Here is a 57,671-nt window from a genome sequence, read left to right on the forward strand (position 1 = left end):
CGTAAGGCTCTTTGTAAATATAATCGGTGGAAGGAAAATTAAGAAGTGACGGGAAAATACGTTTTGGTTTTGCCCACTTCTGAATATTCTTGATGGTGTCTTTCAATTCAGAAATGACATAATTAGTTTCGGTTAAAACAGCTTCAAATTCAGGTTTTTTAAAATCATCGTATAAAGCTTTTACAATCAGGTCCTCGCTTTTCTGAATGTTATACAATAACTTTTTAAGCGTTTCTTTTCTGTATCCGATGTCGTTTTTGTAGTCCATTTTACGTTTAACTTGATTTTTTGACTTTGCAAGTTAATTTATAAAATTTAAAAAAATAACAATTTCATCATAAAATCACAGGGCATTCCAGATCGTTTCATTCGGTACAGGCGCAATAATTGTAATATCTTCTTTGGAAACAGGATGGATAAAAACTAATTTTCTGGCATGCAGATGAATGCCGCCATCGGGATTACTGCGGTCGGAACCATATTTTAGATCTCCTTTTATCGGAGAGCCGATTGCCGCTAATTGCGCACGAATCTGATGATGGCGACCTGTATGAAGATTAATCTCCAACGCCACATAATTCTGAAGTTCTTTAAAAACGGTATAATCCAGACTTGCAACTTTACTGTCCGGGACTTCTTTTAAATGGGCTTTTGACGTATTATTTTTTTCGTTTCTTTTTAAAAAGTGAACCAATTTGGCAGTTTTTTCAACGGGTTTGTTTTTAACAACTGCCCAATAGGTTTTTTGCGTTTCGCGGTTGCTGAACATTTCGTTCATTCGCGTTAAAGCTTTGCTGGTTCTGGCAAAAACAACGATTCCTGTGGTAGGCCTGTCCAAACGGTGGATTACCCCAAGAAATACATCACCCGGTTTATTATACTTGTCTTTAATGTATTCCTTTACAACATCCGATAATGGTTTGTCACCCGTTTTATCGCCCTGTACAATATCGCCTACGCGCTTATTGACTACAATAATATGGTTGTCTTCGTGCAGGATTTGCAGGTTGTTTTTATTAGAAAGTACTTTCAAAATCGATTTTTAGATTATAGGATTTTTAGATTGTTCGAATGAACTTTATACCAAAGTAGATTTAAATTTTGATGTCATTTTTACGATTCTTTCGAGATTAATACATAATTCATCTAGTTTAATTTGAGTTATATAACCTAAATCGAAAGAAATTAACAATTGAGTTTCAATTTCAAAAATAGAACCAATTGCAATTTCGAGAAACCTTGAAAAATCTTTGTTACTGCTTCGGGAACATCCTTCAGCAATATTAGAAGGTACAGATACAGAAGCACGACGCAATTGATTCGATAAACCGAATTTTTCTGACTCAGGGAAATTTGATGTAACATTATAAATTTCAGAACAGAATTTTCTGCTTGATTTCCAAATTTCCAAATCCTTAAATCTGTGCATTATAATTTTATTTTACCTTAATTAAATTCGTTTTCCAACAATCAAAAAATCGAAAAAGCCAACAATCTAACCTAATATTGTTCGGAAGAATTCGGAAAATCACTCGACTTTACATCGGCAGCATACTGGCCAATGGCTTTGGTCATTTCTTCGTATAAATTTAAATAGCGGCGCAAGAAACGCGGACTGAATTCATTGTTCATTCCTAACATATCGTGAATAACCAGAACCTGTCCGTCAACACCGCCACCGGCACCAATACCAATCACCGGAATTGAAATGCTTTCTGCTACTTTTTTAGCTAAATCGGCTGGTATTTTTTCTAAAACGATACCAAAACAACCAATTTTTTCCAGAAGTTTTGCATCTTCAATTAGTTTTTCTGCTTCCTGATCTTCTTTTGCGCGAACACTGTAAGTTCCGAATTTATAGATAGATTGTGGTGTTAAACCCAAATGTCCCATAACCGGGATTCCTGCGTTTAATATCTTTTTGATCGATTCTTTAATTTCTTTTCCTCCTTCAAGTTTCACAGCATGGCCGCCGCTTTCTTTCATGATTCTGATGGCAGAACGCAAAGCTTCTTTCGGATCGGACTGGTAACTTCCAAAAGGTAAATCAACGACTACCAATGCTCGTTCTACAGCGCGAACGACAGACGAAGCGTGATAGATCATCTGATCCAGGGTAATTGGCAATGTCGTTTCGTGACCCGCCATAACGTTTGATGCTGAATCACCCACTAAAATTACATCGACTCCTGCGGTGTCTACAATTTTAGCCATTGTAAAATCGTAAGCGGTAAGCATAGAGATTTTTTCTCCGTTGCTTTTCATTTCGATTAATGATTTTGTTGTGATTCTTTTATAATCTTTTTTTGCTACTGACATTTTATTTTTTTTTGAAGATGTAAAAGTATTGAATAATTATAGATTGAAATCAGCAATAGAAGAATATTTCGATGTTAAATAACTTTCCATCCCTGAATTCTATTTTAAATTCGCTGTCCTCCAATTGTATGGAGTAAAGATGTGGTGCTTTTATTGAGGCGCCAATATAGGAACCGTATTTTTCGATAAATACTTTTTCAGATATCGAATGATCTAAGGCTGCATTGGCATTAAAAACAAGTTTGTTGTTTTCGTTACTAAAAACTTTGGTTATTTCTGCCTGATTTTGCTTTTCATCTACAGAAGCTTCCAAATCCGGATAGTAATAAAAAAGGTTACTTATATAAAGGCCGCATTCATCACTTATGGTTGCTTTTTTTACCGGTTTTCCGAATATTTTTACTAAATCTTTCTGCGTCAGAAACAACGATTTGGTTTTTACGCCTTTCAGGACAAACTCTGATTTTTTAACGAATGCCAGGATTTGCTCCGGGGTCTTATGTTTGGCTAATCCTTTGGCTATGATCATATTCAGCTCAGTGTCAGCCAGAAGTTTTGGATCGTTTATTTGTCTGACAACCTCATAATATCTCTGATAAGCCGGACTTAAGGTTGCGTTATCACTATTCCAGGCCAGTTCTACCAGTCGTTCTCCAACCGTTTTACGTTCTGCAATATTAGCAGGGTCCAGTTTGTCAAAGTCTTTAAGTAAGGCGTTGAAATCAGGTCTTTTGCCAACAAATTTTCGTAAAGTAAACCGGGCATATTCATCATTAAAATTTCCTCCAATATTCACCCATTCTTCCGGGTTTTTAGGAAGGTAATTAATAGGTACAGGATCGCCGGTGTATAAAATTTCTTTAATTTTCGAATTTTTATCAGGTTGTGCTCTTGCCTTTAAACCCGCGACTGTTACAAAAAGATGACTGCTGCCGTAATAATTATCGTTGCCTTCGATGAGAGGGTTTTCATTGTCCCTGACTTTCACATCGGCCGAATTTAATCGTGTGGCAACGAATTTCTCCGGAACAAAACCCTCAGAGAAATTATCGGCTTTTACTTTGTACCAGCCATTTTTGCTTTCGGATAGTAACTGAACTTCGGCTCCATATTTAAAATATCCGAGAAACTCAGCGGAAGTGCTCGGGGAAGTATACAAACGTGTATCTGAATTCAGGAAATAGCGTTCCTGAGCATGCAATAGTATAGAGCAAAATAAGGCAGCAAAAAAGTAGTATTTTTTCATGAAGTATATTTTGGAAGCGTTTTTGCCACGAATTTCACGAATTTTCACAAATTTTTTAATGTGCAAAGCAGCTAAAATTTCATTCGTGCAAATTCGTGCAATTCGCGGCAACTTTTTAAGACTTAACAATCGGCCATATTTACGGCAATTGCCAAACCGCCTTCAGAAGTTTCTTTGTATTTAGAATTCATGTCTTTTGCGGTCTGCCACATGGTATCGATTACCTTGTCTAAGGGTACCTTTGCATTTTTGGAATCGGTTTCCAGTGCCAGTTCGGCGGCATTTATGGCCTTTATAGCGCCCATGGTATTTCTTTCGATACATGGAATCTGAACCAGGCCGCCAATAGGATCACAGGTCAAACCTAAATGATGTTCCATAGCGATTTCGGCAGCCATTAGCACCTGGGCAGGAGATCCGCCCATTAATTCGCAAAGCGCCGCTGCAGCCATAGCAGACGATACGCCAATTTCTGCCTGGCAACCGCCCATTGCAGCCGAAATGGTAGAACCTTTTTTGAAGATACTTCCAATTTCTCCGGCAACCATCAGGAATTGTTTGATTTCTTTTTCTCCGGCGTTATGGTTTTCGATCACTAAGTAATACATTAATACAGCAGGGATGACACCGGCACTTCCGTTCGTTGGTGCTGTTACAACACGGCCCAGGGAGGCATTTACTTCATTCACGGCAAGTGCAAAACAACTTACCCATTTTAGGATCTGACGAAATTTTACTTCGGTTTTTCGAATCTCTTCCAGCCAGGTTTGCGGAGAGCTATAATTTGAAAGTCCAATTAAATTCTGGTGCATGTCAAAAGCTCTTCTTCGAACGTGTAAGCCGCCCGGAAGAATTCCGCCGGTATGGCAGCCGATGTACATACATTCCAGCATCGTGTTCCAGATGCGCATTAATTCGGAATGGATTTCCGCTTCCGGACGCATTGATTTTTCGTTTTCGTAAACAATTTCAGAAATCAGTTTATCTTCAGAAACGGTGTAGTTCAGAAGCTCCACCGCATTTTGAATCGGGAAGGGGAAGGCACATTTTATGACTTCTTTGATTTTTGCATTTTCTCGTTCTTCTTTCACGACAAAACCTCCTCCAATAGAATAAAAAGTAGATTCGTATTCAGAGTCATCGGCTTTGTAAGCGGTAAATTTTAATCCGTTGGCATGGAAAGGAAGGAATTCTTTATTGAAAACAATGTCCTGAAGAAAATAAAATGGAATTTTATATTCATTCCCCAGAATAATTTCGTTTGTATCTTCGATTGTTTTAATGATTCCGGCAATATTATCAACCGGAATATATTCGGGATCCTGTCCACTGAGGCCTAACATAACCGCCAAATCGGTAGCATGACCTTTACCGGTTAAAGAAAGGGACCCGTATAAATCGACTTTTACCCGTTTAATCTGATCTAAAATTGATTCGTTTTTTAACTCTTCTAAAAAACGTTCGGCTGCACGCCAGGGGCCAAGTGTGTGCGAGCTGGAAGGCCCGACACCAATTTTAAGCATATCAAAAACAGAGATACATTCTTCCATTGTTCAATTTTTAGTAAGACAAAGATAATTGAATAATGCAAAGAAGTTTAATTATCATTTGTTAATCTTGCGGTTTTGTTAAAAAAGATATTAAATTTTAATAATTTGGCAACGAAATAATTTTAAATGCTTAATATAGAACTTTCGTAAAAAGTTCGTGGTTTTTTTAGGTATTTTTGTAATGAAGCAAATACTAAAGAATTTGATTTTTTTATCTATTAAAAAAATCAGTAAACTAAACTTCAGTGGTTATATTTTAATCGATGCGTCTTTTGCGAAAATTAAAATAACACAAGAAGATAAAATTACACTATGATAGAATTTTTCAAGCATTTTTTACAAGAATTCGAATTACCATTAAGCAACCCAGTATTGATTTTCTCGTTGATACTTTTCATTATTTTGTTATCCCCGATTTTATTAAAGAAAATAAATATTCCCGGTATTATTGGTCTTATTATTTCCGGAGTCATTATAGGGCCTCACGGGCTTAATATCCTGGCAAAAAACTCGGCTGTAGATTTATTTTCGACTATAGGGCTTTTGTATATTATGTTTATTGCCGGTCTGGAACTCGATATGAACGAATTTAAAGCCAACAGAAATAAGAGTTTATTGTTTGGTTTTTTCACCTTTATTTTTCCATTAACAATTGGATTTCCGGTTTGTTTTTATTTACTGAATTATGATTTTAATGCCAGTTTTTTAACGGCGAGTATGTTTGCTACACATACGCTGGTTGCTTACCCGATTGTGAGTAAGCTGGGAATTGCCAAAAATCAGGCTGTTGCCATTACTGTTGGAGGAACGATTCTTACGGATACAGCGGTTTTAATTATTCTGGCCGTTATTATGGGAAGCAGTCAGGGAAATCTGAACCAGGCTTTCTGGATCAAGTTAGGCGTTTCACTGGCTATTTTCTCGGCCATTATGTTTCTGGTCATTCCAAGAATTGCCAAATGGTTCTTCAAAAAACTGGAAAGCGAAAAACACGCCCATTATATCTTTGTACTTTCTGTCGTTTTCTTCGCCGCATTTTTGGCCGAAGTAGCAGGAGTGGAGCCAATTATTGGTGCTTTCGTGGCTGGTCTGGCTTTGAATCCCCTAATTCCGCATTCGTCTGCTTTAATGAATAGGATTGAGTTTATCGGAAATTCATTGTTTATTCCGTTCTTCCTGATTTCTGTTGGAATGCTGGTGGATATCAGCGTGATTTTAAGTGGCCCGACGGCTTTGATCGTAGCCGGGACACTAAGTGTGGTCGCAATTTTCGGAAAGTGGATTGCCGCCTTTTTCACACAAGTCGTTTTTAAATATACGAAAACGGAGAGACAGCTTATTTTCGGACTGAGCAGCGCCCACGCCGCAGCAACCCTGGCGGTTATTCTGGTTGGGTTTAAAGCTAAAATTCTCGACGAAAATATCTTAAACGGAACCATTATACTAATTTTAATAACCTGTATCGTGGCTTCTTTTGCTACTGAAAAAGCAGCTAAGAAAATTGCCATCTGCGAGGAAGAAGTTTCTCCCGAAGATGCTAATAAAGATCAGATCTTAGAAGAGCATATTCTGATTCCGCTGGCTAAAACTTCGGCAACGGCGAGTCTGTTGGATTTTGCACTTTTAATAAAAGATAAAAAATCAGCCAATCCTGTGACCTTGTTAACTATTGTACCGAATAATGATCAGGCCGAAATTAATATCCTGAAATATAAAAAGGCAGTGGACAAATTCGTCATTCAGGGTTCAGCCTCAGAAGTAAAAATCAATACCATTGCCCGAATTGATCATAATCCGGCAAGTGGAATTGCACGTACCTCAAAAGAAATTATGGCCGATATTGTTATTGTAGGCTGGCCAAGAAAAACGGGTTTCCTGGATAAAATTTTTGGAGAAAACGTAGATTCAATCATTAACAACGTTGATAAAAGTTTGTTTATCTGCAGGTTTCAGAAAACATTTATAGAAGAAAAGAGACTGGTTTTTATTTGTCCGCCTTTTTCTGAAAGGGGAATTGGATTTCATCTTTTGCTTCAGAAAATTAGTCGTTTGTCTCAGGAATTAAGTATTCCAATTGTGATTTATGCCGAATATAAAACGCATCAGGCGATTTCGCAGATTGCCGCTAATCTGAGACTGAATGCAAAATTAGGTTTTAAAAGTATTCTGGACTGGGAAGATTTTGAAGCGATTTCAGATGAAATCACACCAACGGATTTAATTGTTTTTAATTTATCCCGCAAAGGCTCTGTTTCGTATCAGTCGATCTTTGACAAACTGCCTCAGAAATTCGAAAAATCATTTGATGATAATAACCTGATTTTGGTTTATCCGCAGGATGACAGAAAAGAAAGTGCCATGGATGCGTACGAGGATTTTACGGCGACACCGCTTACAAAAGGTATTGAAGCGATTGAACAGATTGGTAGAGGTTTGGGAAGTATTTTGAAGAAGGGTTAACATAAAAAATATTTTAATATTAGTAGTCAAATTAAAATTATGAGAATTAAAATTTCGATACTCATTTTATCCTTTTTCTTTTTTATTAGTTGTAAGAATAGAATCAATCAGAATCCTGATGAGAATTACGATAAAATCTTAACTGAAAAGGAGAAAAGTGCTTCTGAAAATCCAAAAAAAGTATCAGGAACAAAAATTGATGAAATTTCTTTTGAGGTTAAAGCTAATACTAAAGATTTTGCTGATGGGATTCAACCTTGGGCAAGTATAGAAAAACCTGAAGTAGATTTGCCTAATTTAATAAATAAAGAGAAAATTGTAATTTCTGAAAAGAAAGTTACTGTAATAATTGATTATCCTTTAACGAATGAATATCAATTTGACTTAAGTTCAGATAAAGGATTTACTAGAGAGATGCTCCTTACAGAAATTAGTAAACATTATTATAAACTGTATGAAGAAGAAGAAAATTCCGCAACCGTAAAAACGGTACCAATGCATAAAAGAACAATGTACAACAGAAATCAGACCAATGGGAAATACGGTATCTGGGGACATGATATTGCTGATCTGGTTCTTTCATATATTGAAGTCTACAAGAATGCTAAGGAGGAAATCATATTAGTTTTAGGTGTTGATTCATGAAGAAGTTTTAACGTAATTTGGGTATTGAAATCATTGAACAAATCGGCAGGAAATTGGGAAGTATTTTAAAAAAGGGCTAGAATAATTGATATGGCAAGGAATTTTTTTATCATAATAGCGATGTCTGTAACTCTGATGGCATCAGGACAAAATAAAATGAAACAGGCTGACGAACTTATAAATAAAACGGATCCGGGATGGACGGTTGTAGAAGGCTGGATTAAAAATGCAAAAAATAAAGTAGAGGTTCTGCCGACAGAGCCATCGAAAGCGAAAGAAGCTTTGTATCATACTCAGGTTACCACCCAGTCTGCCATGGGAGCAATTGTCTTTATGACGGGCGGACTTTTGATTGATGATGGATGGATAAGAATTTTAGGTTCCGGAAATGCAAAATTCAACAGAACACTGCCGGACTGGAACAAAGGAAAATCCTTTAAGGAATTTGGTGAAACTCCTGCATTCTTATTAATTGCAGATGATGCCATTGGAGGTTTCTATCTTATGAACGGCGGTGCGTTGGGTACTGATGTAGGGATGATTTATTATTTTTCACCGGACAGTCTGGAATTTGAACCGCTTGAGATCAATTATTCACAATTCCTGCAGTTTTGCTTTAATAACGATTTGGAGAAGTTTTATGAAGGAAGCAGATGGAAAGGATGGAGAGCCGAAGTTTCGAAATTAAAAGGTGATGAAGTTTTTAATTTTTATCCCTTTCTATGGAGTAAGGAAGGAAGTGATATCGATAAAAATGCAAGAAAAATTATTCCCATTGCCGAGCAGTATAGTCTGAACCTGGATTTAAGAAAACAAATGGGGTTTGATAAATAAAACCTGAGTTGAATCGTAATTTCAAACACATAAAAATGGAACATAAAATCAAATCAATCCGGCCTTTTATTGGTGCTAAAGATTTCGAAGTATCAAGACGTTTTTACCGTGATCTTGGATTTGAAGAAACGGTTTTAGAAGCTAATTTTTCAGTTTTCAAAAGTGATGATATTGCCTTTTACCTTCAGGATTATTACGCAAAAGAATGGATAGACAATACCATGGTTTTTCTAGAAGTCGATGATGTAGATCGTTATTACCAGGAATTGCTGGCGCTTAACATAACAGAAAAATATGGTGTAAAATTAACTCCAATACGCCATTTGGATTGGGGAAGCGAATGTTTTTTGCACGATCCGTCCGGTGTTTTATGGCACTTTGGGAAGTTTAAGAAATAGTTTTTTGCCACGAATTGCACAAATTTTTACTAATTGAAATATGCTTAATTTTAATAAAAATTCATGCTAATCCGTGCAATTACTTCGCTTGTTCGCTATCGCATTCTATGATAAAATGCAGGCAAATCAGATCCTAAAATCTGCCAGATAAATGGTGTTGCTTTCTCTCTGATACCAGTCGTTATAGACTAATTCCAGATTTTCAGCCTTAAATTCGCCAAAATCAAAATCACGGAATTTATCGACAACCTGTATGAATTGTTCCGGATGCTGCAGTTCTTCCTGAAAGCGCATTATGGTAGCATGTGCAGTCGAAATGGTGTAACGGCTGTCAATAGTTTGTTGCAGGCCCGAATTTTTAAAATGATCACGCAGTTTGTCACGCAGGTTATTGAGCGATTCATCCGTTGGGAAACCCTGAATCATCAAGGCAGAAGGCGAAGCTGTAACACCTTTGAATTTAATTGTAATATTGTCTAAATCCACCAGGCTTTTACAAATAGTTTCGATGTAATCGTTAGGCGAGATCTGATCTAAACGAAATTCCTCCGAACACGAAATAATTGACATGACCGTGATATGAATATCGGAATCGGGATAATAATATTGTGCGGGTTCCACTTCTTTTAAAGCTTCTAAAAACAACTGAATATTTGCTTTTACAATTTCGTCTGGACGAATGAGTACTGTTATTCCAAAACGGGAATCCTTTTCATTATTGATCTGTGGATCTAAAATGTAATTTCCGGACTGTATAGCTTCGGAAGATTTTTTATAGAGCTGATTATAATGTTCGGTCAGATTCATTCGGTTATTTTTTTTTTGCTTTTTCTAAATTTTCCTTTACCCTGAATTTTACAATTTTGGTAATTAAGGCAAATGGCATTGGCTGGTTTAGAGGAAATTGTACAGAACCTTTACCTGATTTATATTTTGAAAGTTCCTCTTTAAAAGTTTCGTGGCCGCTCGGTAAAGCATACAGGCCAATGTGATTTTTGAAGGCAGCGAAATAAACTACAATTCCGTTTTGTTCAAAAGCCGGCATAGAGTAGCTGATTTTTTCTTTGGCATCCGGAGCCGCTTTCTGAATTGTCAGTCGAATTTTTTCCATAATTTCCTGTACTTCAGCTGGAAAACCTCCGATGTATTCGTCTATATTTTCGGGTTTTTTGGTATCCATTTTTTATTTGTTTCAAGTTTCAGGTTTGAAGTTTGAGGTTTCAGGTTGCTTGCAAAACCTGAGACTGAGACTGAAATCTGAGAATAAAGACTCCTCTATGCCAGCCCTTTCGGAAATCTGTCCAGTATCAAATTAAGCTGAATACGATGTTCCAAAAACGCTTTCGCTCCGGCTAAAACCAATGTAAAACCTTCGGTTGAATTTCGTACCTGATCGATTATGGTGTCAGGATCTCCTTTTAAACCTGAATTGGTAATACTCACAAAAGTTTCATTTTCGTTTAAGGGCGTAAAAATCCATTCGACTAAAGTGATTTCATCCGGATTTCCCCATTCGATCACAATTTTCTGGTTTTCTTTTATGACTTTCGTTAGGACCGTCAGCGAAAAACCATACATTTCCCAAGTCCATTCGGTTGACTGGTCCTCTTCTAATTTTCCGGAACCTTTGCTGAACCAAAATTTGCTCGTGATTTCGGGATTTATAAAAGCCTCAAAAACTTCTGAAACAGGTTTTCTGATCAGCATTTCGGCTTTTGCGAATTTGTTGTTCTCTGTTTTCATAATTTTTAAAATGTAAAATGTTCGTTGTAAAAAGTAAAAAGTAAAAGCCAACTCTGAGACCTGGGACTGAGACTGAGACTGAGACCTGAGACTTTTTACCAAACCTCTAATTTACTAAAAAGGATTTATACTTTCTCTTTATCAATCCATTTTCCGGTTGTTGGGGCGACGTAATGCTTCATTTTATGCAATAAATCATCAATATTGTCGCTTACCAGAAGCATTTCTTTATTGGCACTTTTCAGGAAACCTTTATCCACCATAGTTTGGGTCAGTTCTATCAGGGAATCGTAAAAACCATTGGTATTTAAAATTGCAATCGGTTTTTTATGCAATCCCAATTGTGCCCAGGTCAGCATTTCAAATAGCTCTTCAAGAGTTCCAAAACCTCCAGGAAGTGCCATCACGCCATCGCATAGCTCATTCATTTTGGTTTTTCTTTCGTGCATGCTTTCAACTAAAATTAATTCAGTCAGGCCCTGATGTGCAATTTCTTTGGAACGCAGAAAATTGGGTAAAACACCAATTACTTTTCCGCCTTCATTTAGGGTTCCGTCTGCAACAGCACCCATTAGTCCCACATTTGCACCACCATACACTAATTCTATCTGGTTTTTGGCCAGTGTTTTCCCCAACAATGTGGCTTGCGCTGTGTATATTTCTTCCGTTCCAAAACTGGAACCACAGAAAACAGTGATTCTTTTCATGCTTTTTTATTTTTAATCTTATTTTTTTATTTCGTACACAAAATTATGACGGGAGGGTTCGTTGTAATAAGCGACCTCTATTTCTTCTGTTTTTACGGCACCCAGTTTTTCTATCGCTTTTTGCGAACGGTAATTTTCGGCCCCAATATGAAACTGAACTTTATCAACCGCTTCAAAAGCATAATCGAGCATCATTTTCTTCACCTGATTATTAAATCCGGTGCCCCAAAACTTTCTTCCGTAAAAAGTATAGCCAATAAAAACACTTTTATTTTCCGGTTCATAGTCATAAAATCGGGTACTTCCGGCTATTTCACCGGTGCTTTTATCCATAATAAGAAAAGCACCTTTGCTTTTCATGGCACCTTCAAAGAAATTTTGGAAAACGTCTCTTTCATAGCGGTTTTTATTCGGATGCTGCTCCCAAATTAAAGGATCTGAAGCAACTTTATAAAGTTCTTCAAAATGATTTTCCTGTAAAGGAATTAATTTTACCAGATCATCTTCTAAAATTTCAGGCTGCAGGTTTAAAAGGGATGTACTCATTTTGAGCTGTTTTTAAAGTTATATTTTTTTGATCTGAACACAGGAAACATTTTCCAGCTTTACTTCTTTTCCTGTTTTTTTAAGAAATCCCGTTTTTGCATTTCGTTTGAAAACAATCACATTTCCGGTAATGACATTGGTTGCGATCAGGAATTTTCCTGTTTCATCAATTGCAAAAATCCGGGGGTGTTTTCCTAAAGTCGATTGATAGCCAATGTTGGTTAAAAGTCCTTTTTCATCAATAGAAAAAATGGCAATATTGTTTTCTTTTCCCCTGTTGGCAGCATATAAAAATTTTCCGTCAGGCGAAATATGAATATCGGAACTTTCAAAACCTTCGGTAATGGAATCCGGATGTGTACTGATGTGCTGGATTTTGTTTAAACTTCCGTTTACATATTCGTAAGCACTTATGGATCCTGACATTTCCTCGATACAATACCCGAATTTCTGATTCGGATGAAAAGCGAAATGCCGCGGCCCGCTTTCCGGATCTGTTTTGGTAAAAGGAACGGTGGCTTCAATTAAAGGCTGCTTGAGAGTTGCATCAAATTGATAGCAGCGTATTTTATCAGCGCCTAAATCAGGCAGGAAAAGATAATCATATTGTGGTGAAAATACGGTGGAATGCACGTGCGAACGGGTTTGCCTTTCTTTGTGGACGCTTCCGTCCGTGTATTGAAAATTTTGCGCCATCGAATCTATTTTACCATTTTCCAGCAAAGGATGTACCGAAACACTTCCTTCGGTATAATTACCGTTTACCAGCCACTTACCACTTTTATGAACGGAAACATACACCGGATTTTCACCGCCGCTGGACTGTTTGTTTAAAAAAGTAAGCGTTTTATTTTCGGCACTGAACTCAAAACTGCTGACGCTTCCGGCATTTGGAGTTTTACTGTCTGTGCAGGCATACACGTATTTTCCGTTTGGGGATACCGTCAAAAACGATGGATTAATGAGGTCTTTTGCCGAAGTTATTTTGGTTAGTTTTCCGTTTAAGGTATCCAGTTGATATACGACAATAGATGCTGCGGCTTTGTCCCTGTTGTATGAACCTAAAAAAACATACGTATTTTGGGAGAAGGCAGTAAATGTTGCCAGAAACGCAATTACTAACAGATTGGTTTTTAGTTTCAAGTTTTTGGTTGTTTTAATCATTTAGTTCAATCCTTTCCACCATTGCTGAAATTCTTGTTTCTCATTTTTTAGTTCCACTAATTCGCCAATCCTTGGTGTGACTAACGGAACTGGATTTTCTGATAAAGCATTTAATTCCGTCACTTTTTTTAATGGCTCATCCCAGGGATGCAGGGCCAATGCGAATTTTGAGGAATGCACCGGAAAAACCCTTTTTGCTTTGAGGTCTTTGATGGCTTTGATGACATCTTCCGGTAAATTATGGATGTACTTCCACGCAGGATTATACTGGCCGTTATCGATTAATGCCAGATCGAAAGGGCCAAATTTAGCACCAATGTCTGCGAAGTGCGTATCGTAACCGCTGTCGCCGCCAAGATACATTCTAAAGCCTTTGGTTTCTAACACAAAGGAAGTCCAGAGTGTATTGCAGCGTTTAATTCCCCTGCCCGAAAAATGTCGTGACGGAGTGGTGTAAAGTGTCAGATTGGAATCAAGTTCTATTTTTTCATGCCAGTCTTTTTCGATAATGGCATTGTTTGGAAATCCCCAAAATTCAAAGTGTGAACCTACACCGAGCGCACAGATTACTTTTTTGATTTTTGGCTTTAGCTGCAAAATTGTTGCATAATCGAGATGATCATAATGATCGTGTGTGATGAGCAAATAATCGATGGAAGGAAAATCATCAGCCGTGTAAATATCAGTTCCTTTAAATGCTTTTGTAGTTCCGTAAACAGGAGAGGCGTTGCCGCTAAAAACAGGATCTATTAAAAATCGTTTTCCTTCCAGCTGAATGAAATAAGAAGAATGTCCAAACCAGACTAAAAAATCCTGATCTATAGAAAGCTCCAGTAAATTGGTTTTAATGGAAGGAATTAAATCGGTCGGAATTTTTCGGTCTGTTTTTTTAAATAAGAAATCAGAAATTACATCAAAATAGCCATAGCCTTCTGCAAGTTCGGGCGTGAAATTTTCGTTTTCGAATCTGCCGTTTTTAAATTGTGGCGATTTTTGCATCAGGACTAGTCTTTCGCCAGCTGGCTTTTTACCATAGCGCGGATGTTTGAAAACGTAAATAAGAACAAGTATTAAAAGAATAAGTAGTATAAAAGTAATGGTCATAGTTTATTGGGGAGGATATAATTTATTTAAGTTTTCAACGGAAAGAGCAATCATTTTTTTGAGGACTTCCACATCAATATCTGCTATTTTTTGAATGTAAATACAGCCTTTTCCGGATTTGTGTTTTCCAAATTTAGAAAGTAATGCTTCTCGGTGTTCAGGTGCAAGGTAAGAATAAAGTGAGATGGCCGCTTTTCTTGGTGAAAAGGCCACAAGCGGGGCATCACCTTCATGACCGCTGGCATATTTGTAATGATAACTCCCGAAACCTATAATACTGGTTCCCCACATTTTCGGTTCAAAGCCGGTTTGCTGCTGCATCAGTTCAACCAGTTCAAATGAGTCGTTTCTTTTTGTCGAATCTTCGACAGCATTGATGAAATCAACAACGCTGCTTTGGGTTTCTGTAGTTTTATTCTTTGCCATTGTGGTTTGTTTTTTAATTCAGTGCATCACTTTTCAAAAGTATGTTTTTGATTTTTATCTCAGCATTATATAACAAATCCGAATTTTTGTTGATCTGATTTTCCAAAATAATCAAACTGACATCACTTTCAGGAAAATACAAATTTACAGAAGAAAAACCATCTCCTAAACCGGTATGACCTATATATTTTGGAGTTTCTTGGTCTACAATTCGTAGTCCGTAGCCGTAACCTTGTTTTTCTTTTCCAAAAACATTGTGCTGTGCTCTTATATTGTAATGAATCATGAGTTGGTACGATTCAGGTTTCAGTATTTTTCCTTTATGAAGATTTTTGTTCCAGATGGCCAAATCATTTACAGTAGAAATAATTCCATAAGAGGCAATACTTTCCGGCGTTATTATAGATTCTTCGACCTTCTTAAAAGTATTGTTCGTATTGAGGTAACCTGAGACTAAATTTTTATTTTGGTTTTTCGAATAACAAAAAGTATTTTTCATTCGCAACTTTTTAAAAAGTGCATTGGCTGCTTCCGAATAACTTTTTTTAGTGGTAAAAGCAATAATCTGACCTAATAAACCATAACTTAAATTACCGTATTTAAAATCTGTTCCGGACTTGAAAAGTAATGGTTTTTGCAAATCTGTGATTCCATGCGAATGATTTAATAGTTGATGAACTGTTACAGAATCTGCCCAGGGCTGGGTTAGATAAGGCAGGTACTTTTTTATGGGGAATTTCAGGTCAATTCTGCCTTCCTCCATTTCTTTTAAAATCAAAACTGCCGTAATTTGTCTGGTGTTTGACATGATTTCAAATTCACTGTCGATTGTCAAAGGTGTCTTTTTATCAAAATCGGCAAAACCCTGTACTTTATTGTAAATAGTTTTTCCTTTTTTGGAAATAAGGACAACACCATTAAATCTAGGTTCCGTAACTTTAATCAAACTGTCTGTTGAGAGGCTTAATCTGTCTTTTTTTTGCGAAAATGAAGGGTTACTTAAAAGTAAGAAAAGAAAAGAGAATAAAAAGGGAGCTCGTAGCATTAGGGTCATGTTTTGGTTTAGTTGTTTTATAGTTTTCAGTCGCAGTCGCAGTCTCAGTTTTCAGTCTCAGTAGCAAACTGCGACTGCGACTGAAAACTGCAACTAAATTAGAACATCCCGTTTTCATTCACCATCTTGGCAGGAACGGCTTGTCCTAAATCCCAAAGTTCTACTATTTTATCAGATTCAAACCTGAAAATATGAACTACGGCAATACCGTGGTCGCTGCTGTTTTGTTTTACATGCGAATGTACGGCAACCATTTCTTTATCTCCAATCGTGCGATGAATTTCAAAAATTTTATTTGGATTTTGCCTTGACGATTCCTCCATGGCCAGCATCAAAGTATTGGCATCTCCTTTAAAATAAACATTGTGATGCTTAAAATTGGTACCCACGTAAAGCCGGAAAGCCTCATGTGAATGCCCTTTTGCTGCCAGTTTCAAAAAGTCTTTTGCAATATATTTCTTAGTCATGATTCCCAAAATTTAAAAGCTAACTAAGTTAAGAAATAACGGCTTAAGAATTTAAAAAAATATTGCTTTATTAGCTTTTCCCACGGAGGAAGTAACGAATTTATAAAAATCAGGAATGGTTTTCGGAATAAGAAGATTTCTGTGGTTAATTAAAAGACTGCCTGAATTCTAAAGGGGAGACGGTGGTTTTGGTTTTGAATAATTTACTGAAAGACTGCTGATGCTCAAAACCAAGTTCATAAGCAATTTCGCTGATCGACAAATTGGTTGTGGAAAGTTTTTCTTTCGCTTTTTCAATCAGTTTATCATGAATGTGCTGCTGTGTGCTCTGACCTGTAAGTGTTTTTAGCAATACACTTAAATAATTGGGAGTGACATTCAAGGTTTCTGCAATATAGTGAACGCTAGGTAAACCGTTTTTAGCCAAAGTATTGGTACTGAAGTACTCCTCCAGCAAATTTTCCAGACGGGCCAGAATCTGATGATTGCTTATTTTACGTGTAATGAACTGACGGTTGTAAAATCGTTCGGCATAAGTAAGCAGCAATTCAATCTGAGCGATAATAACCTCCTGGCTGAATTTATCAATATTCGACTGATATTCCTGCTGGATGTTTTGGATGATATTGATAATCATCTTCTCTTCTTTGTCCGAAAGGTGCAGGGCTTCATGAACCGAGTAGCCAAAATACTCGTATTGTTTTATCTTTTTAGCAAGCGGTGTATTCCATAAAAAATCAGGATGGATCAATAAAGACCATCCTGTGTGTTGTAACTCTGCATTGCCTTCTATAGAAAAAACCTGCCCCGGTGAGATAAATAACAAAACCCCTTCCTTAAAATCGTACTCTTGCTGCCCGTATTTCATTTTAGCATTTGCACCTCGTTTTAAGGCAATCGAATAAAAATCAAGCATAAGGCTTCTTGGTTCGTTTTCGTTGAGATATTTTAAATCTTCGAAATTATAAACGCTCACTAAAGGGTGTTCGGGTTTAGGCAAATTACGAAACTCATGAAATTCGCTGATACTTTTTATTCGGAGTGGTTGTTGATTTGCCATAGTCTAAGGTACTTATTTCTGATTATAAACGGAAGCGAATTCTTTGGCATAATCAGCCAGTTTTGTTTTTCCCATTACTGCGGGCCTGTTTTCGTAATAATCTTCTCCCAGTAAACCGCTGTAAAGTCCGGCGTACATCTCAATCAGACCTGCTGCAATTTTGGGCTGCATGCCCACATTTACTAAACCGTTTAGGGCTTCTTCATCACTGATCAGAACCCATTTTAAATCCGGTTTTCCGATTGCGGCACCTAAAATACGAGCTGTTTCATTTCCTGTAAGTTCCTCACTAGCTACATAACGTACTTTTTTGCCATTAAGCGGAGTCGTAATTTCTTCTGCAATCGCTGCTGCGATGTCCAGGGGAGAAACCCAGGGTATCATTTTATCAGCACCGTAATTCGTAGCAATAACGCCCTGAAATTTAATCTGCGGAATATAAGCCTCCAAATTATAAAAGAATGAAGTCGGACGCATAAAGGTAATGGAGACATCCAGTTTTTTCAAAACGCTTTCGATCTCATTATAACGCTGAATAATTCCGGAATTTTGTTCTAAATGTGCGCCAATACTACTTAAAAAAACGACGCGTTTTACACCTGATTTTTCAATAGCTTCAGCGTAATTATCTCCGATTTTACGGGTAAAAGCATCAAGATCAAGCGCCGGATCGAAATAATTAGCACGCGGAATCATGCAATAAACGGCATCTGTTCCTGTAAAAGTTTTGGTTAAAAATGCTACATCTTCGACAGAACCAATAGCTGCTGAAGCGCCTAAATCTTCAATTTCTGCCTGTTTTTCAGTACTGCTGCTAATTACCGTAACCTTATGTCCTTTTTGTACTAACTCCTGAGCCAGTGGCTTGCTGATGTTCCCAAGGGAACCTGTAATAATAATTTTCATTTGTATGTTATTTTATAGTACAAAGTTGCGCAAGATTCAAAGAACAGATTTAGCCAAAACTACTATTGTCGTAGCCAGAAAGTGGGTTTTTTAGATTATTAGATTATTAGATTATTAGATTGTTAGATTGTTAGATTTTTAGATTGTTGGATTGTTGGATTGTTGTACTGAAGATTTGGAATTTGGAATTTTAGATTATTGGAATTTAGAATTTAAACTTTGAATTTTGTCGTTTTAACGGCTAATATTCCTTCACATCATCAATTAAAAATGATTTCCCGGATTCGATCACTTTGATGTCTCTTTTGTTGGTGGCTTTATATTGGGTATCTTTTATGATGACCTGAAAGATATATACATTTCCTTTAGCACTTATTAAGTCACATTTAGAAACCACAATTTTCCCCCAGTCATGGCCAGAGATTAGAAAACCATCATATCCGACCTGTTTTACATCATATTTCTTTTTCCATTTTTTATTGAACTGTTCTAACGTCAGGCTTTCTTCGCCCATATCGATATTCATCGCGTCGGATTTGTATTCGTTATAACTTTTTGTCGTTATGGAACTCATATCGGCAGATTCCTGTTTGAAGAAATTTTCAATAGCTTTTACGAGCCATTTTTTGGCCAGTTCACTTTTGTCGAAAGTCATTTCTTTAGGGCTGTCAATTACGGGCTGATGTACTTTTGGGCTTGCGTACGAGCAAAAGAAAATCAGCTGAAGTGCCAGTACAATTTTTATTTTATTCATTTTAAGGATTGATTATCGTTTTTATTTTATTCGAACGTATTCCGATTGATAGCAATCATTACATTCATCATTTAAATATAATTTGTTGTCTTTTACTTCAAAAGACTGACTTGGCCTGTCTTCTATGACAATCATTTTTTTGTTATCTCCGTAAATCGAATTCTGGGTTTTTATTTCAAAAGTATTTTCAGACAGCAATTTTCCATTTTCATATCTTTTGATAGTGGAGTTTGAAATTTCAATAGTCATTGTCTTTTTCTCAGATGCTGGTGTAAGCGTTGAACCTATAAAACCTCCTGTCGAACTGACCCAGCTCCACTTTCCGTTTAAGGAGTTTTCACTGGAAGCACCTATTTTACTGTTGCTGCTGCAGGAAAGTAATTGAAAGAATACCAATAGGAAAGCAATTTTTTTTATCATTTTTGTTCTGGATTAGGGTGTAAGAGGGCTCTGTTTATTATTTTCTCGTAAGATCGGTAATTAATAAAGGATTGTTTTCTTTTAATTCGTTTACTACTTCTTCAACCGTTCTGCGGCCTTCTTTTATTGCGTCGAATTCCGCGGTAGTAATTCCGACAATTTGGAGAAAAGTAACTTCACCATGCGGCGTTTCTATTTTTTCGATTTCGGGATCGGTTACAAATAGCAATCCGGTGATTTCAGTTTCGGTATCGAGTCGAATAGGTCCGTTTGCAGGCATATAATGAAACTCTTCAAACCAGTTTCCACTACTAAACACGTATTTGGCGATGTTTTGCAGCAACGCCACTGCCCAGCCCGGGTTTTCAGTGTCACCGGCAAAGGGTTTTAATCTGAAAGTAAGTTCAAATCCCCATTTACTGTATTCACTGTCCAATTTTTCTTCATTATAATACAATTCCGAAAAGCCATAGGTTACAAAATGAAAATGATCCGTTTGCTTTTTGCTTTCGTAAATACTTACACCGTCAAGCGGATGTTCTCCTCCGAGCATATACGAGATCGCCGGAGCAAAATGTTTGGGTTCCTGATTTGGGTAAAGGCGGTCGAATTGTTTATCGATTTCTAACCAGCCAACGGCATCGTCTTCTGTAAATTCTTTTTTGTATTCTTCTAATGTCATGTTTGCGAAAATTTAAATCGTCCGGTTTTTTAAAACACCTTTCCTGAACTAATTTAAAATAAAATTTTAGATATCCTGATCTTCAGGTGAAGGATTTATGGTGTTGTTTTTTTTGAATGTAGTCGTGAAGTTTTGTACAAAATCTTTGGTGTACTGACCGGTTTTGTCGAGATCAGGGTCTAAAATGGTGATTTCGAGTCCGGTTAGCTGATCACTTTGAAACAAATAGGCCGTAAGCTCATTAAATTCCTCATAAGTAAGACCATCAGGAGTGCGGCTGTCTACACAGGGCATTATGGAATCGTTTAAAACGTCTGCATCGATATGGAGCCAGAATCCGTCGAGGTTTTTATTTTTAACTTCAGAAAGAAAAGACTGAATACAGTTTGAAATACCTTGTTCTCTTAATTTCTCAAGACTTATGTAAGTCGCGGAAGAATTGCGAATTTCATTTTCATAGGCGTCATCGTATTCGCGGTTGCCCACGCACCAAAGGTTTTCTTCTTTTATATAAGGTTTTAAATCGAGTATATTGGTTAGTTTTTCAGGTCCGTTACCGCTGACTATCGATGCTGTCATTCCGCCCACACCTCCGGTTTCGGATAAGGAAACATCCATAAAATCGGTATGTCCGTCCAGATAAAATAAGCCGTAATTTCCTTTTTGTTTTAAGGCAATAGCAACTCCGAGGAGAATACTGCAATCTCCTCCCAGTACGAACGGAAATTTATTCTGGGAAAGTAAGTTGTTGATTGAGTAAGCCTGTTCTCTGGCGTAATCGGCTAATGAATTGGCATTGAGAATTTGCGTTTCGGTGTCTCTTTTATTGGAATACTTTGGCGCATCAAGTCTTACAGTATTATTGGGCTGAATGATTTTGTGTAAATTATGTTTCCAGAACCAATCGGGCAGGTTTTTTACGCCGGGTTCTTTTCCGGGTTGCGGTTCTTTTAATCCTAAATTGGATGGAAATTCAACAATATAAATCTCTTTCATAACCTTATTATTTAGTGATAAAGTTATTAAATATCGCTGTTTTTTTGGTTGAAAGAAAAATGATTATTTCTATTTTTTTTCAATCGTAATGGTGAGCTTATTTTTTTGTTGTTTTATGTGTACCATTTGACCTTCAATGAATCCAAGTTCTTTAAGCCATTTGCCAGCAAGTCTTATTACAGGAGTTGTTGTGATTTTGCGATTTCTTGATTTGTATATCGCGTGAATTTTTAGTTTTCTTGAATGTATCATTGTCGTATAATTATATGACAAATGTAAGATAAATAATCGACATGTCGTATTTTAATATGACAAATTTGTCAGCAAATTGCATGACATTTGATTTATGACACGAGATAAGTTAAAAGAAAAAATAGGTCAACGAATTATTGAACTCCGGGATAAAAAAGGTTGGAGCCAGTCTGACTTGGCGAGAGCCTGCCATAAAGACCGTCAGTCTATTGAAAAAATTGAAAATGGAAAAGTGAATCCTACACTTTATACTCTGTTTGAAATTGCAATTGCTTTAGAAATTTCACTATCTAAATTAGTTGATTTCAAATAGTGACTGACTTAAAATTATGTAATGAAAAAAAATCCGACCTGTTTTCACAAATCGGATTTAGTATTAAAAATTGAAATAAATTATTTTTTAGGATTCTTTACGTTTTTGTCGGTGTCCATCATTTCCATGAGTTTCAAACCTAATAAACCGCTGATCGAACCATCAGAACCACCGTTTCCGGTAATCAATACATCCGGAATTACTTTGATGTTTCCTTTACCAATTTCCTCGGTAACTTTGTATTTGGTGAAATTATCACCACCCATCGCCGTAACCTGTAACTGATACGATTCGGCTGTAGATTTACCAATGGCCATGATTTTTTCCGCTTCGGCTAAACCTGTTTTGGAAATTCTTTCGGCTTCTGCACTTGCGTTAAGTTTGGTCGCTTCGGCTTGTGCACCTGCTCTGGCTTTTGTAGCTTCTGCTTCAGCATTGGCGCGCATTTTTGTGGCTTCTGCTTCGGCGTTTACATTTAGTTTTAAACTCGTGGCATCACCTTCTGCTTTCTTAACGGTGGCATCGGCGGTACGTTGTGCAATTTCAACACTTTGTGAAGCACGAACGATTTCTTTCTGCATGTCGGCAATTGCCGTTTCTTTTTCCATTCCCTGACGTTGTTCCTGCGCCATTCTTTGGGTTTGATAAGTTTTTTGCTCTTCTTCGGCCAGTTTTCTGTCGGTTAGCGTTTTCATTAAGGAATCCGGCGGAACGATATCACCAATTAAGGTATCAACGGCATTTACATTGTATTCGTCTAGCACCAGTTTGATATGGTTTTTGGCAGATTCCTGACGTTCTTTTCTAGTCGACAAAAACGAAATCACATCGCTGTCCTGAGCCGAGTTTCTGAAATAGTTACCAATCGTAGGCTCTAAAACCTGAGAAACAAGGTTGTTCATGCTTCCGAAACGGGCAATCACTTTTGGTGCTTCGGCAGCGGGAACGTGAATAATCTGTGCCACATCCAGATTAAACGGGAAACCATCTTTGGAACGAACGGTAATGGTAGACAGGTTTTTATCTAAATCATGAGACTCGCTTCGTGCATTGGCCCAGTTTAAAACCAGGTTGGTGGTCGGAACGGCTTCGAGTTTCGTGGTGTATTTGTTTAAGGCATATTTTCCGGGACCCAGTGGTTCCATCCAGACGCCACGCTGTCCTTTTGAAACAATATTTCCGTGTTTGAAAGTATCACCGGTAACATCCTGTCCGTCTTCACCAATATAAGAGATGACAACCCCAACATAACCAATCGGCACATCGGTCATTGGATTTTGTTCAATCAGAATTCCCCAGGTATTGATGTAATAGGAACCGGCCAACATGACCTGAGGCTGTAGACCACGGTTTCCGCCTTTGTCCAGAAACTGATCGAAATCCTGGAAGTTGTTGTGTCCTTCTACAAATTTTCCGGCGATTTGTCCTTGCGGAATTGGTTCACCATCCAGAGCCGTAACAATTCCGATCATGTTTTCGTAAATCTTGATCTGATCTGCGATTACAATTTCAAACAGAAAGGTATTAATACGATACGAACCTGTGGTAATAAAAGCCGTCTGGCGTCCTTTCTGACCTCCATTGTTTAAGAAAGCGGTCGCATCCTGAAAGTTATCACTGTCTACTTTTCGGGCCAGGATACGTCCGGTTGGGATTTCCTTCCCGTCTTTACTTAAAACAAGCCCGATTTTGCCTTCGGGAATAATGGTAAATCCGGTCATGTCTACGGTGTATTGCCAGATCCACATTCCCCAGTACAATCCGGGAGCTAAAGTTTGTGCCTGATAACCTGCTTCTCCTTTTGTAGCAATGATTCTGCCATCAGGAAGGGATTTGTCGGCACCAAACAAAACGAACTTTTTGGTCACAAGACCAATTTTGTCTTCGGGAACGATTACCATTCCAAAAAATACACGAAGTACAAATTTGTAAAATAAAATGGAGAATACCAGTAATAGTACCCACCAATAAGAAGTAATTTCAGTCATAGTTATTTGAGTTTATGGTACAAACGTAAGGGAAATATTTCCTATTAAAATAAAATATTTTTAAAATTAACATTTGGCTTTTTTTAGACAGAAATGTTAAAATTAACTCAATTTTATATCGTTGGAATTGTCAATTTGTGACACGATTTTTTACTCTGTCAACTATGATTGGTATTTTGGGTTTTAACAATTTAAAAGGGTAATTGTTTTGTTTTGGGGATGTAATAGGAGGGAAAGGGTTTTGAGGATTTTTAAAAACCAAATGGAGACAAAAAAAATCCGGCTTGCTTTCGCGAACCGGATTTAAATTTAAATTTAACTCTTTGGGTGTAATTCAAAACTATGGTCAGGCTGAGCGGAGTCGAAGCCCCCTTTCATGTAAAAAAGCCTTCGACTCCGCTCAGGATGCCCTTCGACTTCGCTTAGGATGACAATGATTTCTAAAAGAATAAAGATATTTTATTCAAATTATACCTTTTGTCTATTTGTTTTTAGATCAAATCAGAGTTTCTTCTATTCCAGTTTTTTTATAATTCGGTCTGTACCTTCTTGTAAACCTTTGTAGTAATCTCCTTTTTTTAGTTCGGGAATTACAAAAGTAGATACGATGCTTTCTACTTCTTTGTCGCTAAGTTTGTTACGTAATTTGTCAAGTCCGCGAATTTGTATCTGCCTTAATTGTTTGCTTATCACCAGTATAATAGAAGCATCAATTTTCAGGCTGCCATTGAGATATTTATCAAGATCTAAAGAGTAATCGCTAAGATCTGTGTAGGGACTTATGGAGGAGGTAGTCACGATAATAATTTTGTGTCCGGTTTTTGTTTCACAGGATTTTAAAGTTGCACTTAATGTCTGTACCTCTTTCGGAGTCAGAATTTTTTCGAAGTCATTGACGTAATCGTACTTTTTTTCGAAGATGTTTTGTGTTCCGGTTTTTGTTTGGGCAAAAAAGCTATTCGAAAAAATAACAGAAAGCGCAATAATGAAAAATATTTTTTTCATGGTAGATTTGTTTTTTGGGGAGCCGCAAAATTACCACTTTATTGTTAGAATTCGTCTTGTAATTTGATACTAAAAGGTTACTATTTTTATTTATGGGATTTTGAGGTACTTTGATGTATAAGACTTGCTTCTGCAAACCTTATTTTTTCTAATAAATCTCACGCAAAGACGCAAAGTCGCAAAGTTTTTTTTCTATGCTTTAAGAATTGGTGATTTAGTAAAAAAAAGCTTTAAATAAAACGGTCCTGTTTTAAGCAAGGGGATTTAAAACTTTGCGACTTTGCGACTTTGCGTGAAAATAATAAAAAACTATTCTCAAAATCATACACAAAACTTTACATCAAAATCATCTTAAAAAAAAATCCGATTTGCCTGAGCAAACCGGATTTTTAAATTGAAAATTATATGTAACCGTAAAACGGCTTTGTATTACAAGTGAATTACTTCGCCGTAAGCATCTGCCACAGCTTCCATAACGGCCTCGCTCATTGTTGGGTGAGGGTGGATGGATTTTAGAATTTCATGACCTGTAGTTTCCAGTTTACGCGCTACAACTGCCTCAGCAATCATATCTGTAACTCCGGCACCAATCATGTGGCATCCTAACCATTCTCCGTATTTAGCATCGAAGATAACTTTTACGAATCCATCTGAGTTACCTGCTGCTTTTGCTTTTCCTGAAGCAGAGAAGGGGAATTTACCAATTTTTAAATCGTATCCTTTTTCTCTGGCTTGTTTTTCAGTCAGACCAACAGAAGCAATTTCAGGAGTTGCGTAAGTACAACCAGGAACATTTCCGTAATCGATTGGGTCTACGTGTAATCCTTTGATTTTTTCAACACAGTTGATTCCTTCAGCAGAAGCTACGTGAGCTAAAGCCTGCCCCGGAGTAACATCTCCAATGGCGTAATAACCCGGAATATTGGTTTGGTTGTAAGCGTTTACCAAGATTTTATCTCTGTCAACAGCAATTTCAACTTCTTCTAAACCTATGTTTTCAATGTTTGTTTTGATTCCAACTGCAGAAAGTACGATGTCAGCTTCAAGAATTTCTTCTCCTTTGGCTGTTTTTACCGTTGCTTTTACGCCCGCTCCTGAAGTATCCAATGATTCTACAGAAGAACTGGTCATTACTTTAATACCTGCTTTTTTCAAAGATTTTTCAAATTGTTTTGAGATATCTTCGTCTTCTACCGGTACCACGTTTGGCATAAACTCTACAATAGTAACATCTGTTCCCATTGAGTTGTAGAAATGTGCAAACTCTACTCCAATTGCTCCTGAACCTACGATAATCATAGATTTTGGTTGTGTTGGTAATGTCATTGCCTGACGGTATCCGATTACTTTTACACCATCCTGAGGTAAGTTTGGTAACTCACGGGAGCGTGCTCCGGTTGCAATGATAATATGATCTGCACTATATTCGGTAACTTTATTGTCTTTGTCTGTAACGTCCAGTTTTTTTCCCGGTTTTAGTTTTCCAAAACCTTCTATGACGTCAATTTTGTTTTTTTTCATCAGGAACTGAACTCCTTTGCTCATTCCTTCTGCCACATTACGGCTGCGTTGTACCACAGCAGGGAAATCTTTATCAAATTCAGAAACTTTTAATCCGTAGTCAGAAGCGTGTTTCAGATAATCAAAAACCTGAGCTGATTTTAGCAATGCTTTTGTCGGGATACATCCCCAGTTCAAACATACACCACCAAGGCTTTCTTTTTCAACTACAGCTACTTTAAAACCTAATTGAGAAGCTCTGATCGCTGTAACATATCCGCCGGGACCACTTCCTAAAACAATAACGTCGTATTTCATTTTTTTTGCTTTTAGTATTTACTACCGAAAATGAAGTTTATGAATCCGAAACTCATTTTCAATTTCTTTGTTATTTGTGATTGCGAATTTAAGGATTTATTTTAAAAAAATAGTAAGTTGTAAAAAAGTAAAAAGGTAAAATGTGAAATGTTGGTTTAAATATCCTACATCTCACATTTTACCTTTAACGTTTTACTAAAGCCGGTTAAACCTTAATATGTCCCCAGTTTTCACCGCTGGCAATGCGTCTGATTTGCATTTCGCTTACGCCAAATTGCTTGGCAATCATTTTCAGACGTGTTTTTTGTTCCGGTCTGGCGAGGATTTTCTTGATTAACATCACTTTGGTGGTGGTTAATTTTCTTCCGTCGGCTTTTAGGTTGTGTTCGATCAGATTCTTTTTGGCCTGGATTACATGCGGGCTTTTGCGGCTGTGTTCCATCATTTCGGCTTTTGTTGCCCAACGCAGGTTACTGACATCATCATTGCTTCTGTTGTAATCTAAATGAAGGACATAAATTTGTTCTTCGGATTCTTTAGGAATAAAATACTGTGCTACTAATTTGTATAAAAACAGGTATTTGTTGACAATATTGTCGTCTTTCTTTACTTTAAAGCGGAAGGTCGGATATCCGTCACTTAGCCCTCCTTTTAAAAGCCGGCCGTTTTGTATTTCGTCGGTAAAACTTATTAATCGTCCTCTGTTTGAAATGGCATATCTAAGCTGTAAAGAGGCATTTATTTCTATTTCTTTGAATTCTTCGTTTGGATAAAATCTATTTATTGGCATTGTCTTTTACATTTGATTTGATTCTCAAATATAAAAAATTCAAAAAGGAGAAAGGCTATTGGATTGGTTATGAGACTCAGTTTTATGATTCTTATAACGCTATTTTAACTTTTTTAAGAACTTTTTTAGCATTTGAAAACGGATTTTACTGCCTAAAATTTAAAAAAGAAGATGTTTTTGAAGTAGAAATTATCAAAAAATTACTGGTCAAGCCAATTCTTGAAATTGTTTATTTCCTTTTTGCTGATGATTATGGGGTCGTCTTCTACAGGTCGAACGGTAAGTTTCAGTTCGATTTTCTGGTTTGAATGTTTGATGACTTCTTTGATAATGTTTCTGTTTACAATATATTTTCTGTTGACTTTAAAGAAAATAACCGGATCCAGATTGTGAATGATATCGGTAAGGGTATTGTTGTACAAATGGCTGTTTCCTGAATTTAAATAAATAAACAGGTGTTTGCCGGAAGCTACAAAATAGGTAATATCATTTTCGTTGACAGAAATAAGTTTGTATCCGTGGTTCACTAAAAAGTGGCGCTGGATTTTGCTGGTTTCGGGATTTTCGATTGCAACAAGTGACTGTATGGTAGCATCGCTGTTGAAAGTGTTTTTTATTTTTTTGAATTTCTCCAGTGCTTCAAACAATTCCTGTTCTTCAAAAGGTTTCAGGAGATAATCGATCGTAAAATGTTTGAAAACCCTTATGGCGTAAGAATCATAAGCTGTAACGAAAATAACAGGGCAGGCGATAATGGTTTTTTCGAAAATTTCGAGACTTTTTCCGTCGCCGAGATGAATGTCCATAAAAGCCAGGTCAACGTTATTTTCAGCAAAAAAAACAACAGCTTCTTTTACCGATTTTAAAACTGTTATTTCTGCGATCGGTACAATATTTTGCTGTTCTAAAATAGATTTCAGATAACTCGAAGCAAGATATTCATCTTCAACAATGGCAATTTTCATCTTCTTTTGAATGGTGTATTGCTTTGGTACTATTACAAAGCGGGTATTTGACTCTGCAAATATATTAGTTAAGCTTTATAATCGATGATCCTGAATTGTTTTTTTATTGAAATTTTGAAGTGATTTTGTTTAACGAGAGCGTTTAAATCAGCTAATATGTTTTTATTTTACTGCTGTAATAAACAAAAAGAGGCCCAGTTTTGCAACTGGACCTCTTTCAAAAAAAACAATAGGTATTATAGATTGGGATTGTTTAATCTCGCATTTGCCGGGTAGATAATGGTATAACGCGGATCGTTTTGTATCAGTTTGTAAGTATCACCATCTAAGGTATGGATGATTTCTTTTTGTGTTGTTCTTCTTAAATCAAACCAACGGTGTCCTTCAACAGCAAATTCACGGTGTCTTTCTTCCAAAATGAAGTTGGTTAAATCAGCAGCATTCATTGCATTGACAGTAGTTTCAAGTTGTGTATATCCTGCAGCAGTATATCTGTTTTTGATAAAGCTTAAAACAGTTGTTTTAGCATCACCAATATTATTCAGTTTTAACGCAGTTTCTGCTTTCGTCAAATACAACTCAGAAGTTCTGAAAGAACATTTTTGATCATCGTTACCTCCTTTTTGAATTCTGAAACGGCTTCCGTTTGCTAAAAAGTAAAGAGGAAAACGTAAATCAGTAGTCTTGCTGTAAGCCGCAATTAATTCAGGTGAAGCATAAGATGTTCCTTTAAGACCGTTAATGTATCCGTCTTCAAGCGCTAAAATTGATTCTTTCGAATTGAATTTAGTTGCGAAAACCGGCGTAGCTTTTAGGTCCACTAAAGTGCTGTTGATCGCTAAGGCTTTGTTGGCAGCATCAAAAGATTTTTGCCATTGTTGTTGGTACAAAAAGATACGGCTTTCTAAACTAAATAATGCAGCTTTAGAAAAACGGTAGTTTTTACCTGTTGCCTGTGTATCTAAATTGATTAATTTCTCTGCTTCCTGCGTATCGGCAATAATCTGATTGTAAATTACTCCAACACTTTCAGGTACAAAAGCCTGCTCTAAATCGATCTCAAGTGCCAAAGGAACTCCTTTGTCTGAACCTGCCGTTGCAGCGTTGTAAGGTTTACCAAAAAGGTTTACCAAATCAAAGTATGCCATTGCTCTTAAGGCATAAGCTTCTCCTACTAATTGGTTTTTTTCAGGTGAAGCGTCTAATTTTGAAGCTGCTTCGTTGATTACCACATTCGTGTAGAAAATTACAGTATACAGATCCTGATATTGGAACGTAAAGGTAATACGGTCCGGATTAGAATCTTTCCAGGTATAAATGTCTTTGTAAACATTTAATTCATCGCTAAATTCATTCATTGTCAATTCATCTGTACGAACTGCAGTCAATGATTTGTGTTCCGGATAACTTGCATAACCTGTTGTTAAAACAGCACGATATTGTTCAAGTGTTTGTGGAATAACACGACCTACAGGTGTAATATCCAGGTAATCGTCGCAACTTGTTACCGCAAGTGCTGCAACAAAAAGAGCTATATATTTTGAGAATTTTTTCATCTTTAAATTTTATTAGAAAGTTACATTACATCCTAAAGTAAATGACTTAGGAACTGGTTGTGCATAAATGTTTCCGAATGTTTCAGGGTCAAAATACCCTTTGTAGTCAGAACTGATTACGAATAAGTTTCTTGCCTCAACATTAAATCGGATGCTTTGAATGTTGATTTGGTCTGTAAACGCTTTAGGGAATGTATAACCTAAACGCATACTGCTCAATCTCATATAACTCATTTCGCTAACCCATGTATCTAAATAATTGTAAGTCGGGATTTGGTTTTGTCCTGAATACCATAGGTATGCCATGTAAGAATCTCCTGTTCCTGAATCTTTACCATTAATTGCAGGTAAATTAGAGGATGTATTCGTTGGTGACCATGCATTCAAAATTTCATTACTGTAATTTTGTCCTCTGTCAACTGTTGTTCCGTTGTAAGGAGGAGTTCTTACTACTGTTTGTTTTAAATTAAAAGAAGCAGCAATGGTAAGATCAAAATTACTTACTTTGAAAGTATTCGTGATACCGCCTGTAAATTTAGGGTCTTTGTCTCCTAAGTACGTAAACAAATCTCTGAATTCACTTGCTGATAATTTTGACTGTGTCAATTCTCCAGGGAAGAAGTCAGCATAAGGATCAAATAGACCAAAGAATGTCTGAGTGTTTACCGTTTCTCCTTTTTTGTTTACAAATAAAGGATACCCGTTTTCGTCAATTCCGTTTGTTTTAAATCCAAAAACAGCATTTACACCACGTCCTTCTCTGTTCGGCAGGTAATCAGTGTCACGTACTTCGATACGGTCAATGTTACTTTTGTTATGAGAAAAGTTAATGCTTGTATTCCATTTAAAGTTTGGACGATCGATATTTTTGGTAGACAAAGTAATTTCGTAACCCTTATTGCTTACTTGTGCCCAGTTTAAATTCGTGTATTCAAAACCATTTTCTAACGGAAGTGCTCTTAAACCAATAAGGTCTGTACTTTTTCTTCCGTATAAATCAGTTACAATGCTGATACGGTTATTGAATAAACCAAGATCCATACCTAAGTTGGTATTTGTTGTTTTTTCCCAACGTAATTTATCATTTGGCGGGCTTTCCACTACAAGTGTAGGTTCTGTTTGTCCCGGTAAAATAATGGCACTACTACCTCTTCCTACTACATAAGGAGAAGTTCCTTTGTCAATGTTCCCTTGTAATCCGTAAGAAGCACGAAGTCTTAAGTTAGAAAGTGTTAAATTATCTTTTAAGAAATCTTCTTCAGAAACTGCCCATGAAGCAGAAGTAGACCAAAGTGGTAAGTATTTATATTTAGGATCTACACCAAATAAATCGGAACCATCATATCTAACACTTCCAAAGAAGCTGTACTTTTTGTCATACGTATAAGATGCCGTTGCAAAAAAGGAAGCGAAAGCATTTTCATTTTTAGTTTTAGCGTAAGTTCTGTAATCAGCGTCATTAGCAAAAGATGACGTTGGGAAAATAATTTGTTGTGTAGTTAAATTATTTTTATCAAAACCAAATCCTTTAGTAGCAACAGAGGTATTGTAATTTCTTCTTAACTCATTACCCACCATTGCTTCAATTTCATGTTTCTCTCCTATAACTGTAGTGTAGTTGATCATTGTTTTCAGGTTGTACTGAAAAAAGTCAGTATTACTGTTTTGAATCACACCACCATCAGGAAGGAAATAATTGAAAGCTCCGTTTGAGAAATATCTTGATTTTTCTCTTTGTTTTCTCGTGTAATAAGTTTCTTTACCGGCATATTTTTCACTAGACGTATTGTCCAGTTGTAAACCTAACTGACTTGTTACTTTTAAGTCTTTAGTTACTTTATATTCAGCATCCAATAACGCTTTTACAGCTCTGGTTTTTAAATCATAAGAGGTATTGGCTCTTTCTTCAAGGAAGTTAAAAGGCACGTAACGATCTGAATAACCTGAAATGTCTTTATCATATTTATAACTTCCGTCAGCATTGTAAGGAGTTAAATACGGGTTTACATTTCTGGAGTAATTTGCAGGGTTAGTAAAGGCATCCGTATCTGTTAAGTATGACGTAGTCTTATTTTCAGATGCGAAGATTCCAACACCAACTTTGAATTTATCTGTGATTTCATAGTTGTTTTTTAACGTTAAGTTGTAACGTTTGAAACCGGTTCCAATAGTTGTTCCTTTCTCATCATAGTATCCTAAAGAGAAATAGTAATCTGATTTTTCACCACCTCCGGATAAGCTTAAACCGTGTTGTGTATTTATGGCAGTCTGGTACAATAAGTTACCCCAGTTGGTATTGTTTCCTCTTAAGCTGTTAATAGATTGTTGTGTCTGAGGGCTTAAAGAAGAGAATCCACCGGCTCTGAAAGCTGCTAATTCATTCGATCCGTTAAGGATACGAGCAATATCACCACCGGTGTCTCTATAAGTTAAATCTTCACGTCCTGCCATGCTAAGCTCTAAATCGACTTTCTCACTTGCGTTCATTAAGTTTAATTTAGAAAATTCAGGTCTTTGTGTAATAAAGGTATTTGTATTGAAACTTACGACCATTTTACCGGCTCTACCTTTTTTAGTAGTTACTACTATTACACCATTTGCGGCACGTGCACCATAAATAGCAGTTGCAGCAGCATCTTTTAAAATAGTAATATCTTTAATATCATCCGGGTTTAAACCAGCGATAGAATAATTAGTAAGATTATCAATATTGTCCTTATCGTAGTTTTTTGGAACTTCATTGTTCTCTAATGGTAAACCATCCAATACCCATAAAGGATCTTGTGTACCACTTAAAGAAGCAGTACCCCTGATTCTGATTTTTGCCGGTGCTCCGGGTGCTCCTGACGGAGTACTAACGGCAACCCCCGCAATTTGTCCAACTAACAACTGGTCAATACTGGAAACCCCTGTTTGCTGGATCGCAGACATATCAATTTTTGTAACGGCAGAAGTAAGTTTTCTTTTCTCAATTTTCTGGTAACCTGTTACCACTACTTCCTGAAGCTTTGCAGTCTCAGATTTTAAGCTAACCGTATAATTTTTCTGAGCATCTAATTCAAGAGTATACGATTTGTATCCCATAAAAGTAACTCTCAAAGAAGTAATATTCTTTGCTATTTTCAGGGTAAATTTACCATCAAAATCGGTTGTTGTTCCGATTCCTTCACTTTGAATAATTCCGGCATAGGATGTTTTGTTTGAAATGGAATTGTTTTCAACAAAAATCGATGCACCGGGTATTGGCGACTGATCCGCTTCGTCTAGTATTATACCCGTAATAGTTCGGGTTTCCTGCGAGTATCCTGCGATGGCCAGGAGAAGCAGTAGGGCATGTAAAATTTTTCTCATGTTTTTGGGGGGTTATTTATTAAAAGGTTGTGTTACTTAATGCTTTTTCAATTCTTTGTATTAAATCGGTATAATGGTTCTGGGTAGACTGATCTCCGGTATTCTTTTTGCTTTTTAAAAGCTGAAGCACTTTTCCAAGTTCTCCTTTTTTATCAGAAGTGACTTCTGTAATTCTTTTTAAAGAGTACTGATTAATGTTTCGTATCATTTCTCCGTCCTGCATATACGTACATAACTGAGGCATGTTTAAGGTGTGTAAATCAACTGTCTTCTTAGGTTCCGTTTTTTCAAATATTTTATTTGTTGATATAATTAAAATATCTACATAATTCTTTTGGGTCATACGCTCTAGAATCGTTAGTGATTTGTTTAAGATCGTTGGGGCAAAAATCTCCTGATGTAATTTTTTGAACAATTCATTTACGGTAAAAACCTTTTCTTTGGTTTCATTTCGCTGGTATAACTCATTCTCCGTCATTCTTAATAAACGTTCATCGCTCAATAAATCGTACAATATTCCGCATTGTAATTCTCTTGCCAAAGTGTAAGGTGTATATTCATAAGGCCCTAGTGGAGAATCTTTTAACGGATTCGTTTTGTCTAAAACCGAATTAAAAAACAACCATTGCGGAATTGTAATTACATTCTTTACTAAATAGTCTGCTGCTCTTTTTTGCATGACGGCAGGAACCGGAACGTAGCTTTGTTTGTTGTCTCCGTGAACCGTTACGTTAAGGTACATACCACCAATATTGTTTAATACGTGACGGTTGTACAATTGCCATTGACCAATGGTTCCAATGTATAATTTAGCCGTTTCGTAATAAGACTGATCCTTATCGTACGTCCAGTCTAAAATATTATCTACGACACGTTTTAAGTTTTTCAATCCGTATTCACTTGCTTTTACAGCATCATTTCCTAAATCTTCCGATTGGGAACGCGGATCAATTACTTCTCCCTGCTGTTCGCCATAAAAATAAATCGGATCGTTTTGATGTAAAGTAATCAGGGAATTCAGTTTTAATCTCTCATTATCATTATTTGCATACCATCTGTATCCCCATTCGATAGCGTATTTATCATATTCCCCAATTTTTGGAGTGATAGCCGTAACATTATCTTCTGGTTGTGCCACATAATTATAACGTGCATAATCCATAATCGAAGGAGCCGTTCCACCCATTTTTGCCGTGAATTCTTTAGAACGCAAAGACTCAACATCATAAGCAAAAGAAGCACCCATATTATGTTTCAGCCCGAAAGTGTGACCTACTTCGTGAGACGATACAAAGCGGATCGCTTCTCCCATATGTTCATCGCTAAAGGTATTTCCTCTTGCCTTCGGATCAATTGGCCCGGTCTGAATACGCATCCAGCTCTGTAAAGACGTCATTACATTATGCCACCAGATGATATCGGCTTCAATAATTTCACCACTTCTTGGGTCAACAACCGATGGTCCCATCGCATTTGACTTTTGCGAAGCAGCATAAGTAATAACAGAATAACGTACATCGTCAATATCAAAATCCAAATCGGCTTCTGTAGGCTCTTTGGCAATTATTGCATTTTTAAAACCGGCTTTTTCAAAAGCAACCTGCCAGTCGTGAACACCGTCAATAATATATTTTCGCCACTGTTTTGGAGTCGAAGGATCAATATAATAAACAATAGGTTTTTTAGGTTCCACCAATTCACCTTTCAGATATCTTTCTTCATCTTCCTTTTTAGGTTCTAATCTCCATCGGGTAATGAGTTCTTTTTCAACCATTGCCTGTTGGGCATCGGCAAAATACCAGTGTTTTTCTGTGAAATAACCAATGCGGTTATCAGAAAAACGGGGCTTCATCGGAACTTTATCCAGTAGAACAATATTGCTTGTCACACCAAGGGTTACCGATAAAGCAGGGCCTCCTTCACTAACAGAAGTCGTTAACTGTGATTTTACTACCACATTTTTCGGGAATGCTTTTGAACTTTCGATATAGGATAAATTCGATTGTACCGAACCTCCAAAGTCGATATTGCTCAGGACATCGTTAAAGCTTTTTTGTTTTCCGTCAAAAATTTTGTTGACCTTAATAACAACCGAAGTCGAATCATTATTTTTGGTTTCAATATCAAATACTTCAATAATAGATTCTGAAAAATTATCTTTTACCGAAGCGGTTATCGCATCGTCTTTCGGAGAAGAAACTTTAGGCAGATAAGATTTTACCCAAACTTTCTTTGCTACTGTATCTTTATAGAAACGGATTACTTTGTTTTCGTAATTCATTCCTTTATTGAATCCGAAATCATTAACCTGAAAAGGAACCTGGGATAATTTGTTTACTACTAAAAATTCCCTTTCGAATAAACTGTCCTGAATTTCAAAATAAACATCTGTTTTAACCTGGATAATATTAAAAAGACCTTTTTTTACGGTTCCTTTTTTTACAAGGTCATCGTATTTTTTTCCTTTTTTCGAAGAAGTGGTGTCTTTTGCTATTTCAGTAGTATTGTCTTTTTTCTTATTCTTTTGTGAAAAAACAGAAATAGGGCCTAATAAAAATAAAACTAATGCGACGATTACTTTTAAGTTACACAGGATTGCCTTTCTCCTCATTGTGGTGTTAATTTTAGGTTAATTTTTGCTCGAAAATATTTGTTATCCGGTCAAAAAAAAAAGGAAAAGGAGTGAATGGCTTTTTTTTAGGAGTGAATGTCAATTAAAGGCAAAATACATACGAAATTGCCTTCTTTTTCTGTAGCCTGGAAATCAGTTTTCGAATAATAACTGTAAATGCTCCTCAGGTAATTTAACCCAAATTTAGTGCCTGGTTCTGAATTTTGTTTTGGCTGCAGATTATTAGAAATAACAACGTGATCAGCCTTAATAACAATTCTGGTGTGCAAAGGAATTTCCGAAGTAGCCATATTATGTTTAATGGCATTTTCGATTACGATCTGAAATGCGAGGTACGGAAGACTCTTAGTCAAAGCCGATTCGTCCTCAATTTCAATAGAAAAAAATAACTCTTCCCGGAAACGGGTTTGCTGCAGGAAAATATATTTCTCTATAAATAACAGTTCATTTTTAAGCAGCACAATATTTTTTTCTGGCGGATCAATTAGATAACGATAAATACGGGACAGATTCAGGGTGAATTTCTGCGCTGTTTTTATATCGCTGTCAATTAACATATAAAGGGAGTTTAACGAATTGAATAAAAAATGCGGATTGATTTGTTCTATCAATTGCTGTAACTGCATCAGTGCCTTTTCCTTGACAATTTTTTCGTTTTCTACCAGTAGTGTATTTTTTTCCTGAATAACCACTTCTTTTTCCTGATACGCTCTTCGGTTGGCATATGTAAACAGATAGAAAATCAGAAGAAGCATGACAGTGGTAATCGAATAGATTAAAGTGGTATACTTTTTTATGGTAGTCACATCTTCCACGACAAAATCTTTTGGAAAACTAACACAAATGTACCAGTGGGAACCTTTTAAGTTCACTCTTTTAGTAAACCGGATGACATCAAGTTTAAGGTATTCCGATAAAGTTACCCTTTTTACATAATCTTGGTTTTTGTTGAAAATAGTGTCTGAAGCCTTTAGTGAACTAATATCGTAGACATTTTTTCCTATAAAGTCGGATTCAGGGTGAAAGATGCAGGTTCCTTTCTGATCAAATACAAAAGCATAATTGGGTGCAGTACCGTCAATTGTTGCAAAATAATCGTGCAATGCTTTTAAATTGATATCATAACCATATCGCACAGTGGTATTGTCAGGAGAAACCAACTTGAAATAAATTCTCCATATCCATTCTTTACCCTGAGGAATAACGGTGCTGATGTGTTGTGCAGTGGTGTTTTGAAGTACAAAATCGCGAATGTTGTTTTTTAATGCAGTAGAAACAGTATCATTCCCAAAATGAATTTCACGGTCATTAATCTTAAACCAATTATTGGTTAGCAAAGAACTTGTCATCTGAATGGAACTCAGCACTTCCAGATTGGCAGAAAGGTTTTTCGAATTACTAATCTTTACAACATTTTTAATCTGATTTTCCTGTTCCAGAAATTTTGAAAACTCCTGCGACATAAACTCCTGCTTCTTGATAAAATTTCGTTGTGCAGCCTCCTCATTAGATTTTTCAGTGAGATCCGTAATTAAGCTACTCAGGAAATATACCGAAATTACGGTAAGCAAAATAGAGATAGTTCCGTAAATCAGGAACGCTCTTCTGGAGGTGATATTGCTAAATCTGAATTTCAAAAAAGAATTGTTTGTTTAGAATTGAAAAATTAATTCGCCACTGAAAATTGTGAATCGTACAGGTTTTTGTAATAGCCGTCGGTTTTGTTCAGCAATTCCTGATGGGTTCCCTGTTCCACAATTAAACCTTTGTCCATCACTACAATTTTGTCTGCGTTTACAATGGTGGCCAGTCGGTGTGCAATAATAATTGAAGTCCTTCCTCTTGTAATGGTTTCGGTTGCACGCTGAATCAGTTCTTCCGAATAGGTATCAATAGACGAAGTAGCTTCATCTAAAATCAAAATACTCGGGTTACTCACATAAGAACGTAAAAAAGCAATTAGCTGACGTTGTCCTGAAGAAAGCATAACACCACGTTCCTTAACATCAAAATCATAATTGTCCGGCAGACTCATAATGAAATCATGTACTCCGATTTTTTTGGCGGCATTCAAAACCTGTTCCCGGGTAATCTCCGGGTTGTGTAAGGTAATATTGTTGTAGATCGTATCGGCAAACAGAAACACGTCCTGTAAAACCACGGCAATTTGTTTTCTTAGCGAAGCCAGCGTATAGTTCTCGATATTCTGGCCGTCAATATAAATAGTTCCGCTGTTAATTTCGTAAAAGCGATTCAGTAAATTAATAATAGTCGATTTTCCCGCACCTGTTGATCCGACAATAGCTATAGTTTGACCCGAAGCAACCGATAAATCAATTCCTTTTATGACTTCTTCCTCCGGAATGTAACTAAAACGGACTTCCTTAAATTCGATGCTTCCATCAAAAACAGGTGCTTCCAGCGTTCCGGTATCCTGAATGTGATCCTGTGTGTCAATAATATCAAAGACACGATTGGCCGCAATCATGCCCAGCTGCATCTCATTAAATTTATCCGCAATCTGTCGCAAAGGATTAAACAGCATTCCGATGAACATCGTATAGGAAAACAAATCCCCAAAAGTCGTAAAATGGTCCCCGTTCAGAATCCGGAATCCGCCATAAACCACTACCAGTCCAAGGGTAATCGATGAAATAATATCGGCAATCGGGAAAAATATCGAGTTGTACAGAATGGTTTTTATCCAGGCCACTTTGTGTTTGTTGTTTATTTCTTTAAAATTTTCGGCTTCGATTCGCTCCCGGTTAAAAAGCTGTACGATCTTCATTCCGGTAACACGTTCCTGAACAAACGAATTCATGTTGGCAATCTGCGTACGAACTTCCTCAAAAGCAACCTGCATTTTACGCTGAAAAATTCGGGTAATGTAAACCAGTATTGGCATGGCAACGACCACAATCCAGGTTAGTTTCCAGTTCATGTAAAACATAAAAATCAGTACCACCAGCATTTTCATCAGGTCACTGATAATCATAAAAAGTCCCTGGCTGAAAATTCGGGCAATCGATTCAATATCAGAAACCGATCGGGTGACCAATTGACCCACCGGAACCAAATCAAAATACTTCATCCTGAAGCTCAATATATGTTTGAAAAGTTTGGTACGGATATCCTTTACAATATCCTGTCCGAGCCAGTTGGCCCAGTACACAAAATAAAACTGGGAGAAAACTTCCATCAGAAGAACAACGCCCATCAAAATAATATACATCAGCAATCCATGCTGATCGTGTGTTTTGATATAGCCGTCGACCGTTTGTTTTAATAAATAGGGACGGAGTGCTGCAAAAACGGACAGTGAAACGGCAAAGATAATAACGCCGTAATAGCGCCCTTTGTAAGGTTTGGTATATTTTAGGATTCGTTTGAATAAACGGGTATCAAATGCTTTTGCTTTCATTTTTTCTTGCTTTAAGCTTTAGGCTTTAGGCTATACGCTTCAGGCTTAATGCTTGCTTTTTTTTGCTTTAAGCTTTAAGCTTTACGCTTTACGCTTTACGCTTGTTTTATTTTTTGCTTTTTGCTTTTTGCTTTAGGCTTAGGCTTGCTTGTTTTTAAGCTTAATGCTTAAAGCTTATAGCCTAAAGCATATATAATCTAAAGCTAAATATATTCGTAATCAATTTCAGTTAAATATAATCCGTGTGCCGGAACTGAAAACCCGGCTTTTTCTCGGCTTTTACTGGCAATAATGTTTTCAAAATCTGCCAGTGAAATTTTGTGCAGGCCAATGTTGATCAGAGTGCCGACAATGGACCGAACCATATTCCTAAGAAATCGATTCGCCGAAATCGTAAAAACAAGCTTGTTGTTTTCATGCGTCCAGTACGCCTCAAAAATCGTGCAGTCAAATGTATTGACATCCGTATTCACTTTCGAAAAACACTGGAAATCGGTATGATTCAACAGGGTTTTCGCGGCTTCATTCATCAAAACTACGTCTAATTTTTGATTAAAATACCAACTCAATTCCTCCAGAAATGGATTTTTAACAGTGTTGATGTGATATTCGTACGTTCGCTTCGTCGCATCAAACCGACAATGCGCATCATCATGAACCTTTATAAGATCAAAAATGGCAATGTCTTTAGGTAAATAGGAGTTGAGTTTGTGTACTAAAACCGCAATATCAATCGGATTTTCAAAATCAAAATGAGCATACATTTGCTGTGCATGCACACCCGTATCAGTTCGCCCGGCTCCCATAACATTGATAGAAGAATTTAACAAAACCGAAAGAGCCTTGTTTAAAGTTTCCTGAACAGAAGAGGCGTTAGGCTGAATTTGCCACCCGTGATAGTGTGTTCCGTTGTATGCGAATTGAATAAAATATCTCAAAGTAAAGATTCATAGGTTTTGAGGCGCAAAGGTACGAAGATTTTTTTCTTTGAAGGTACAAAGGTTCACAGGTTCAGAGGTTCACAGGTTTTCTTTTCAGACAAATATTTTAGTGGTTTTGATAAGTTTAAATTATTATTCCACGGCGTCTGTAAAAACGTTAAAAAAAAGTAGCACTTGCTGCCAACGACCTTAGTGGTTCAATAGCTAAAAGGAAAAACCTTTTGCCTTTGTCTCTCTGAACCTTTGCACCTCCCCAAAAAATCTTTGTACCTTTGCGCCTCTGAACCTTTGTACCTTAAAAAAATTGAAAAAAATCCTCCTTCTTTCCGATACGCACAGCCATATTGATGATGTAATTTTAAAATACGTGGCACAAGCCGATGAAGTCTGGCATGCCGGTGATATTGGTGATCTGAATGTTACGGATACTATAAAAAAACTGAAACCTTTACGTTGTGTCTATGGCAATATAGATGACGCAAAAGCCAGATTGGAATTTCCGTTGCACAACCGTTTTTTATGTGAAAATGTAGACGTCTGGATCACTCATATCGGGGGGTATCCGGGGAAATACAATCCGAATATCAGGGAAGAAATAGCGGCAAATCCACCTAAATTATTTATTTGCGGGCATTCCCATATCCTGAAAGTCATGTTTGATAAAAAGAATAATTTATTGCACATGAATCCCGGAGCAGCAGGCAAAAGCGGATTCCATCAAATGCGAACCATGTTGCGGTTTGTAATTGATGACGATAAAATTAAAGATCTGGAAATCATTGAAATTGGTAAAAAATAACCTTTTACGAAATCGGAATCTTTATTTTTACAGAGGTACCGTTGTTTCCGTTTTCTTTGGAAAGAATAGTCATGCTTCCTTTTAATTTTTTAATTCGCGCCCTTATCCGGTTAAGGCCAAAACCTTCGGTTTCGTTTAGTTTATCGGCATTAAATCCCCTTCCGTTATCCTGAATAATAAGAATGAACCAGTTTTCGTTTTCACGCAACGAAATCTGAGCTTTTGATGCCCCGCTGTGCTTTATGATATTATTTAATAATTCAGATACGATAAAGTAAATTTTCATTTCGAATTTTTCCGGGTATCTTTTTTCGCCCGGAATTGAACTTAAAAACTGAAAATGAATATGATGGGTTGTGTTTTTCTCACATAAATCTTCGAGAGCATGCAAAAGTCCAAAACGAATCAAAAGAGCAGGTATCAGTTCATGTGACATGTCCCGTAACCGATCGTGGGCCTCTTCTAAAATAGCTTTGGCCTTAGAGAGTTCTTCAGAGTGAATGTTGTTTTGCGTTGAAAATGCATTGAGATGCAAACCAACGGAAGAAAGTAAAGAATTTATATTATCATGTAAAAAAGCGGCAATTTTTTTTCGCTCATTTTCCTGACCGTCAATCCCTGAATTAATGATATTGAGCTGTATTTTTTGTTTGATATCTTTTTGTTTGTTTTTTCGCTTTAATTCGCCATTGCGGTAATAGAAATACGATAACATCAGGAGCATTATAACAAGAATGATAAGTAAGCTTACGATCTTTTTATTGTCAGTTTTAATAAGCTGGAGTTGTTCCTTCTTTATTGAAGTTGGGATGATTTCGGTTTTTTCTAAAAGCAGTATGTGCGGTCTCAAGGCAAAGCTTGTAGTTGTTACTAAAAGTATAAGAATCAGTATTTTTTTTGAAATTGACATCGAAAAGAGCGTAATTATGGATTTATCAAATTGTTTTTTAAAGCATATTTTACAAGACCAATCATATTTTTGATTTTCAATTTTTTCATTATGTTTTTTCGATGCGTTTCTACCGTACTCAGACTTATAAAAAGTTGTTCGCTTATTTCCTTTCCACTGTATTCCAGTGATATTAAAGTAATTATTTCCAGTTCTCTGGAGGTCAGAAGCTGGTTTTCGGTAAACGATTTTTTATTGAATTTAGGATTGTTGTTAGTGAAGCTGGCAAAGATTTTTTCTCTGATATGATTGTCAAAATATTCTTCATCATGATGTACCGCAGTAATGGCTTCAATAATGTTTTCACCTGCACACTTTTTGGTCAGATAGCCTTTGGCGCCCAATTTCATGACCTCTTTTATTATTTTCAAATCATCATAACTCGAAAGAATAATGACTTTGCATGGAAATTTCTTTTGACCGAATTCTTTAAGTACTTTAATCCCATCCTTTTCAGGCATGCTGATATCGAGTAATAAAATATCTGTTTTGTTTTTTAAGACATCTTCGTAAATAGTAGTTCCGTCCAAAGAATGACCTACTACTTCAAAGTCCGTTACAGTGCTTAATAAATTAGCAAGACCGTCAATCAGTACCTGATGGTCGTCTGCTAAATGTATTCTTATTTTCTCCTTCATTATCCTTTTTACTATCGGGATCAAATTTATAAATAATAACTTACAAATAAAAATACTTTTAGTTAATCTCTAATACTGTTTTAATTTTTTCGCACAAAAAAACCCGAATTATAAAATCCGGGTTTTTTCACACAAATAAATTAAGTTTATAGGTTTACCTCAAACGATCTACAGATTTTACAAGATCTTCGTCCTTTTTGATGGCCTTATTAGCTAACACTAATAACACGATAGCAACAATCGGAAGAAACATCCCAATACCTTTCTCTGAAACAGTAACTGTCTCTCCAGATAAATTTAGTGATCGATATACAAATAATCCTAATAAAATTAAGTTTAATATTATGTTCAGCCTGCCCATCACAAACTGATTTTGTCTTTTCTTATATGAAATAATACTGATAATCGTAAGCATTGTACTCAGACCCAACAAAATGGTGTACACCTGATCCTGCATAAAATAAAATGCTTTTCCGTTGTTTAATGTCCAAAGCGGAATAAAAAACACCAATACCCCCGTTACGATGAAGGTAAGAATTAAATATACGGTCTGAATTCGTTGTATCATGGTCTAAAATTGTTTTACAAAAATATATTTTCTTTTTTATAAATACTATTGTATGATAAAATTTTATTCGTATTATTGCATCATAATACCGTAAGCACTTCATACTGCGGTCAATTCAAAACAATTATCTACCTATTCTTTTACAGTATTTCTGTTAAAATAATTAAATTCATAGAACATTCATGTTTGATATTTCTGCATTAAAAGAAATGAAGCTTTCTGAGCTTCAAGAAATAGCTAAGTTAGCTAAAACTATAAAGTTTAATGGCGTTAAAAAAGAGACTTTAATCAGTCAGATTTTAGCACACCAGGAAGCGACTGTGGTACCACCTGTTAGTGCTGTTGCCGATGCGGAAATAGTGGATGACAAACCAAAAAGAGCAAGGATTGTTCCCGTAAAAAAAGCCGCCATTAGCAAAAATGCTCCGGTTTTGGAATTTGATAAAGTGGAAGAATCCCCTGTAAAAGCTGAAGCTCCCGAGGTTTTAGAGAAAACTCCTGAAACACAAGAAGCCCCAAAAGCAGAACCAACTACAGAGAAAAAGACAGTTGAGAAAAAGGGACCAAAAATCGTAAAATTTAATAAATCAGCTTACGAAAAAAAGGTCGCTCAGCAAAAAGAAAAAGAAACCGTAAAAGAAGTTGTTACTGAAGAAGGACAGGAGGTTGTTGATAATCAGGCTGTAGCAGCTGAAAAAATGGAAACACCTGCTCCGGTAAAAAAGATAAACCCGAATCAGAATAAAACCCAGAATCCCAATCAAAACCAGGCTCCTGCAGCTCAGAACCCGAATCAGAATCCAAATCAAAACGGGAATGGAAACGGGAACGGGAACAACGGGAATCAGAATCCAAATCATAAAAATAAAAAGAATAATTTCAGGGATTCAGACTTTGAATTTGACGGAATTATAGAAAGTGAAGGTGTGCTTGAAATGATGCCTGACGGATACGGATTCTTACGTTCCTCAGATTATAATTATTTAGCCTCTCCGGATGATATTTATTTATCCACTTCACAAATCAGGTTATTTGGTTTAAAAACCGGAGACACCGTAAAAGGAGTGGTGCGCCCTCCTAAAGAAGGCGAGAAATTTTTCCCTTTAGTTCGTGTACTGAAAATTAACGGTCACGATCCTCAAGTAGTTCGCGACAGAGTTTCTTTCGAACACTTAACCCCGGTTTTTCCTTCTGAAAAATTCAAACTGGCCGAAAAAGGCAGTTCCGTTTCAACCCGTATTATCGATTTGTTTTCTCCAATCGGAAAAGGACAGCGTGGTATGATAGTCGCGCAACCGAAAACCGGTAAAACAATGCTGCTAAAAGACATTGCCAACGCAATTGCAGCCAATCACCCTGAAGTGTATCTTATCGTTCTTCTTATTGATGAGCGTCCTGAGGAGGTTACCGATATGCAGCGAAGTGTTCGTGGAGAAGTGATCGCTTCAACTTTCGACAGGGAGCCGCAGGAACACGTGAAAATTGCCAATATTGTTCTTGAAAAAGCAAAACGTCTGGTTGAATGCGGACATGACGTGGTTATTTTATTAGACTCGATAACGCGTTTAGCAAGAGCTTATAATACCGTTCAGCCGGCATCCGGAAAAGTATTAAGTGGTGGTGTGGATGCAAACGCATTACAAAAACCAAAACGTTTCTTTGGAGCGGCAAGAAATGTAGAAAACGGAGGTTCGTTAAGTATCATCGCAACTGCATTGACAGAAACAGGTTCTAAAATGGATGAGGTTATCTTTGAGGAATTCAAAGGAACCGGTAACATGGAATTACAACTGGATCGTAAGATTGCCAACAAACGTATCTTCCCGGCTATCGATTTAACGTCTTCAAGTACACGTCGTGACGACTTATTATTAGACGAAAAAACATTACAAAGAATGTGGATCATGCGTAAATACCTATCCGATATGAACCCGGTAGAATCAATGGATTTTGTAAACGAACGCTTCAAAAAAACCAGAAATAACGAGGAGTTTTTGATTTCTATGAATGACTAAGGAAAGGTGCTGAGGTACTAAGTTGCAAAGGTACAGAGGTTTTTCTTTTGGAATCTATACTATAAAAAAAGGGATGAGTTTAAAACTCATCCCTTTTTGTTTTTTGTAAACTTGTGTGTCAGGTAAACTATTTTTTATTTTTTTGTGTTCAAAATCTCATTCGAATTCCAGGATCTTCACAATATTTGTCAGACTGAGCGAAAAGAAAGGTGCTGAGGTGCTAAGTTGCAAAGGTACAGAGGTTTTTTCTTTTGGAATCTATACTATAAAAAAAGGGATGAGTTTTAAACTCATCCCTTTTTTGTTTTCTTTACTTAGAGCCTTAGCACCTTAGTGCCTCAGTAACTTTAAAAAAACCTCTGAACCTCTGCCACTTTGAACCTTTGTCCCTACTATTTAATAGGTTTATCAACTACCGGTCTGTTCTCTCTGTTCGCTAAATCCCAGGCTACCACAAATGCTAATTGCGCTCTTTTGGTTAAAGCGTCGTATTCGATTTTTTGAGGTTCATCACCTTTTCCGTGGTAGTCTTCGTGAACTCCGTTGAAGAAGAAAACAGCAGGAATACCATATTTTGCGAAGTTATAATGGTCAGAACGCTCATAAAAATGATTTGGATCTTTCGGATCATTAAATTTGAAATCTAAGTCTACTTTGGTGTACTTTTCGTTTTGGCTCACCACTGTATTGTGTAATTCCGTAGATAAACGGTCAGCACCAATTACGTAAACATAATTATTGGATTTTGCATGTTCTACATCGCGGCGTCCGATCATGTCAATATTGATATCTGTGATCGTGTTTGCAATGGGGAACAACGGGTTTTCAGAATAATAACGGGAACCGTGTAATCCGTGCTCTTCTCCGGTAACATGAAGGAAAAGGATAGAACGTTTTGGTCCGTGTCCGTCTTTCTTGGCTTTTGCGAATGCTTTTGCTATTTCCATAACCGCTACAGTTCCGGAACCATCATCATCAGCACCATTGTAAACTTCACCGTTTTTAATTCCAACGTGGTCATAATGTGCTGAAATTACCAGTACTTCATCCGGTTTTTCAGAACCTTCAATATACGCCCAGATATTTTCGGAATCAGGTAAATTTTCGTTGCGTTTTGCATTCAGGAATGCCGCCGGAATGGGCTGATAGTAATTTTTTGCTCCTTTAGGAAACGAAATTCCGTTCTTTTTGTATTGCTCAATCATATAAAGACCGGCTTTTTTCTGTCCTTTTGAACCCGTTTCGCGGCCTTCCATTTCATCTGAAGCAACAACGTACAGCATGGTCTTTAGATCCTTTTCGGTGATGACTTTCATGTATTTCGTTGGATCTGAATTGTCCTTAGAGGTAGCCAGTTGGGCATTTTTACATGAAAATGCAGAAGTAATTAATAATAAAATTACAAGTTTTTTCATTTTTGGTTTAGTGTAAATTGATGAATGTGTAAAAAATATAAAATAAAAGTAAAAATAAAATAAAAATGGAGTTTATGACGAACAAAAACACGCTTTTTATAAAAGATACTATTCTCGTTTCCCCATAAAAACGATGGTGTGCCGGATAAAAATAATAACACATCCATATTGTTCCGACAAATGTTATGATATCGGATATGACGGTTAGTGGGCTGTCTTCTCCAAATAAACCGAATAACCTGTTTACAATAAACAAAATCAGGAAGATTAAAAGCAGAAACGAAAAATAATGCAGTGTAAAAATCCCGTGGTCAAAATAATACCATTTCTTTTTGTTGTGAAAAATCCATAAAAAGAAAGCGAAAAACGGCATTATGATAAACAATATTTTGGGAATATTATGAAAAAAGGACTCAATAAATTTTTCAATGATTTCCTTTTTAGTGTAGTGTTCGGTAACATTCGTTACTTTTTCATAAGCCCAGTATTGAAAATCGGTAAGTTTCTCGTCTTCTTTTCCATATTTCTGAATTGAATCTATTTCTTTCATGGATTTGAAATCGAAAAATTTGCTGGAAACATTCATGTTACCTTCCTTATTCGCCTGACTGATTATTTGAGCGGTATTCAGTTCTTTCTCGCTTTTATCAAGCCCTTCACTTACTTTGCTGGGGAATAGAGCAATTAAAAGAAAAGTGATAAAACTGATAAAAATATACAAACGAACCGGTGCTAAATAAGAAAGCCTTTTTCCGGAAAGATATTCTTTAGTCAGCGTTGAAGGTTTAAAGAGCAGATTTTTGATCGTTTTCCAGAAAGCATTTTCGTAATGCGTTAAGTCTTCAAAGAAATGAATAAATAAATGGTGGAATGTTTTTCTGCTGTCTGTATTTTCCTGTCCGCAATTCGGACAAAATTTATGCTCTACAACGTGCCTGCAGTTTAAACAGGTTTTGTCTTTTCTAATCGGACTATGTGACATTGGTTATTTTTGGTTAATTTGGTTTTGTTGTTGTTTTTGCCCACGGATTTAGGGGATTTAAACGGGTTTACGCTGGTTTTTTATTACTTATGTCAATCTGCTAAATCTGTTTAATCTCCGCGCTATTCTTTTTTGCGGCGAACTACGCGAATTTAAATAAATTTTTAAAATAATAATCTGTGCCAATCCGTTTAAATCCTTCAAATCCGTGAGTTATTTCAAAGCTTATTTTTTCAAAACTTCATTTAAGAAAAGCTGTAAATGTTCGAATGATCTTTTGGCTGCTTTTTCATTGTAAGCCGCTCCTTTTGAATTGTCATTTCCGGCTTCAGGATTGGTAAAAGAATGTACAGAATTAGCATAGTAAATCATTTGCCAGTCTGCTTTTGAGTCACGCATTTCCTGTTGAAAAGCGGTAATTTCTTCTTTCGAAACGAAGGGATCATCAGCACCGTGGCAAACCAAAACTTTGGCTGTAATAGGTTCAACGGTTCTTGCAGCATCTTTGCCCAGTCCTCCGTGAAAAGAAGCTACTCCTTTTACATTCAGATGGCCACGTGCGGCTTCAAGAACTCCTGTTCCTCCAAAACAATATCCGATCGCAACAATATTATCAGCATTTGCACCGGATTTGATTAATTCCTGTAAAGCCAGATTGATTCTTTTTTGATATTCGGCGAAGTTGGTTTTAAAGTAACCGGCCTGTTTTCCTGCTTCAGCAGTATTTTTTGGATAGTTTCCTTCACCATAGATATCAGCGATGAAAACATGATAACCAAGTTTTGATAAGTTTTCGGCAATTTGTTTAGAAGCATTGTCAATTCCTAACCATGCCGGTAAAAGTAAGATTCCGGGATTGTGACTGCTTTTTTTAGCAGCTTTTATAGATAAACCATTTAATACCTGAGCACCGTCAGTGTATTTTACCGTTTTCAATTGTGCATTTATAGTGTTTGAAAACAATATAGTAGCGAAGAGGAGCAGGGCTGAATTTTTCATAGTTTTACAATTTTTAACAAATATCAGAAATATTATGTTACAAAAAAACCTCAAAAGATATTTCTTATGAGGTTTGCTAAACTATGATTTAGTAGATTAATTATTTAATAATTAGTGGTTTATAAGCTGATGTTTCTTTTAAAAGCGCAGCCCAGTTCTACCATCGAGTCGGTTTTGGCGATTCCGGGAATATTATCGATTTTTTCGTATAATATTTTACGCATGTGCTCGTGGTTTTTTGCCGTAATTTTCAGGTACAACGTAAAGGACCCGGTTACAAAATAACATTCCGTAATCTCCGGAATTTCTTTTAGGGCCTCAATAATCCTTTCGGAGTCCGAATCTTTATTCAGCGTAATTCCGGTGAAAAAAGCCCAGTCATAACCGATCTGCTTTTCATTCAGTATAGGTTTAATGCCCGTAATGATGCCCTGTTCAAACAAACGGTTAATACGCTGATGTACCATTGTATTTGAAATTTTCAAATTAGTAGCAATAGTCGAAAAGGCAATTCTGCCGTCTTTTTCTAATTCTTTGATAATGTTAATGTCAAATTCATCTAAAATATCCATGCTGCTGTTTTTTACAGGTTTAATCGATGTAAAGATAGAAATAAGTCTGGTTTGAAATCAATAATAAAATGTAGAATTGACTTTTATTTTTAGCTTAAATGATGAATTTGATTTTTATAAGGCGTAATTGAGTTAAAAATTGTTATTTAATGCTTGTAAATAAATAATTTTTATATTTTTGCTTCCATAAAAAGAAAACAGCATGGGACATCAGCAAGAAATACTTTCTTCAAAATCAGAAGTTTTGATAGAAAAAGAAAATAAATACGGAGCGCACAATTACCATCCGCTTCCCGTAGTTTTAGAAAGAGGAGAAGGCGTTTATGTATGGGATGTTGATGGAAAAAAATATTATGACTTTTTATCTGCATACTCTGCCGTAAATCAGGGACACTGCCACCCGGTTATTATAAAAGCAATGACGGACCAGGCTCAGAAACTGACTTTGACTTCTAGAGCCTTTTACAACGATAAATTAGGAAATTACGAAGAGTTTATCACCAATTATTTTGGCTTTGATAAAGTATTACCCATGAATACAGGAGCTGAAGCGGTTGAGACTGCTCTTAAACTGTGCAGAAAATGGGCATACGAAGTAAAAGGAATTCACGAAAACCTGGCTCAGATTATTGTTTGCGAGAATAATTTCCATGGAAGAACCACCACTATTATTTCATTTTCGAATGATGAGGGTGCCCGTAAAAACTTCGGTCCTTTTACAGACGGATTTATAAAAATTGAATATGATAATTTAGAAGCTTTGGAAAAAGTTTTGGAATCTTCAAAAAATATTGCCGGATTCCTTGTAGAACCTATTCAGGGTGAAGCCGGGGTTTTTGTTCCTTCTGAAGGATATTTGGCGAAAGCAAAAGCGCTTTGTGAGAAACACAATGTATTGTTTATTGCAGATGAAGTTCAGACCGGAATTGCACGTACGGGAAAATTACTAGCCGTTCATCATGAAAATGTGCAGCCCGATATTTTAATCTTAGGAAAAGCGATTTCAGGCGGTGTTTATCCGGTTTCTGCGGTTTTGGCGAATAACGAAATCATGAATGTCATCAGGCCCGGTCAACACGGTTCTACTTTTGGCGGAAATCCTGTTGCTGCTGCGGTGGCAATTGCAGCACTGGAAGTGGTAAGAGACGAAAAATTAGCTGAAAATGCAGAGCGTTTAGGGATTATTTTAAGAAAAGGGTTAAACGAAATTGCAGAAAGAAATGACCTTATTACGCTAGTACGCGGTAAAGGATTACTAAATGCGATTGTAATTAATTGCGGCGAAGATTCTGATCTGGCGTGGGAAATCTGCCTGAAATTCAGAGACAACGGACTATTGGCAAAACCAACGCACGGGAATAAAATCAGACTGGCACCGCCTTTGGTGATGACAGAATCTCAAATTCAGGAATGTCTGGAAATTATTGAAAAGTCATTAAATGAGTTTAGATAAATAAATTAATTCAGCTTACTTTACTACATAAAAAAGGCGATTGCATTGAGCAATCGCCTTTTGTTTATAATTGGTTTTCTAAAAAAAGTTGGACTTAAAAGTTTAACTTCAGGCTTCCTGCCGGAAATTATTTTTTATTTCTTAAGATCAGCACTGCCAGGCATCTGTTCCGATTTTAGTTTGAATTTACAATATTCTACAATGCCCTTGTTGGCGCACAAATGGAATTGTTGTAGAATTCACGCAGTCGGGTGCCTTCCTTAGCCAGTTTGTCCAGATTGGGCGTTTTTATTTCTGAGCCATAGTTTCCAAGATCCGAATAGCCCATATCATCGACCATAATCAAAATGATATTGGGTTTTGAAGTTTCTGTTTTGTTTTGTGCCTGAACTAAAACTGCTGCAGCAAAAAGCAGTGTGATTGTAATTGTGATTTTTTTCATGCTGTTGTATTTAAATTTTAACCGTATTATTTACTGAACAGTAGAAATGCGATCAGGAGTGTAAGGATAATATTGAATAGCTGTGCTATTAAAAAGGCGTAGAGTGGTTTTTTACTGGTGTTGCTAAATAAGTCTTTGAAGTTGGTTTCCAGGCCAATACTGGTAAAAGCCAGCGCAAACCAAAGTCCCTGAAGATTCTTTAAACTGTCTTTTACATTGTCACGAACTTCGGGCGTAAGCAGAAAAGAAAAGACAACGGAAGCAGCAATAAAACCTATAACAAACTTGGGAAAACGTTCCCAGATGATTCTCAGTGTTGGCTTTGAATCGGCAGCTTCAGAAGAGGTATTGTTGGTGTACGTCCAATAAACCGATATGGCAAAAGCAGCCAATCCCAGCAATACATTTTGCGAAAATTTGACAATGGTACTGATTTTCAATGCTGTTTCGCCAACAAGTGTTCCGGAAGCCACCACAGCTCCGGAGGTATCAATACTTCCGCCCAACCAGGCTCCGGTTACTTCTTCAGGAAAGTTGAAATACCGGGCAATCATCGGCATGAAAATCATCATGGGGACCGCGGTGACCAATACCATCGAAATGACATAAGACAATTTCTTCGAATCTCCTTTAATCGCTCCCGAAGTTGCAATGGCAGCAGAAACGCCACAAATCGAAACCGCACTCGAAATCATCATAGTGAGTTCCTCATCAACGTTTAGTTTTCTGCACAGCCAGAAGGCAAAATACCAAACCGAAAGGACCACTACCAAAGCCTGAAAAAGTCCAAACGAACCTGCTTTAAGAATGTCTGAAAAGATGATACTGGTTCCCAATAAAACCAAACCGATTTTTACAAAAACTTCTGTCGAAAGTGCTGTACGAAACCATTCGGGCAGTCTGAAGAAATTACCGATTACCAAACCAATAATCAGACTGAAAATAACAGCTTCTAAGTTGATTCCTTTTACAAAAGTATTTCCTGCAATCAGCAAAGAAATCAGCGTCAGTACATAAACGACTGGAAAAACCACTAAAAAGTTTTTAACCGATTTTCCAATCAAAAAGGCACCTATTGTTCCGATGGAAATGAAATAGATAAATTGCAGAAAAATGATTTGCAGGTTTCCGGATTCGAAAACATCATTTTGTAGATCTGTTATGCCGGACCATTTGAAAACCGGTACAGCAGGAAGAAAAAGAAACAGGGAAACTCCAATGATCAGAAATCCTAAAAGAACTACTGTCCAGTCTTCGTGAAGGGTAAATTGTTTGGTTTTAGCTGACATTTAAATGTTTTTAGATTGTTATTTTTGAGCCAGAGCCGCATCAACATCATTTTTCAAATCACCTAAGCCATCTTTTTTGAAGACAATTTTACCATTCTGATATAAAATCAAAGTAGGGAAGACCCTTACGGTTTTTAGATCAGCAATAACCTGAGGGCTTTCTTCCAGTTCAATTTGGACGATTTTTAGTTTTTCTCCATATTGCGTTCTGAGGTTTTCTAAAATTGGTTTTACGCTTTTGCAGGTGGCACAATATTTAGATCCGATATCTACCAGAACGTAGTTGTTATCAGCAACAATTTTTTTGTATTCCGGCAGGGTTAATTTGCTCTTTAAATTGGTGTAAAAAGGTTTTCCGCCACCAATCCAGCTGGCAATTCCGCCTTCTAAAATATAGACTTCCGTAAAGCCTTTTTTGGTTAATTCTGTTGCTAAAAGACCGCTTCGGTAGGCTGCAATAGAATAAATAAATACCGGTTGCGACGGATTTAAGGCCGCTGCCGCTTTTTCGAAATTTTCTGATTTGGTATTGAAATTTAGAGCGCCTTCAATATGGTTTAAGGCAAATTCTTCCGGACCTCTTGCATCCACGATCTGTGGGTTTTTCTGGCTTTTAATTTTGTTATAAAAAGCATCTAACAAAACTACACCTGAACTTTTATCCTGTGAAAAACCGGCAAGGGTAAAAAGCAGGAGTACGGCGGAGATACTATTTTTGAGTATTTTATGTTTCATAATTTTTTCTCTATTTTAAAGTTGGCAGTGATTTTCAAAGTTGCATTTGAAAAACACTGCCAATCCTTACTTTATATAATTCCGATTTTGTGCTTCGGATTTCTTTATTTACTTCTGCTTATTTTATACCTGAGCCGGTTCGTCGTAATAGACCGGACTTGCTGCCGCGACAGGCTCTGCTTTTGGTTTTAGCGGAACAGATAAAACGCCTTCTGCCAAAGCACTTCCTTCTTTTTTAGACTTGAATATGGGCCATAAAAACTGGGCATACCATTCTTCTTGTTTATAGGATTTCATTCCGTATGATTTCGGGAATTTGCGGGTGATCAGCCCTGTTCCGAAGATGATATCCCAGATGAAAAACATATTTCCGAAGTTCCCTTTAAAGTGCCCGACACCATCTCCGCTTGTATCGGCGTGATGTGCGTGATGCGTTGCCGGAGTCGAGATCAGGCGCTCTAAAACCCATGCAATTGGATGTAATACCTTGTATTTGTAAAAGGGTTTGTCCCAGGCAATGCTGGAATGAGCGCCTAAAGTGATGAAACTTTTAATCACCAGTACAAATAAAGCAGGTAATCCTAAACCTAAATACGTCAGCGTGGCCGTTAAATAGATTTGTGAAAAGAAAACCGTATAAATAAAGTTTTGTCTGGAAGCCATCGCCATTCCCATATACGGAGCGGAATGATGGGTTCTGTGAAAACGCCATAAAAACGGAACCTGATGGTGCAAACGGTGGTACCAGTATTGTGTTAAATCATCGGCTATGGCAATCAGGAAAAATCCGCCCCAGAACGGAACCCAGGAGAGGGTATTGGCCAGATTCGGAATCAGGTAAGGCAAAGCGGTTAAGCTAAAAAAAGCAATTACGGGCGGTAAAAGCAATTTTGGTGCTAAGAAACAAACAATATCTACTTTACGTTCTTCGCCTGTCCACTGGTCGTCGTATAAACCTGCGGTAAATTCGATCACACCCAGAATCAGCATAAAAGCGGTTAATCCCCAGGTGCGAATGTTTTCGAATGCAGGTTTTGCGAATTCTAAAAACGATGGTAAGGTAATATGCGATTCACTCACCAGACCGTTCGTTAATTTAAAATAAAGGAAAATTGCCACTACAGGCAAACTGTATATGAAAAGACTGATACTTAAATCTCTTGTTAATTTTTCTTTTTGAACTATTGCCATGATTTCTTATTTTAAAAATTGATTTATTAATGCTAAACCTCCGGCCAGAATGGCTAATGGAACTAAAAATACAATTGCCCCAACGACAATCTTTTTTCCGATAATTTCATAGTCTACTCGTTTCATGATTATCTTATTTGTTGTTATTATTTATTTAATGGTTTCATTTCAGTTTAAGGCTTTTTTACTTGCTCTGAAAATCAATAAATTGGATAGCGTCACAAAAATAAAATAAAAACCTTTTAATTATATGGATTTAGTAGAATTTTATTGATTGGTTTTTTGATAATTTTGTTAAATACTTGCCGTTTTTTGTTATTATTTAACTTTTTGCATAACAGAGCCATTAGCTGCAACAGCGAATGACCCTGCATACTTATTTAGTCTTATTCATTAGTACCGGCAGGTTTATTGGCCTGACGAATTAATTCCTGAAGATTTTTGCTTTTATCGGTTCCATTGTTGTGTATTCTTCTGCTGAATACATCCTGCCAGTCAATTAGCGGATACACATTATTTTCCTTCGCTTGTTCATCAAACAGTTTTTGAAGTTCTGCTAATTTTTCAGGATATTTTTTAGCCAGGTTTACACGCTCATTAAAATCTTCATTTAAATTGTACAGCTCCCAAACATCCGTATCGAAATTACTTTTGACAGGTGCTTCGTTTTTGCCCAATGAATTTTTTAAAGTAAAGGAATCCGGAAGATGTGCTGCCGCAGCTTTCCATCCGTCTTTGTAAATCGCTCTGTTTCCGAAAATATAATAGTACTGAACTTTGTGTAAAGATTCGGCTTTGGCATCGTTAAGAGAAGCGTAGAAAGAAGAACCCTGAATTTTATCCTGCTTGATTTCACGGATCGTTTCCGGTGCTTTAATTCCCGCAATATCCAGTGTAGTCGGAAGTAAGTCTGTTACATGGCTGTATTGATTTCTGATTCCGCCTTTTTCTTTGATTTCTTTTGGATAAAAAACAATCAGCGGATTACGTGTTCCACCTTCTGAATGGGCATCTTGTTTCCAGTTTTTGAAAGGCGAATTCGTTGCCTGTGCCCAGCCTAAAGGGAAGTTGGTATTCAGACCTTTTGCCGTTCCGATTTCTCCGATGTTGTTTAAGTTATCCTGAAGATTTTTTTCATCAGATACGCCGCCGGCAAAAAGATTCTGGTTGATTGTACCTTGCGTAGTACCTTCTTTACTGGCTCCGTTATCGCCAATGGCCACAAAAATAAGCGTGTTTTCTAATTGGCCTGTTGCTTTTAGATGCTCTACGATTCTTCCAATTTCATGATCCGTATACGTCAGATATCCGGCGTACACTTCCATAAAACGGGCGTATACTTTCTTTTGGTCCGGAGTTAGTTTTTTCCAGTCTGCAATAATTGGATTACGTTTCGGTAAAATGGCATTTGCCGGAATCACACCTAATTTCTTCTGATTGGCTAATACTTTCTCGCGGTACACATCCCAGCCTTCATCAAATTTTCCTTTGTAGGGATCACTCCAGGATTCCGCAACCTGATGAGGTGCATGAACAGCTCCCGGTGCGTAGTACAAAAAGAATGGTTTGTCCGGAGCAGCTTTGTGCTGCTTCGTGATATAGCTAATGGCTTTATCCGTAATCTGGTCGGTCAAGTGTCTTCCGTCCGGAACAACGTGAGTGTTATCTTCTACTAAATCGGGTTTGTACTGATCGGTTTGTGAACCTAAGAAACCAAAAAAGTGCTCGAATCCTTTTCCGGTTGGCCATCTGTCGAATGGTCCGGCATCAGATGCTTCTTCATCTGGAGTCAGTCCGTATTTACCAACGGCAAAAGTGTTATATCCTTTGTCTCTTAAAATCTCGGCAATTGTTCCTTTATCCGACGGAATTCTGCCATCCCAGCCTGGGAAACCTGCTGACAAAACAGTATGCGAAAAGCCGCTTACGTGCACTTTTCCTGAATTTCTTCCGGTTAACAGAGCGGCGCGGGTAGGGGCACAAATGGCCGTTGTATGGAAGTTGGTGTAACGCAGACCGTTATTGGCCAAATTATCGAAAGTCGGGGTTTGTATTAAACCTCCAAATGCGCTTGACGCCCCAAATCCGACATCATCTAATAAAATCCATACAATATTGGGTGCTCCGGCAGGTGCTTTTAAAGGCTCCGGCCAATATTCTTTAGAATCCGCTAAGGTTTTACCAACAACACCTTTGAAATTGGTGTCTTGCTGATCTTGCGCAAAACCGAATTGCGCAACCAGTAATGCGGTAATCAAAAGACCCTTCTTAGGACTTTTGATTGTACTGTAGTTATTCATTTTTTTCATTTTAAATAGTTTTTAGTTGATTAAGTAATAATTTTACTTGTTTGCTTTGGTTAATAGTTCCTGTAGATTAGCTGGCGTTTGTTAGCATTATTTACCTAACATGTAACCAGGATTTTAACTGTATTATTTTATTTTATTCCAATCTTCAACACCTACTTTTACGGACCATTGCTGATGTAATTCAATCAGGGTCTGGAGCAGTTTTGGTTCTAACTTAGCTACATTTTTTGTTTCTGTTCTGTCGGTTGCAAGATTGTACAATTCCCAGGGCTGATTGTTTTCAGCTACTGCTTTCCACTTGCCTTTTCTTACGGCTCTGCTGCCTTCATGTTCCCAGAACAAGGCTTCATGCACATCAGATTGTTTTCCTTCAAATTCCTTTTTTAAGCTAATGCCTTCTAAGGGTGTGAGCTTTTTTCCCTGAAAAGAATCGGGATATTCGAAACCGGCATACTCTAAAAAAGTGGGAAAAATATCAATCAGATGACTTACTCTGCTGCTCAGTGTCCCTGCCTTAATATGCTTTGGATAATAAGCAATAAACGGCGAAGCAATACCGCCTTCGTGGGTGTTCTTTTTGAATAACCGGAAAGGCGTGTTGCTCACATTTCCCCACGGACTTTCGTAACTGTCAATCGACGCAACTGAGCCGGGAGTTCCGTTTTTTTGTGTCACATAATTCCAGTTTTTTACATCATCGGCGCTTCCGCCATTATCCGAAAGAAAAAGAACCAGGGTATTATCTTCTTCTCCCATAGACTTTACCTGCTGGAGGATTTCTCCAATTCCGGCATCCATCCGG

At 36.9% G+C, this 57,671-nt stretch carries 55 protein-coding genes (2 of these 55 cut by a window edge); 8 read left to right on the forward strand and 47 right to left on the reverse strand.

The genetic code is table 11. From position 1 onward, the window contains the following. From GJU43_RS02530 to GJU43_RS02555, 6 genes are all read right to left on the reverse strand, one after another. A protein-coding gene (locus GJU43_RS02530) for an aldehyde dehydrogenase (RefSeq protein WP_154339273.1) crosses the window boundary here: on the reverse strand, positions 1-268 show its start. It extends 1,061 nt beyond the left edge of the window; only the first 268 of its 1,329 coding nucleotides appear in the window; the start codon lies at positions 266-268; the stop codon falls past the left edge of the window. Between the two features lie 75 nt (positions 269-343). Then, complete coding sequence (locus GJU43_RS02535) at positions 344-1,033, reverse strand: RluA family pseudouridine synthase (RefSeq protein WP_154339274.1); 690 nt, start codon at positions 1,031-1,033, stop codon at positions 344-346. Positions 1,034-1,078: 45 nt separating this feature from the next. Next, positions 1,079-1,429: a four helix bundle protein gene (locus tag GJU43_RS02540; RefSeq protein WP_154339275.1), complete on the reverse strand. Its 351-nt coding sequence runs from the start codon at positions 1,427-1,429 to the stop codon at positions 1,079-1,081. A 71-nt stretch (positions 1,430-1,500) separates the two neighbouring features. Next, positions 1,501-2,319, reverse strand: a complete 819-nt coding sequence (panB, locus tag GJU43_RS02545) for a 3-methyl-2-oxobutanoate hydroxymethyltransferase (protein WP_154339276.1) — start codon at positions 2,317-2,319, stop codon at positions 1,501-1,503. A gap of 49 nt (positions 2,320-2,368) precedes the next feature. After that, positions 2,369-3,565, reverse strand: a complete 1,197-nt coding sequence (locus GJU43_RS02550; protein WP_154339277.1) for an SH3 domain-containing protein — start codon at positions 3,563-3,565, stop codon at positions 2,369-2,371. A 122-nt stretch (positions 3,566-3,687) separates the two neighbouring features. Then, complete coding sequence (locus tag GJU43_RS02555) at positions 3,688-5,115, reverse strand: L-serine ammonia-lyase (RefSeq protein ID WP_154339278.1); 1,428 nt, start codon at positions 5,113-5,115, stop codon at positions 3,688-3,690. A gap of 312 nt (positions 5,116-5,427) precedes the next feature. Between GJU43_RS02555 and GJU43_RS02560 the strand changes: the two genes are divergently transcribed. The 4 genes from GJU43_RS02560 (at position 5,428) to GJU43_RS02575 (ending at position 9,452) form a co-directional block, all read left to right on the forward strand. Beyond that, entirely contained in the window at positions 5,428-7,575 is a 2,148-nt protein-coding gene (locus GJU43_RS02560) for a cation:proton antiporter (protein WP_154339279.1), read from the forward strand. A gap of 39 nt (positions 7,576-7,614) precedes the next feature. Next, positions 7,615-8,220 carry a hypothetical protein gene (locus GJU43_RS02565; RefSeq protein WP_154339280.1) on the forward strand — a complete coding sequence of 202 codons (606 nt, stop codon included), beginning with the start codon at positions 7,615-7,617 and terminating at the stop codon, positions 8,218-8,220. 90 nt (positions 8,221-8,310) lie between these two features. Further along, a complete protein-coding gene (locus tag GJU43_RS02570) occupies positions 8,311-9,054 on the forward strand; it encodes a DUF2625 domain-containing protein (protein ID WP_195760010.1) in 744 nt (247 codons plus the stop codon). A 35-nt stretch (positions 9,055-9,089) separates the two neighbouring features. Continuing rightward, on the forward strand, positions 9,090-9,452 hold the full coding sequence (locus GJU43_RS02575; protein ID WP_154339281.1) for a VOC family protein: 363 nt from the start codon (positions 9,090-9,092) through the stop codon (positions 9,450-9,452). 126 nt (positions 9,453-9,578) lie between these two features. On the opposite strand, the gene GJU43_RS02580 is transcribed toward GJU43_RS02575, so the two are convergent. From GJU43_RS02580 to GJU43_RS02660, 17 genes are all read right to left on the reverse strand, one after another. Continuing rightward, positions 9,579-10,259 (reverse strand): 2'-5' RNA ligase family protein, encoded by a 681-nt coding sequence (locus GJU43_RS02580; RefSeq protein ID WP_154339282.1) that lies wholly within the window; start codon positions 10,257-10,259, stop codon positions 9,579-9,581. A gap of 4 nt (positions 10,260-10,263) precedes the next feature. Further along, positions 10,264-10,632, reverse strand: a complete 369-nt coding sequence (locus GJU43_RS02585) for an iron chaperone (RefSeq protein ID WP_154339283.1) — start codon at positions 10,630-10,632, stop codon at positions 10,264-10,266. Positions 10,633-10,727: 95 nt separating this feature from the next. Next, complete coding sequence (locus GJU43_RS02590) at positions 10,728-11,195, reverse strand: SRPBCC family protein (RefSeq protein ID WP_154339284.1); 468 nt, start codon at positions 11,193-11,195, stop codon at positions 10,728-10,730. A 125-nt stretch (positions 11,196-11,320) separates the two neighbouring features. After that, positions 11,321-11,902 carry a TIGR00730 family Rossman fold protein gene (locus GJU43_RS02595; protein WP_154339285.1) on the reverse strand — a complete coding sequence of 194 codons (582 nt, stop codon included), beginning with the start codon at positions 11,900-11,902 and terminating at the stop codon, positions 11,321-11,323. An 18-nt stretch (positions 11,903-11,920) separates the two neighbouring features. After that, entirely contained in the window at positions 11,921-12,448 is a 528-nt protein-coding gene (locus tag GJU43_RS02600) for a GNAT family N-acetyltransferase (protein ID WP_154339286.1), read from the reverse strand. Between the two features lie 18 nt (positions 12,449-12,466). Further along, positions 12,467-13,591 carry a lactonase family protein gene (locus tag GJU43_RS02605; RefSeq protein ID WP_229654984.1) on the reverse strand — a complete coding sequence of 375 codons (1,125 nt, stop codon included), beginning with the start codon at positions 13,589-13,591 and terminating at the stop codon, positions 12,467-12,469. Positions 13,592-13,612: 21 nt separating this feature from the next. Further along, complete coding sequence (locus GJU43_RS02610) at positions 13,613-14,716, reverse strand: MBL fold metallo-hydrolase (protein ID WP_154339288.1); 1,104 nt, start codon at positions 14,714-14,716, stop codon at positions 13,613-13,615. Positions 14,717-14,719: 3 nt separating this feature from the next. Next, positions 14,720-15,142 (reverse strand): DUF1801 domain-containing protein, encoded by a 423-nt coding sequence (locus tag GJU43_RS02615; RefSeq protein WP_154339289.1) that lies wholly within the window; start codon positions 15,140-15,142, stop codon positions 14,720-14,722. A gap of 13 nt (positions 15,143-15,155) precedes the next feature. Then, positions 15,156-16,187, reverse strand: coding sequence for a serine hydrolase (locus GJU43_RS02620; protein WP_229654985.1), 1,032 nt, complete (start codon positions 16,185-16,187; stop codon positions 15,156-15,158). Between the two features lie 107 nt (positions 16,188-16,294). Continuing rightward, a complete protein-coding gene (locus GJU43_RS02625; RefSeq protein ID WP_154339291.1) occupies positions 16,295-16,663 on the reverse strand; it encodes a nuclear transport factor 2 family protein in 369 nt (122 codons plus the stop codon). A gap of 145 nt (positions 16,664-16,808) precedes the next feature. Further along, positions 16,809-17,723, reverse strand: a complete 915-nt coding sequence (locus GJU43_RS02630) for an AraC family transcriptional regulator (protein WP_154339292.1) — start codon at positions 17,721-17,723, stop codon at positions 16,809-16,811. Positions 17,724-17,735: 12 nt separating this feature from the next. Further along, positions 17,736-18,629 carry an NAD(P)H-binding protein gene (locus GJU43_RS02635; protein WP_154339293.1) on the reverse strand — a complete coding sequence of 298 codons (894 nt, stop codon included), beginning with the start codon at positions 18,627-18,629 and terminating at the stop codon, positions 17,736-17,738. A 241-nt stretch (positions 18,630-18,870) separates the two neighbouring features. Further along, on the reverse strand, positions 18,871-19,383 hold the full coding sequence (locus tag GJU43_RS02640) for a hypothetical protein (protein ID WP_154339294.1): 513 nt from the start codon (positions 19,381-19,383) through the stop codon (positions 18,871-18,873). A 21-nt stretch (positions 19,384-19,404) separates the two neighbouring features. Beyond that, positions 19,405-19,803, reverse strand: coding sequence for a hypothetical protein (locus GJU43_RS02645; RefSeq protein ID WP_154339295.1), 399 nt, complete (start codon positions 19,801-19,803; stop codon positions 19,405-19,407). Between the two features lie 37 nt (positions 19,804-19,840). Continuing rightward, complete coding sequence (locus tag GJU43_RS02650; RefSeq protein ID WP_154339296.1) at positions 19,841-20,485, reverse strand: suppressor of fused domain protein; 645 nt, start codon at positions 20,483-20,485, stop codon at positions 19,841-19,843. A gap of 66 nt (positions 20,486-20,551) precedes the next feature. Beyond that, positions 20,552-21,481 carry an arginase family protein gene (locus GJU43_RS02655; RefSeq protein ID WP_154339297.1) on the reverse strand — a complete coding sequence of 310 codons (930 nt, stop codon included), beginning with the start codon at positions 21,479-21,481 and terminating at the stop codon, positions 20,552-20,554. Positions 21,482-21,550: 69 nt separating this feature from the next. Next, complete coding sequence (locus GJU43_RS02660) at positions 21,551-21,733, reverse strand: SymE family type I addiction module toxin (protein ID WP_154339298.1); 183 nt, start codon at positions 21,731-21,733, stop codon at positions 21,551-21,553. A 94-nt stretch (positions 21,734-21,827) separates the two neighbouring features. Between GJU43_RS02660 and GJU43_RS02665 the strand changes: the two genes are divergently transcribed. Next, positions 21,828-22,046, forward strand: a complete 219-nt coding sequence (locus tag GJU43_RS02665; protein WP_154339299.1) for a helix-turn-helix domain-containing protein — start codon at positions 21,828-21,830, stop codon at positions 22,044-22,046. Between the two features lie 80 nt (positions 22,047-22,126). Here GJU43_RS02665 and GJU43_RS02670 read toward each other — a convergent pair whose 3' ends face one another. The 11 genes from GJU43_RS02670 to truA form a co-directional block, all read right to left on the reverse strand. Further along, positions 22,127-24,034, reverse strand: coding sequence for an SPFH domain-containing protein (locus GJU43_RS02670; RefSeq protein ID WP_154339300.1), 1,908 nt, complete (start codon positions 24,032-24,034; stop codon positions 22,127-22,129). Positions 24,035-24,547: 513 nt separating this feature from the next. Then, positions 24,548-25,039, reverse strand: a complete 492-nt coding sequence (locus GJU43_RS02675) for a YgcG family protein (RefSeq protein ID WP_154339301.1) — start codon at positions 25,037-25,039, stop codon at positions 24,548-24,550. A gap of 429 nt (positions 25,040-25,468) precedes the next feature. Continuing rightward, positions 25,469-26,857 carry a dihydrolipoyl dehydrogenase gene (gene lpdA, locus GJU43_RS02680; protein WP_154339302.1) on the reverse strand — a complete coding sequence of 463 codons (1,389 nt, stop codon included), beginning with the start codon at positions 26,855-26,857 and terminating at the stop codon, positions 25,469-25,471. Positions 26,858-27,062: 205 nt separating this feature from the next. Further along, a complete protein-coding gene (locus tag GJU43_RS02685; protein WP_154339303.1) occupies positions 27,063-27,647 on the reverse strand; it encodes an HNH endonuclease in 585 nt (194 codons plus the stop codon). A gap of 200 nt (positions 27,648-27,847) precedes the next feature. Beyond that, positions 27,848-28,612, reverse strand: a complete 765-nt coding sequence (locus GJU43_RS02690) for a LytTR family DNA-binding domain-containing protein (protein ID WP_154339304.1) — start codon at positions 28,610-28,612, stop codon at positions 27,848-27,850. 236 nt (positions 28,613-28,848) lie between these two features. Beyond that, positions 28,849-30,168: a RagB/SusD family nutrient uptake outer membrane protein gene (locus GJU43_RS02695; protein WP_154339305.1), complete on the reverse strand. Its 1,320-nt coding sequence runs from the start codon at positions 30,166-30,168 to the stop codon at positions 28,849-28,851. A gap of 12 nt (positions 30,169-30,180) precedes the next feature. Next, positions 30,181-33,519, reverse strand: coding sequence for a SusC/RagA family TonB-linked outer membrane protein (locus tag GJU43_RS02700; RefSeq protein ID WP_154339306.1), 3,339 nt, complete (start codon positions 33,517-33,519; stop codon positions 30,181-30,183). Between the two features lie 19 nt (positions 33,520-33,538). Beyond that, positions 33,539-36,130 carry a zinc-dependent metalloprotease gene (locus GJU43_RS02705; RefSeq protein WP_154339307.1) on the reverse strand — a complete coding sequence of 864 codons (2,592 nt, stop codon included), beginning with the start codon at positions 36,128-36,130 and terminating at the stop codon, positions 33,539-33,541. 86 nt (positions 36,131-36,216) lie between these two features. Further along, positions 36,217-37,788, reverse strand: a complete 1,572-nt coding sequence (locus GJU43_RS02710; protein ID WP_154339308.1) for a histidine kinase — start codon at positions 37,786-37,788, stop codon at positions 36,217-36,219. A 29-nt stretch (positions 37,789-37,817) separates the two neighbouring features. Then, positions 37,818-39,572, reverse strand: a complete 1,755-nt coding sequence (locus tag GJU43_RS02715; protein WP_154339309.1) for an ABC transporter ATP-binding protein — start codon at positions 39,570-39,572, stop codon at positions 37,818-37,820. 203 nt (positions 39,573-39,775) lie between these two features. Then, on the reverse strand, positions 39,776-40,510 hold the full coding sequence (truA, locus tag GJU43_RS02720) for a tRNA pseudouridine(38-40) synthase TruA (protein WP_154339310.1): 735 nt from the start codon (positions 40,508-40,510) through the stop codon (positions 39,776-39,778). A 307-nt stretch (positions 40,511-40,817) separates the two neighbouring features. Between truA and GJU43_RS02725 the strand changes: the two genes are divergently transcribed. Continuing rightward, on the forward strand, positions 40,818-41,312 hold the full coding sequence (locus GJU43_RS02725; RefSeq protein WP_154339311.1) for a metallophosphoesterase: 495 nt from the start codon (positions 40,818-40,820) through the stop codon (positions 41,310-41,312). 4 nt (positions 41,313-41,316) lie between these two features. On the opposite strand, the gene GJU43_RS02730 is transcribed toward GJU43_RS02725, so the two are convergent. From GJU43_RS02730 to GJU43_RS02740, 3 genes are all read right to left on the reverse strand, one after another. Beyond that, positions 41,317-42,222 (reverse strand): sensor histidine kinase, encoded by a 906-nt coding sequence (locus GJU43_RS02730; protein WP_154339312.1) that lies wholly within the window; start codon positions 42,220-42,222, stop codon positions 41,317-41,319. 14 nt (positions 42,223-42,236) lie between these two features. After that, positions 42,237-42,899, reverse strand: a complete 663-nt coding sequence (locus tag GJU43_RS02735; protein WP_154339313.1) for a response regulator transcription factor — start codon at positions 42,897-42,899, stop codon at positions 42,237-42,239. Positions 42,900-43,053: 154 nt separating this feature from the next. Continuing rightward, positions 43,054-43,467 carry a DUF4293 domain-containing protein gene (locus tag GJU43_RS02740; RefSeq protein ID WP_154339314.1) on the reverse strand — a complete coding sequence of 138 codons (414 nt, stop codon included), beginning with the start codon at positions 43,465-43,467 and terminating at the stop codon, positions 43,054-43,056. A 182-nt stretch (positions 43,468-43,649) separates the two neighbouring features. Here GJU43_RS02740 and rho point away from each other — a divergent pair, with 182 nt between their 5' ends. Next, complete coding sequence (gene rho, locus GJU43_RS02745) at positions 43,650-45,482, forward strand: transcription termination factor Rho (RefSeq protein WP_154339315.1); 1,833 nt, start codon at positions 43,650-43,652, stop codon at positions 45,480-45,482. Positions 45,483-45,874: 392 nt separating this feature from the next. On the opposite strand, the gene GJU43_RS02750 is transcribed toward rho, so the two are convergent. From GJU43_RS02750 to GJU43_RS02765, 4 genes are all read right to left on the reverse strand, one after another. Continuing rightward, positions 45,875-46,897, reverse strand: a complete 1,023-nt coding sequence (locus GJU43_RS02750; RefSeq protein WP_154339316.1) for a M28 family peptidase — start codon at positions 46,895-46,897, stop codon at positions 45,875-45,877. 7 nt (positions 46,898-46,904) lie between these two features. Further along, on the reverse strand, positions 46,905-47,879 hold the full coding sequence (locus tag GJU43_RS02755) for a DUF3667 domain-containing protein (RefSeq protein WP_154339317.1): 975 nt from the start codon (positions 47,877-47,879) through the stop codon (positions 46,905-46,907). Between the two features lie 225 nt (positions 47,880-48,104). Continuing rightward, positions 48,105-48,878: a dienelactone hydrolase family protein gene (locus GJU43_RS02760; protein WP_154339318.1), complete on the reverse strand. Its 774-nt coding sequence runs from the start codon at positions 48,876-48,878 to the stop codon at positions 48,105-48,107. A gap of 119 nt (positions 48,879-48,997) precedes the next feature. Beyond that, positions 48,998-49,450: an Lrp/AsnC family transcriptional regulator gene (locus GJU43_RS02765; RefSeq protein WP_154339319.1), complete on the reverse strand. Its 453-nt coding sequence runs from the start codon at positions 49,448-49,450 to the stop codon at positions 48,998-49,000. A 202-nt stretch (positions 49,451-49,652) separates the two neighbouring features. On the opposite strand from GJU43_RS02765, the gene rocD reads away from it, so the two are divergent. Beyond that, the gene (gene rocD, locus GJU43_RS02770) at positions 49,653-50,903 is read left to right on the forward strand and encodes an ornithine--oxo-acid transaminase (protein ID WP_154339320.1); all 1,251 of its coding nucleotides are present in this window, start codon (positions 49,653-49,655) and stop codon (positions 50,901-50,903) included. Between the two features lie 196 nt (positions 50,904-51,099). On the opposite strand, the gene GJU43_RS02775 is transcribed toward rocD, so the two are convergent. From GJU43_RS02775 to GJU43_RS02800, 6 genes are all read right to left on the reverse strand, one after another. Beyond that, entirely contained in the window at positions 51,100-51,345 is a 246-nt protein-coding gene (locus GJU43_RS02775) for a sulfatase-like hydrolase/transferase (RefSeq protein ID WP_229654986.1), read from the reverse strand. Positions 51,346-51,371: 26 nt separating this feature from the next. After that, positions 51,372-52,634, reverse strand: coding sequence for a YeiH family protein (locus GJU43_RS02780; protein ID WP_154339321.1), 1,263 nt, complete (start codon positions 52,632-52,634; stop codon positions 51,372-51,374). 18 nt (positions 52,635-52,652) lie between these two features. Beyond that, complete coding sequence (locus GJU43_RS02785; RefSeq protein ID WP_154339322.1) at positions 52,653-53,369, reverse strand: rhodanese-like domain-containing protein; 717 nt, start codon at positions 53,367-53,369, stop codon at positions 52,653-52,655. 123 nt (positions 53,370-53,492) lie between these two features. Next, entirely contained in the window at positions 53,493-54,560 is a 1,068-nt protein-coding gene (locus tag GJU43_RS02790; protein WP_154339323.1) for a sterol desaturase family protein, read from the reverse strand. Between the two features lie 386 nt (positions 54,561-54,946). After that, positions 54,947-56,869 (reverse strand): arylsulfatase, encoded by a 1,923-nt coding sequence (locus tag GJU43_RS02795; RefSeq protein WP_154339324.1) that lies wholly within the window; start codon positions 56,867-56,869, stop codon positions 54,947-54,949. A 123-nt stretch (positions 56,870-56,992) separates the two neighbouring features. Next, positions 56,993-57,671: the final stretch of an arylsulfatase gene (locus GJU43_RS02800; RefSeq protein ID WP_154339325.1), read on the reverse strand. Its footprint extends 890 nt past the window's final position; 679 of the gene's 1,569 nt are visible here — the last part of the coding sequence; its start codon lies beyond the right edge, outside the window; its stop codon occupies positions 56,993-56,995.

This window comes from Flavobacterium sp. LC2016-23, from assembly GCF_009674775.1.
Taxonomy (GTDB): Bacteria; Bacteroidota; Bacteroidia; order Flavobacteriales; family Flavobacteriaceae; genus Flavobacterium.

Bases quoted from the DNA above. Each gene is read 5' to 3' on its own strand.
- GJU43_RS02540 (WP_154339275.1), bottom strand. From the start codon at position 1,429: ATGCACAGATTTAAGGATTTGGAAATTTGGAAATCAAGCAGAAAATTC.
- panB (WP_154339276.1), bottom strand. From the start codon at position 2,319: ATGTCAGTAGCAAAAAAAGATTATAAAAGAATCACAACAAAATCATTA.
- GJU43_RS02550 (WP_154339277.1), bottom strand. From the start codon at position 3,565: ATGAAAAAATACTACTTTTTTGCTGCCTTATTTTGCTCTATACTATTG.
- GJU43_RS02555 (WP_154339278.1), bottom strand. From the start codon at position 5,115: ATGGAAGAATGTATCTCTGTTTTTGATATGCTTAAAATTGGTGTCGGG.
- GJU43_RS02560 (WP_154339279.1), top strand. From the start codon at position 5,428: ATGATAGAATTTTTCAAGCATTTTTTACAAGAATTCGAATTACCATTA.
- GJU43_RS02565 (WP_154339280.1), top strand. From the start codon at position 7,615: ATGAGAATTAAAATTTCGATACTCATTTTATCCTTTTTCTTTTTTATT.
- GJU43_RS02570 (WP_195760010.1), top strand. From the start codon at position 8,311: ATGGCAAGGAATTTTTTTATCATAATAGCGATGTCTGTAACTCTGATG.
- GJU43_RS02575 (WP_154339281.1), top strand. From the start codon at position 9,090: ATGGAACATAAAATCAAATCAATCCGGCCTTTTATTGGTGCTAAAGAT.
- GJU43_RS02580 (WP_154339282.1), bottom strand. From the start codon at position 10,259: ATGAATCTGACCGAACATTATAATCAGCTCTATAAAAAATCTTCCGAA.
- GJU43_RS02585 (WP_154339283.1), bottom strand. From the start codon at position 10,632: ATGGATACCAAAAAACCCGAAAATATAGACGAATACATCGGAGGTTTT.
- GJU43_RS02590 (WP_154339284.1), bottom strand. From the start codon at position 11,195: ATGAAAACAGAGAACAACAAATTCGCAAAAGCCGAAATGCTGATCAGA.
- GJU43_RS02595 (WP_154339285.1), bottom strand. From the start codon at position 11,902: ATGAAAAGAATCACTGTTTTCTGTGGTTCCAGTTTTGGAACGGAAGAA.
- GJU43_RS02600 (WP_154339286.1), bottom strand. From the start codon at position 12,448: ATGAGTACATCCCTTTTAAACCTGCAGCCTGAAATTTTAGAAGATGAT.
- GJU43_RS02610 (WP_154339288.1), bottom strand. From the start codon at position 14,716: ATGACCATTACTTTTATACTACTTATTCTTTTAATACTTGTTCTTATT.
- GJU43_RS02615 (WP_154339289.1), bottom strand. From the start codon at position 15,142: ATGGCAAAGAATAAAACTACAGAAACCCAAAGCAGCGTTGTTGATTTC.
- GJU43_RS02620 (WP_229654985.1), bottom strand. From the start codon at position 16,187: ATGCTACGAGCTCCCTTTTTATTCTCTTTTCTTTTCTTACTTTTAAGT.
- GJU43_RS02625 (WP_154339291.1), bottom strand. From the start codon at position 16,663: ATGACTAAGAAATATATTGCAAAAGACTTTTTGAAACTGGCAGCAAAA.
- GJU43_RS02630 (WP_154339292.1), bottom strand. From the start codon at position 17,723: ATGGCAAATCAACAACCACTCCGAATAAAAAGTATCAGCGAATTTCAT.
- GJU43_RS02635 (WP_154339293.1), bottom strand. From the start codon at position 18,629: ATGAAAATTATTATTACAGGTTCCCTTGGGAACATCAGCAAGCCACTG.
- GJU43_RS02640 (WP_154339294.1), bottom strand. From the start codon at position 19,383: ATGAATAAAATAAAAATTGTACTGGCACTTCAGCTGATTTTCTTTTGC.
- GJU43_RS02645 (WP_154339295.1), bottom strand. From the start codon at position 19,803: ATGATAAAAAAAATTGCTTTCCTATTGGTATTCTTTCAATTACTTTCC.
- GJU43_RS02650 (WP_154339296.1), bottom strand. From the start codon at position 20,485: ATGACATTAGAAGAATACAAAAAAGAATTTACAGAAGACGATGCCGTT.
- GJU43_RS02655 (WP_154339297.1), bottom strand. From the start codon at position 21,481: ATGAAAGAGATTTATATTGTTGAATTTCCATCCAATTTAGGATTAAAA.
- GJU43_RS02660 (WP_154339298.1), bottom strand. From the start codon at position 21,733: ATGATACATTCAAGAAAACTAAAAATTCACGCGATATACAAATCAAGA.
- GJU43_RS02665 (WP_154339299.1), top strand. From the start codon at position 21,828: ATGACACGAGATAAGTTAAAAGAAAAAATAGGTCAACGAATTATTGAA.
- GJU43_RS02670 (WP_154339300.1), bottom strand. From the start codon at position 24,034: ATGACTGAAATTACTTCTTATTGGTGGGTACTATTACTGGTATTCTCC.
- GJU43_RS02675 (WP_154339301.1), bottom strand. From the start codon at position 25,039: ATGAAAAAAATATTTTTCATTATTGCGCTTTCTGTTATTTTTTCGAAT.
- lpdA (WP_154339302.1), bottom strand. From the start codon at position 26,857: ATGAAATACGACGTTATTGTTTTAGGAAGTGGTCCCGGCGGATATGTT.
- GJU43_RS02685 (WP_154339303.1), bottom strand. From the start codon at position 27,647: ATGCCAATAAATAGATTTTATCCAAACGAAGAATTCAAAGAAATAGAA.
- GJU43_RS02690 (WP_154339304.1), bottom strand. From the start codon at position 28,612: ATGAAAATTGCCATTGTTGAAGATGAATATCTTGCTTCGAGTTATCTG.
- GJU43_RS02695 (WP_154339305.1), bottom strand. From the start codon at position 30,168: ATGAAAAAATTCTCAAAATATATAGCTCTTTTTGTTGCAGCACTTGCG.
- GJU43_RS02700 (WP_154339306.1), bottom strand. From the start codon at position 33,519: ATGAGAAAAATTTTACATGCCCTACTGCTTCTCCTGGCCATCGCAGGA.
- GJU43_RS02705 (WP_154339307.1), bottom strand. From the start codon at position 36,130: ATGAGGAGAAAGGCAATCCTGTGTAACTTAAAAGTAATCGTCGCATTA.
- GJU43_RS02715 (WP_154339309.1), bottom strand. From the start codon at position 39,572: ATGAAAGCAAAAGCATTTGATACCCGTTTATTCAAACGAATCCTAAAA.
- GJU43_RS02730 (WP_154339312.1), bottom strand. From the start codon at position 42,222: ATGTCAATTTCAAAAAAAATACTGATTCTTATACTTTTAGTAACAACT.
- GJU43_RS02735 (WP_154339313.1), bottom strand. From the start codon at position 42,899: ATGAAGGAGAAAATAAGAATACATTTAGCAGACGACCATCAGGTACTG.
- GJU43_RS02740 (WP_154339314.1), bottom strand. From the start codon at position 43,467: ATGATACAACGAATTCAGACCGTATATTTAATTCTTACCTTCATCGTA.
- rho (WP_154339315.1), top strand. From the start codon at position 43,650: ATGTTTGATATTTCTGCATTAAAAGAAATGAAGCTTTCTGAGCTTCAA.
- GJU43_RS02750 (WP_154339316.1), bottom strand. From the start codon at position 46,897: ATGAAAAAACTTGTAATTTTATTATTAATTACTTCTGCATTTTCATGT.
- GJU43_RS02755 (WP_154339317.1), bottom strand. From the start codon at position 47,879: ATGTCACATAGTCCGATTAGAAAAGACAAAACCTGTTTAAACTGCAGG.
- GJU43_RS02760 (WP_154339318.1), bottom strand. From the start codon at position 48,878: ATGAAAAATTCAGCCCTGCTCCTCTTCGCTACTATATTGTTTTCAAAC.
- GJU43_RS02765 (WP_154339319.1), bottom strand. From the start codon at position 49,450: ATGGATATTTTAGATGAATTTGACATTAACATTATCAAAGAATTAGAA.
- rocD (WP_154339320.1), top strand. From the start codon at position 49,653: ATGGGACATCAGCAAGAAATACTTTCTTCAAAATCAGAAGTTTTGATA.
- GJU43_RS02775 (WP_229654986.1), bottom strand. From the start codon at position 51,345: ATGAAAAAAATCACAATTACAATCACACTGCTTTTTGCTGCAGCAGTT.
- GJU43_RS02780 (WP_154339321.1), bottom strand. From the start codon at position 52,634: ATGTCAGCTAAAACCAAACAATTTACCCTTCACGAAGACTGGACAGTA.
- GJU43_RS02785 (WP_154339322.1), bottom strand. From the start codon at position 53,369: ATGAAACATAAAATACTCAAAAATAGTATCTCCGCCGTACTCCTGCTT.
- GJU43_RS02790 (WP_154339323.1), bottom strand. From the start codon at position 54,560: ATGGCAATAGTTCAAAAAGAAAAATTAACAAGAGATTTAAGTATCAGT.
- GJU43_RS02795 (WP_154339324.1), bottom strand. From the start codon at position 56,869: ATGAAAAAAATGAATAACTACAGTACAATCAAAAGTCCTAAGAAGGGT.